The 57,671-nt window shown below is 49.2% G+C and carries 52 protein-coding genes, 2 tRNA genes and 2 pseudogenes (2 of these 56 cut by a window edge); 12 read left to right on the top strand and 44 right to left on the bottom strand.

The window, feature by feature from the left end:
* The 5 genes from QN379_RS10965 to QN379_RS10945 form a co-directional block, all read right to left on the bottom strand.
* Window positions 1-2,108, bottom strand: the 5' portion of a protein-coding gene (locus tag QN379_RS10965; protein WP_323506658.1) for an efflux RND transporter permease subunit. 1,075 nt of this gene lie to the left of the window's left edge; the window shows 2,108 of its 3,183 coding nt (coding positions 1-2,108); the start codon lies at window positions 2,106-2,108; its stop codon lies beyond the left edge, outside the window.
* Window positions 2,105-3,733 (bottom strand): efflux RND transporter periplasmic adaptor subunit, encoded by a 1,629-nt coding sequence (locus tag QN379_RS10960; RefSeq protein WP_323506657.1) that lies wholly within the window; start codon window positions 3,731-3,733, stop codon window positions 2,105-2,107. The genes QN379_RS10965 and QN379_RS10960 overlap by 4 nt, the downstream gene beginning before the upstream one ends.
* The gene (locus tag QN379_RS10955) at window positions 3,730-5,079 is read right to left on the bottom strand and encodes a TolC family protein (protein WP_323506656.1); all 1,350 of its coding nucleotides are present in this window, start codon (window positions 5,077-5,079) and stop codon (window positions 3,730-3,732) included. Before QN379_RS10955 ends, QN379_RS10960 begins: the two co-directional genes overlap by 4 nt.
* A 75-nt stretch (window positions 5,080-5,154) precedes the next feature.
* Entirely contained in the window at window positions 5,155-5,553 is a 399-nt protein-coding gene (locus QN379_RS10950; protein WP_322232505.1) for a hypothetical protein, read from the bottom strand.
* 413 nt (window positions 5,554-5,966) lie between these two features.
* The gene (locus tag QN379_RS10945) at window positions 5,967-7,544 is read right to left on the bottom strand and encodes a hypothetical protein (RefSeq protein ID WP_323506655.1); all 1,578 of its coding nucleotides are present in this window, start codon (window positions 7,542-7,544) and stop codon (window positions 5,967-5,969) included.
* Between the two features lie 361 nt (window positions 7,545-7,905).
* On the opposite strand from QN379_RS10945, the gene tal reads away from it, so the two are divergent.
* From tal to QN379_RS10920, 5 genes and pseudogenes are all read left to right on the top strand, one after another.
* Window positions 7,906-8,841 (top strand): transaldolase, encoded by a 936-nt coding sequence (gene tal, locus QN379_RS10940; RefSeq protein ID WP_322232507.1) that lies wholly within the window; start codon window positions 7,906-7,908, stop codon window positions 8,839-8,841.
* A gap of 140 nt (window positions 8,842-8,981) precedes the next feature.
* A pseudogene (locus QN379_RS10935) lies at window positions 8,982-9,305 on the top strand (efflux RND transporter permease subunit); the annotation flags it as partial.
* 249 nt (window positions 9,306-9,554) lie between these two features.
* Window positions 9,555-9,761: a hypothetical protein gene (locus tag QN379_RS10930; protein WP_323506654.1), complete on the top strand. Its 207-nt coding sequence runs from the start codon at window positions 9,555-9,557 to the stop codon at window positions 9,759-9,761.
* A gap of 30 nt (window positions 9,762-9,791) precedes the next feature.
* A complete protein-coding gene (locus QN379_RS10925) occupies window positions 9,792-10,007 on the top strand; it encodes a hypothetical protein (protein WP_323506653.1) in 216 nt (71 codons plus the stop codon).
* A gap of 281 nt (window positions 10,008-10,288) precedes the next feature.
* Window positions 10,289-10,874, top strand: a pseudogene (locus QN379_RS10920) (ABC transporter permease subunit); the annotation flags it as partial.
* 70 nt (window positions 10,875-10,944) lie between these two features.
* Here the strand turns inward: QN379_RS10920 and QN379_RS10915 are convergent.
* From QN379_RS10915 to QN379_RS10885, 7 genes are all read right to left on the bottom strand, one after another.
* Window positions 10,945-11,796 (bottom strand): ABC transporter permease, encoded by an 852-nt coding sequence (locus tag QN379_RS10915; RefSeq protein ID WP_322232508.1) that lies wholly within the window; start codon window positions 11,794-11,796, stop codon window positions 10,945-10,947.
* 116 nt (window positions 11,797-11,912) lie between these two features.
* Window positions 11,913-12,737 (bottom strand): ABC transporter ATP-binding protein, encoded by an 825-nt coding sequence (locus QN379_RS10910; protein WP_322232509.1) that lies wholly within the window; start codon window positions 12,735-12,737, stop codon window positions 11,913-11,915.
* 286 nt (window positions 12,738-13,023) lie between these two features.
* Entirely contained in the window at window positions 13,024-14,061 is a 1,038-nt protein-coding gene (locus QN379_RS10905; protein ID WP_322232510.1) for an ABC transporter substrate-binding protein, read from the bottom strand.
* Window positions 14,062-14,368: 307 nt separating this feature from the next.
* Entirely contained in the window at window positions 14,369-14,965 is a 597-nt protein-coding gene (recR, locus tag QN379_RS10900) for a recombination mediator RecR (protein ID WP_322232511.1), read from the bottom strand.
* An 8-nt stretch (window positions 14,966-14,973) separates the two neighbouring features.
* Window positions 14,974-15,282, bottom strand: a complete 309-nt coding sequence (locus QN379_RS10895; RefSeq protein WP_322232512.1) for an antibiotic biosynthesis monooxygenase family protein — start codon at window positions 15,280-15,282, stop codon at window positions 14,974-14,976.
* Window positions 15,283-15,294: 12 nt separating this feature from the next.
* On the bottom strand, window positions 15,295-15,615 hold the full coding sequence (locus tag QN379_RS10890) for a YbaB/EbfC family nucleoid-associated protein (protein ID WP_205321753.1): 321 nt from the start codon (window positions 15,613-15,615) through the stop codon (window positions 15,295-15,297).
* Window positions 15,616-15,886: 271 nt separating this feature from the next.
* A complete protein-coding gene (locus QN379_RS10885; protein ID WP_322232513.1) occupies window positions 15,887-18,079 on the bottom strand; it encodes a DNA polymerase III subunit gamma/tau in 2,193 nt (730 codons plus the stop codon).
* A gap of 204 nt (window positions 18,080-18,283) precedes the next feature.
* On the opposite strand from QN379_RS10885, the gene QN379_RS10880 reads away from it, so the two are divergent.
* A complete protein-coding gene (locus QN379_RS10880; protein ID WP_323506651.1) occupies window positions 18,284-19,936 on the top strand; it encodes an isovaleryl-CoA dehydrogenase in 1,653 nt (550 codons plus the stop codon).
* Window positions 19,937-20,076: 140 nt separating this feature from the next.
* Here the strand turns inward: QN379_RS10880 and QN379_RS10875 are convergent.
* The 28 genes from QN379_RS10875 to QN379_RS10740 form a co-directional block, all read right to left on the bottom strand.
* Window positions 20,077-20,150 (bottom strand) — tRNA-Cys (locus QN379_RS10875).
* A gap of 205 nt (window positions 20,151-20,355) precedes the next feature.
* A tRNA-Gly gene (locus QN379_RS10870) sits at window positions 20,356-20,431 on the bottom strand.
* 123 nt (window positions 20,432-20,554) lie between these two features.
* The gene (gene pgsA, locus QN379_RS10865) at window positions 20,555-21,127 is read right to left on the bottom strand and encodes a CDP-diacylglycerol--glycerol-3-phosphate 3-phosphatidyltransferase (RefSeq protein WP_323506650.1); all 573 of its coding nucleotides are present in this window, start codon (window positions 21,125-21,127) and stop codon (window positions 20,555-20,557) included.
* Between the two features lie 324 nt (window positions 21,128-21,451).
* Window positions 21,452-23,308 (bottom strand): excinuclease ABC subunit UvrC, encoded by a 1,857-nt coding sequence (gene uvrC / locus QN379_RS10860; RefSeq protein ID WP_322232516.1) that lies wholly within the window; start codon window positions 23,306-23,308, stop codon window positions 21,452-21,454.
* 36 nt (window positions 23,309-23,344) lie between these two features.
* Complete coding sequence (gene nagZ, locus QN379_RS10855) at window positions 23,345-24,358, bottom strand: beta-N-acetylhexosaminidase (RefSeq protein ID WP_323506669.1); 1,014 nt, start codon at window positions 24,356-24,358, stop codon at window positions 23,345-23,347.
* Window positions 24,359-24,531: 173 nt separating this feature from the next.
* A complete protein-coding gene (gene acpS, locus QN379_RS10850) occupies window positions 24,532-24,924 on the bottom strand; it encodes a holo-ACP synthase (protein ID WP_323506648.1) in 393 nt (130 codons plus the stop codon).
* A gap of 31 nt (window positions 24,925-24,955) precedes the next feature.
* Window positions 24,956-25,720 carry a pyridoxine 5'-phosphate synthase gene (gene pdxJ / locus QN379_RS10845; protein ID WP_323506645.1) on the bottom strand — a complete coding sequence of 255 codons (765 nt, stop codon included), beginning with the start codon at window positions 25,718-25,720 and terminating at the stop codon, window positions 24,956-24,958.
* Between the two features lie 118 nt (window positions 25,721-25,838).
* Window positions 25,839-27,110: a benzoate/H(+) symporter BenE family transporter gene (locus QN379_RS10840; protein ID WP_322232519.1), complete on the bottom strand. Its 1,272-nt coding sequence runs from the start codon at window positions 27,108-27,110 to the stop codon at window positions 25,839-25,841.
* An 18-nt stretch (window positions 27,111-27,128) separates the two neighbouring features.
* Window positions 27,129-28,118 (bottom strand): DNA repair protein RecO, encoded by a 990-nt coding sequence (gene recO / locus QN379_RS10835; protein WP_322232520.1) that lies wholly within the window; start codon window positions 28,116-28,118, stop codon window positions 27,129-27,131.
* 9 nt (window positions 28,119-28,127) lie between these two features.
* Window positions 28,128-29,039, bottom strand: coding sequence for a GTPase Era (gene era / locus QN379_RS10830; protein ID WP_322232521.1), 912 nt, complete (start codon window positions 29,037-29,039; stop codon window positions 28,128-28,130).
* Between the two features lie 58 nt (window positions 29,040-29,097).
* Entirely contained in the window at window positions 29,098-30,090 is a 993-nt protein-coding gene (gene rnc, locus QN379_RS10825) for a ribonuclease III (RefSeq protein WP_322232522.1), read from the bottom strand.
* 20 nt (window positions 30,091-30,110) lie between these two features.
* Window positions 30,111-30,503, bottom strand: coding sequence for a DUF4845 domain-containing protein (locus tag QN379_RS10820; protein WP_322232523.1), 393 nt, complete (start codon window positions 30,501-30,503; stop codon window positions 30,111-30,113).
* Window positions 30,504-30,537: 34 nt separating this feature from the next.
* Complete coding sequence (gene lepB / locus QN379_RS10815) at window positions 30,538-31,455, bottom strand: signal peptidase I (protein ID WP_322232524.1); 918 nt, start codon at window positions 31,453-31,455, stop codon at window positions 30,538-30,540.
* Window positions 31,452-33,245: a translation elongation factor 4 gene (lepA, locus tag QN379_RS10810; RefSeq protein ID WP_322240161.1), complete on the bottom strand. Its 1,794-nt coding sequence runs from the start codon at window positions 33,243-33,245 to the stop codon at window positions 31,452-31,454. Before lepA ends, lepB begins: the two co-directional genes overlap by 4 nt.
* Window positions 33,246-33,599: 354 nt before the next feature.
* Entirely contained in the window at window positions 33,600-33,878 is a 279-nt protein-coding gene (locus QN379_RS10805; RefSeq protein WP_322232525.1) for a glutaredoxin family protein, read from the bottom strand.
* A gap of 181 nt (window positions 33,879-34,059) precedes the next feature.
* Complete coding sequence (locus QN379_RS10800) at window positions 34,060-35,565, bottom strand: DegQ family serine endoprotease (protein ID WP_322232526.1); 1,506 nt, start codon at window positions 35,563-35,565, stop codon at window positions 34,060-34,062.
* A 12-nt stretch (window positions 35,566-35,577) separates the two neighbouring features.
* The gene (locus QN379_RS10795; protein WP_322232527.1) at window positions 35,578-36,594 is read right to left on the bottom strand and encodes a MucB/RseB C-terminal domain-containing protein; all 1,017 of its coding nucleotides are present in this window, start codon (window positions 36,592-36,594) and stop codon (window positions 35,578-35,580) included.
* Between the two features lies 1 nt (window position 36,595).
* Window positions 36,596-37,234 (bottom strand): sigma-E factor negative regulatory protein, encoded by a 639-nt coding sequence (locus QN379_RS10790; protein ID WP_322232528.1) that lies wholly within the window; start codon window positions 37,232-37,234, stop codon window positions 36,596-36,598.
* Between the two features lie 58 nt (window positions 37,235-37,292).
* Window positions 37,293-37,922, bottom strand: coding sequence for an RNA polymerase sigma factor RpoE (gene rpoE, locus QN379_RS10785; RefSeq protein WP_322232529.1), 630 nt, complete (start codon window positions 37,920-37,922; stop codon window positions 37,293-37,295).
* 42 nt (window positions 37,923-37,964) lie between these two features.
* A complete protein-coding gene (locus QN379_RS10780; RefSeq protein WP_322232530.1) occupies window positions 37,965-38,519 on the bottom strand; it encodes a flagellar hook-length control protein in 555 nt (184 codons plus the stop codon).
* Window positions 38,520-38,573: 54 nt separating this feature from the next.
* Window positions 38,574-39,815 (bottom strand): beta-ketoacyl-ACP synthase II, encoded by a 1,242-nt coding sequence (gene fabF, locus QN379_RS10775; protein ID WP_322232531.1) that lies wholly within the window; start codon window positions 39,813-39,815, stop codon window positions 38,574-38,576.
* A gap of 30 nt (window positions 39,816-39,845) precedes the next feature.
* On the bottom strand, window positions 39,846-40,088 hold the full coding sequence (gene acpP / locus QN379_RS10770) for an acyl carrier protein (protein ID WP_205321776.1): 243 nt from the start codon (window positions 40,086-40,088) through the stop codon (window positions 39,846-39,848).
* A gap of 233 nt (window positions 40,089-40,321) precedes the next feature.
* Entirely contained in the window at window positions 40,322-41,086 is a 765-nt protein-coding gene (gene fabG, locus QN379_RS10765; protein ID WP_323506644.1) for a 3-oxoacyl-ACP reductase FabG, read from the bottom strand.
* Between the two features lie 108 nt (window positions 41,087-41,194).
* Window positions 41,195-42,127 carry an ACP S-malonyltransferase gene (fabD, locus tag QN379_RS10760; RefSeq protein WP_323506643.1) on the bottom strand — a complete coding sequence of 311 codons (933 nt, stop codon included), beginning with the start codon at window positions 42,125-42,127 and terminating at the stop codon, window positions 41,195-41,197.
* A gap of 148 nt (window positions 42,128-42,275) precedes the next feature.
* Window positions 42,276-43,262 (bottom strand): beta-ketoacyl-ACP synthase III, encoded by a 987-nt coding sequence (locus QN379_RS10755; protein ID WP_322232534.1) that lies wholly within the window; start codon window positions 43,260-43,262, stop codon window positions 42,276-42,278.
* Window positions 43,259-44,362 (bottom strand): phosphate acyltransferase PlsX, encoded by a 1,104-nt coding sequence (plsX, locus tag QN379_RS10750; protein ID WP_322232535.1) that lies wholly within the window; start codon window positions 44,360-44,362, stop codon window positions 43,259-43,261. Before plsX ends, QN379_RS10755 begins: the two co-directional genes overlap by 4 nt.
* A 151-nt stretch (window positions 44,363-44,513) precedes the next feature.
* Window positions 44,514-44,696 (bottom strand): 50S ribosomal protein L32, encoded by a 183-nt coding sequence (rpmF, locus tag QN379_RS10745; protein WP_014006864.1) that lies wholly within the window; start codon window positions 44,694-44,696, stop codon window positions 44,514-44,516.
* 214 nt (window positions 44,697-44,910) lie between these two features.
* Window positions 44,911-45,405: a YceD family protein gene (locus QN379_RS10740; RefSeq protein WP_322232536.1), complete on the bottom strand. Its 495-nt coding sequence runs from the start codon at window positions 45,403-45,405 to the stop codon at window positions 44,911-44,913.
* Window positions 45,406-45,519: 114 nt separating this feature from the next.
* On the opposite strand from QN379_RS10740, the gene QN379_RS10735 reads away from it, so the two are divergent.
* Both QN379_RS10735 and QN379_RS10730 read left to right on the top strand, forming a co-directional pair.
* Window positions 45,520-46,179: a Maf-like protein gene (locus tag QN379_RS10735; RefSeq protein ID WP_416186772.1), complete on the top strand. Its 660-nt coding sequence runs from the start codon at window positions 45,520-45,522 to the stop codon at window positions 46,177-46,179.
* A gap of 68 nt (window positions 46,180-46,247) precedes the next feature.
* Window positions 46,248-47,000 carry an SAM-dependent methyltransferase gene (locus tag QN379_RS10730; RefSeq protein ID WP_322232537.1) on the top strand — a complete coding sequence of 251 codons (753 nt, stop codon included), beginning with the start codon at window positions 46,248-46,250 and terminating at the stop codon, window positions 46,998-47,000.
* A gap of 539 nt (window positions 47,001-47,539) precedes the next feature.
* On the opposite strand, the gene QN379_RS10725 is transcribed toward QN379_RS10730, so the two are convergent.
* The 4 genes from QN379_RS10725 to QN379_RS10710 all read right to left on the bottom strand — a co-directional run bounded on the left by QN379_RS10725 (window position 47,540) and on the right by QN379_RS10710 (window position 50,885).
* The gene (locus QN379_RS10725) at window positions 47,540-48,526 is read right to left on the bottom strand and encodes a S49 family peptidase (protein ID WP_323506642.1); all 987 of its coding nucleotides are present in this window, start codon (window positions 48,524-48,526) and stop codon (window positions 47,540-47,542) included.
* Between the two features lie 44 nt (window positions 48,527-48,570).
* Window positions 48,571-48,942, bottom strand: a complete 372-nt coding sequence (locus tag QN379_RS10720; RefSeq protein ID WP_322232539.1) for a Rieske (2Fe-2S) protein — start codon at window positions 48,940-48,942, stop codon at window positions 48,571-48,573.
* Between the two features lie 27 nt (window positions 48,943-48,969).
* Complete coding sequence (locus tag QN379_RS10715) at window positions 48,970-49,629, bottom strand: HAD-IIIA family hydrolase (RefSeq protein WP_322232540.1); 660 nt, start codon at window positions 49,627-49,629, stop codon at window positions 48,970-48,972.
* Between the two features lie 95 nt (window positions 49,630-49,724).
* Window positions 49,725-50,885 (bottom strand): RluA family pseudouridine synthase, encoded by a 1,161-nt coding sequence (locus QN379_RS10710; protein WP_323506641.1) that lies wholly within the window; start codon window positions 50,883-50,885, stop codon window positions 49,725-49,727.
* A 600-nt stretch (window positions 50,886-51,485) separates the two neighbouring features.
* On the opposite strand from QN379_RS10710, the gene QN379_RS10705 reads away from it, so the two are divergent.
* The 4 genes from QN379_RS10705 to glp form a co-directional block, all read left to right on the top strand.
* Window positions 51,486-54,725 (top strand): Rne/Rng family ribonuclease, encoded by a 3,240-nt coding sequence (locus QN379_RS10705; RefSeq protein WP_323506640.1) that lies wholly within the window; start codon window positions 51,486-51,488, stop codon window positions 54,723-54,725.
* A 421-nt stretch (window positions 54,726-55,146) separates the two neighbouring features.
* The gene (moaA, locus tag QN379_RS10700; protein ID WP_322232543.1) at window positions 55,147-56,262 is read left to right on the top strand and encodes a GTP 3',8-cyclase MoaA; all 1,116 of its coding nucleotides are present in this window, start codon (window positions 55,147-55,149) and stop codon (window positions 56,260-56,262) included.
* A 108-nt stretch (window positions 56,263-56,370) separates the two neighbouring features.
* A complete protein-coding gene (mobA, locus tag QN379_RS10695; protein WP_323506639.1) occupies window positions 56,371-56,970 on the top strand; it encodes a molybdenum cofactor guanylyltransferase MobA in 600 nt (199 codons plus the stop codon).
* Window positions 56,967-57,671 carry the 5' portion of a gephyrin-like molybdotransferase Glp gene (gene glp / locus QN379_RS10690; RefSeq protein ID WP_323506638.1) on the top strand. It continues 678 nt past the right edge of the window, so the window shows 705 of its 1,383 coding nt (coding positions 1-705); it begins with the start codon at window positions 56,967-56,969; its stop codon lies off the right edge, out of view. The genes mobA and glp overlap by 4 nt, the downstream gene beginning before the upstream one ends.

The following is a 57,671-nucleotide window of genomic DNA, read 5'->3' as shown; positions in this document are numbered from 1 at the left end:
GCATGTTCGATGGCTTGCGTAATACGGTCAATTTCCAGCAAGCTGGCCCCCGCAACCTTGATACCGACCGGACTTTTTATACCTGTTGCCAGCATGTCGATCCGGTTGCGAATCGGTGGAACCCAGATGTTAGACAGCCCAGGGACCTTGACTATGCGGTCGAGTTCCTGAATCAGCTTGTCCGGCGTCATGCCGGGTCGCCATTGAGTGTGCGGCTTGAACTGAACGATGGTTTCAAACATTTCCAGCGGCGCCGGATCAGTGGCGCTCTCGGCTCTCCCTGCTTTACCAAACACGGTCTGAACCTCTGGTACGGTTTTAATCAGACGATCAGTCTGTTGTAGCAACTGTGACACCTTGCCCGCTGACAGGCCCGGCAATGCAGATGGCATGTACAGCACATCTCCTTCATCCAGCGGTGGCATAAATTCAGCGCCAAGATGCCGCATCGGCCAGATCGTTACGATCACCACCAACGCTGCACCCAGCAAGGTTAGCTTCGGAAACCGCAGTACGATATCAAGCAACGGGCGGTACAACGCGATCAGAAAGCGATTGAGCGGATTTTTTTGCTCTTCCGGTATCCGACCGCGTATCAAGTAACCCATCAAGACAGGAATCAACGTCACGGCCAAACCGGCCGCCGCAGCCATCGCATACGTTTTGGTAAAGGCCAGAGGCGCGAATAACCGCCCTTCCTGCGCTTCCAGCGTGAACACCGGAATAAAAGAAAGTACGATGATCAACAGCGAAAAGAATAGCGCTGGACCAACCTCGGCGGCGGCGTCGCCGATAACGCGCCAGTGGTCGTTGCCTTTTAATTTTGTTCCGGGATGGGCGTGGTTCCAGGCTTCGATATGTTTGTGCGCATTCTCGATCATCACCACCGCCGCATCGACCATGGCACCGACGGCGATAGCGATACCACCCAGCGACATGATATTGGCGTTAACACCCTGGTAATACATGACAATAAAAGCGATCAGGATACCGATCGGAAGCGTGATGATGGCAACAAGTGCCGAACGCAGGTGAAACAGAAAGATCGCGCAGACCACAGCGACGACGATGAATTCCTCGATCAATTTGTCTTTCAAATTGGTGACCGCGCGTTTGATCAGGTTCGACCGGTCATAGGTCGGGACGATCTCGACGCCGGGCGGCAGACTGGCTTTCAATATCGCCAGCTTCGCCTTCACGGCAGCGATGGTATCCAGTGCGTTCTTCCCAGAACGCATAATGATCACGCCACCAGCGACTTCACCTTCACCATTTAGTTCGGCAATCCCGCGCCGCATTTCTGGACCAATCTGAATCCGCGCTACGTCAGCCAACCGCACTGATACACCCGCCTCGGTGGTCATTAAAGGAATTTTGCGGAAATCGTCCAGCGACTTCAGATAACCCGATGCGCGCACCATGTAGTCTGCTTCCCCCAGTTCCAGCACCGAGCCGCCAGTTTCCTGATTCGCTTTCTGCACCGCCTCGATAATCTTGCCTTGCGGGATGTTGTAAGCGCGCATCTTTTCAGGATCGAGCACAATCTGGTACTGCCTTACCATGCCGCCAATGCTGGCGACTTCAGATACATTCGGTATTGTTTTCAACTCGTATTTGAGAAACCAATCCTGTAAGGCTCGCAACTGCGACAGATCATTCTTACCGCTGCGATCCACCAACGCATATTCGTAGATCCAGCCGACACCGGTCGCGTCCGGCCCGAGCGCGGTTTTGGCTTGCGGCGGAAGGCGCGACTGGACCTGGTTCAAATATTCCAGCACGCGCGAGCGCGCCCAGTAAGGGTCGGTGCCATCTTCAAATAATACGTAGACGAAAGAATCACCGAAAAATGAATATCCCCGCACAGTCTTGGCCCCCGGCACCGACAGCATGGTCGTCGTCAGCGGATAAGTCACCTGATTCTCGACGATTTGTGGTGCCTGACCTGGATAGCTGGTGCGGATAATGACTTGTACGTCAGACAGATCGGGAATAGCATCCAGCGGTGTGCGCGAAAGTGCCCAGATGCCCCAAGCGGTCACCATCAGCGTCACCAATAGCACCAGAAAACGGTTCGCAATTGACCACCGGATTAGTCTGGCGATCATTGCGCAGCTCCCATTGGCTTCTTCGCTGCGTCGTTCGTGTTGAGCGGCTTGATAGAGCTGATCTCAAATGCGCCATCCTTGATCGGACGAATCTCGAAAACGACGGTGTCACCCACTGCAACGTTATGCGGCAAACCACTCGCTGGCAATTTGAATCCCATCGTCATTGGCCCCCATTGCAGAGTTGGAATCGGACCATGAGAAATGGTGATCTCTTCTTTGTTAATACTTTCGACCTTACCTTGGCCGCGGTGCATAGGTCCAGTGCCTTTGCCGGTTTGCGCAACGGTGGCGTTGGCCGGTGTGGGTGCATCCATACCGCTCATTGGTGCATTCATTGGGCTCATGCGGGTTTCGGCTCCCTTCAGGCTGGCTTCGGAATCAACCAGGAACTGACCGGAGACCACGACCTTCTGCCCGACTTCCAATCCTTTGCGAATTTCGGTCTGACCGTTGGTTTCGCTACCGACCTCAACCTCGACTGGGAGAAACTTACCCTCCCCTTGCGCCACCATGACCAAGCTGCGAGTGCCTGTCTGAATCACCGCTTCCGTAGGTATTAGCAAGAGGTTCTTACGCGTAGCGGGGTACAAATTGAGCATCGCAAACATACCTGGCACTAGTTGACCGGTAGGATTCGCTAACTCAATACGTGCCTTCAGTGTGCGAGTAGTGGCATTCACGTCCGGCAAGATTGCGCTGACCTTCCCCTGAAATACCATTCCTTGCAACGCAGGCGTGCGCGCCTCAACCGCATTGCCTGGACGCACCTGAGCGGAGACGCTCTCCGGTATGTCGGCATTAATCCAGATCGTGCCCAGGCCATTGATTTTGAACATCGGCGCGCCCGCCATCACGGTCATCCCTTCACGCACCGTAAGCTCCGAAACAACGCCGCTAATCGGCGCAACAATAGTCAGACGCGCTTGCACCTTGCCGCTGGATTCGACCAGACGTATCTGTTCATCAGTCATGCCGACCAGCCGCATGCGTTGGCGCGCACCATCAAGCAGCGTCTCTAACCCATTCCCCTCCATGCGTCTGACAGATAGGTACTCTTCCTGCGCCGCGATCCACTCCGGCACATACAATTGCGCCAACGCTTGCCCTTTGCGGACCGGATCAAGGGGCGCACGCACAAACAGTCGTTCGAGAAAACCGTTGCTGCGTGCCTGCATCGATACCACATCGCGTTCGTTGTAGGCAACACTACCAACGGCAACGACTGCCGACGTCAGGTTTCCCCGAGTGACTTCGGCGGTACGGATACCCAGATTTTGTTGGACGCGCGGGCTGATATTGACCTTGCCACCGCCGGCACCGTCGGCACCGTCGGCACCGTCGGCACCGTCGGCACCATCGCCCCCGCCGTGAGCATAAACCGGTACCAGTTGCATATCCATAAACGGCGACTTGCCAGGCTTGTCAAACTTTTGCCCGGGTACCATCGGGTCGTGCCAATACAGTACTTTTTTACCAGTATCGCTATTAGCCGTGGCACTCGATAATGGCGTCGTGATCTTCCTGCCCTGATGCATGCCAGCCGCATATAAGCCATAACCGGCTGCTACGAGCACAACGACAGCGGCAGCGGCAGCGGAGACGAGAATTTTCTTATGCTTCATTTGGTATCCTTGTTCATTCCCGTTTGCGCCATCAGATCGTCGGTAGGAAATAGAAAATTGAGTTGCGCCCACAGACGGTCGGTGTCAGTTGCCAGTTGTAACGCCTGAATGCGGATATCGATATCATTGCGACGGGCCGCCAGTACGTCTACCAAACTGGCTTTGCCACCACGGTAGGCGGCAATCGTTGCTCCCGTGCGTTGATTGGCTAGCGGAATCAGTTCGCGTTCATAGCGCACAGAACGCTCGCGATCGTTATGCCATTCGTCGATCATGCTGCGCGTCTCTGCAATATGCGCGCGCAACGTATCCTCGCGGATATCTTTGGCTTGTTCGACTAGCGCCAGTTTGGAAGAGAGTTCGCGATCCTGGCGGTTCTTCCGATCCCATTGCAGTGGAATCGAAACGCCAACCGACACCATATTCGAATACGCAGAGCCACGTTGCTGGAACGCGACCTCGACGGTCCAGTCGGCTTGTTCGTTGGCCTTCGCCAGTTTGGCGTCGGCTTCGGCGACTTCCACCTGCTTGGTGAGAACAGCTATTTGAGGATGATGTTCAAGCTGCGTATTCAACGTCGCCGGGTCCAGCCGGATAGTATTGGTGGCAGGTTTCGCGGCCAGGGATAAGCTGGCTACATCGCCGATCCAGCGTGCCAATATAATATTGGCATTGCGCACACGGCGCTGTATTTCGCTGGCACGATCATCAAATATCGCTAGCGCGCTGCGGGCAGCAAAAACGTCGGCTTGGCTGCCACGACCGGCGCGATATGCCCCTTCGGCTGATTGGATTTCAAGTTTGGCCTGCTCACCTTGCTCGGCAACAACCTGGGCCATCGCGTCTGCGTAATACCGGTCAAGCCACGCCAGAGCCGTATCGCGCTCAATTGCAGCGGTTGTTACGGTTTTCTCGGTAAGGCTTTTTTGTGCCTCAAGCTCGAAACGGTCAGAACGTAGTCGGCGTTTATCGGAACGTGTGATTTCCTGCATCAGGCCGACCCGACGCATGGTCATGAAATCGTTATTGAGACTGCCACGATCGCGGCCCGTGGCTGGCAGATTGTCGATACCGACTTTCAATACCGGATCAGGCAACTGACCTGCAGCAATCGCCATGTCACGCGCAGAGGCGACAGAGAAATCCTGAGCGGTCAGCTGGCGCGAACGTTCTACGGCGCGGCGCTGTGCCTCGGCCAACGTCAGCGGAACCTCAACTGCGTAAACATTGGCAGGGTGCACCAGCGATAATGCTGATGCGATCAGACTAATTCTTAGGAAAAAACGAACAATCGCAGTGCGCACTTGAGGGTGCGCAGCAGGCGGGGATAGCATCGGCGATGACATGAAAGCTCCAGATAGCGAAAGACAACATCAGACGTGCTCACGGCACGTCGATGACGGACTAGGCGATCTGGGAAATTAAATGCGGAAGCAACAGTTGCGGATGGACAATGGCGGCGCCGTGGTCCGCGTTAAAAGGAGGGATTCTGCATGCGTGGTAATTGGCGTATCGATGAGCGCCACATCGTGCACTACCAAGGTCAGTGTGGCCGCTACAAAGGCTTTAACATGCGGCAACTCGGGTTTGTCAAGTGATTGATTACCTGCCTGATCGTTCGCCTGGCACAAACTCGGCTGCATCGTATCCATGCCCTGACAGCCAACCATCGCCTGATCCACCTCCATCGTTACCGACTCGCTAACCTGTCCTATCTTCAGGCCTGGGCAAGCATATCCAGCCACAGCAAGCTGCATGAACAGCATGCTGATCAGCACAATGATTGTGGCAATCAGGCGAGACGGGCGGGAGAGTTTCATTATTCTTAAATTTTTACTTAATTTATAGTAAACAGCAGCGGTAATTATTGTCAAGTAACGACAAATTTTTGGCAGCTAATTTTCCATTTTTTGTTCCTAAAAAATACATCCCAGGTAATGCAATATTGTCACTTGGCGTCGTTAAAAAATATTAACAGTGCATTATCATCATTCCCCCTATGGGAAGGTCAAGTAATATTTGAGGCTAAGCCAAGATACAGTAGTTTACTATTGGACCGTGGATCGACGTGTAAAACGATGACAACGCTCATAAAATAAAAGTTGAAATAACTAGAAAATAAAGCATCGACAGCCCTTTGATTAATATGAAAATGACGGGTGCATCTGATATTAAAAACCGGATACACGCGTCCTTCACTAAGTGTCGCATGTAAATGCTTTTCGATAACTAACTACAGTTTCGTATTGTCCGAACGACTATTAGCTCTTGAGCGCATTGAAGAATAGGCGCTGTTGACCGATAATTCCTGGGTCACACGCTGTCTGAGTACTGTTTCCGGCGTTTCCTGTGCTTCCATTGATTCCATTGATTCCGGCGATTCTCCCGAATCATCATGAATAGATCGCATTTCGAAATCTTCGGTGGCCTCGCGGATGTCCAAAACAGCTTCAGGTCCTCCATCGCTCTGAGTAGATATAGTCATCACTTCCCGATCATTAGCGGTAGCGTATACATTGCGCGTATTGTCTTTAACACTCACAACCGAGGCATTTAATCGGTCCAGATTTCGCATACTTACTTTGAGGCCATCCAGAACAGGTTTGCTACTATTCGCGCCAAAATCGATACCAGCCGTAAAACCCTCAGCAATATTGACTACTTTTGTTGGCGGTAAAAAATTCATAGCGCTGGTCATTTTTCCACCAAGGAAGCATCCTCCCACTGCTGACGCAAACAGAAGCGGAATACTAGCAGTACCGACCACTACCTGAGACATAACAGTGGCTACCGCACCGGTGGCCACCAATGCAGATGCGGTCTGAATAGCGGCATGTCCTCCAGCAGCGATCATCCCGCTTGAAGTGCAATCGAAAAGGCGTTGTTGTACAAAATCAGCACCGAAGGTAAGTTGCTCATTAAATTGCACATGATCTGTAGATTGCTTCACTGAAACATTCACTTCAGCACGTTGAACCGATTCAAAAGCAATACATAAATTATCCAGCGAGAAGGGCAACATGCCTTCTCCATTTTGAGATAATCTGTAATCAAATCCAATATGTTCTATATCCGCCACATACGCGCCAGCTTTAATAGTTTCTCCGAAAGGTGCTGACCAGCCAGTTTCAAAGTGAGCAAAAGCCTGAATATGTGTCTCGGGATTCACTTGCACGTTACCCAAGCATTGACAGAGAGAAAGTGAAGGGAATACTGTTTGAATTTGCACACCCACTTTTGCAGACACTCCCGGCAGCTCTGGCGCATCTCCCCCAATTGCAAGCTGCTGTATAAGCAATGGCGTCCGTATCGCCATCCCGGCCTTGAGTATCTGAAGAAAAAGGCTGGTGTTGGTACTCATTTTCATACTGGCCATTAAGACATCAACTTTGTCACTTAGCGCCTGAACCAACGCAGGACTCTCTCCTGAATCGCGGGCCACATGATACTTTATAAGCGCTTTGCTTAGGCCATCAACTTGCGCTCTCGGATTGCGTTTGTCCAAATCTGCCCTGACGTCGAACACCTTTCCTCGTACGTCCTTTATTTCATCATTGATCTGCTGCGTAGCCATTTCCTGCAGATCGTTAAAAAATTGTGACGGAGAATCGAGTATCCACAACATTGCCTGTCTGGAGGGATTCAGAGATTCAATTTGTTCCCTCGGGAGAGGGAGTTCTCTTATGTCTGCCGCCATGACGATCGTTTGTTGATCCGGCGTATTTTGCAGTGGAACAATAGCAGTAGGATTTTCTGGGATTATATGATGTAGAGATTGTGGCTGACAGGTGATCACTCTTGGATTTATCATACATTTTTACCCTTCATTTTATCGATAAGAATCCCTGGCCGAATGGGATCGATCATGTTGTTTTTTTGAAATTATTCAACATCATCATTCTATAAAGTCGCGGTATTCGCCTGATATCAGTAAACGCTCAAAATAAGACAGATAACGCTATTAATTTATAAGACTTGTCACCATCATCAACGGCGCTAACGCAGCGTTATGCACAAAAGGAAATAGGCGGTAAGGAACTAATCGCATCACCTGGATACAAATGAGAAGGTGGTAACTGCCGTGATTTTGGCTTGCGCTCAAATTCTGCGTAGAATAACCATTAGGACTAGTAAAGTTTTCGATCAACCCTTCACCGTACCGATACCTTGCCATGAACCAATTAGAACAACTCAAGCAGTTCACCACCATCGTTGCCGACACCGGTGATTTTCAGACGATGAAAGCGTTCGCGCCACGCGATGCGACGACGAATCCATCTTTGATCCTGAAAGCCGTGCAAAAAGCGGATTACCAACCGCTCATGGAAAAAGCTGTACGTGATCATTCCAGTTTGTCGACACGCGATATTATTGATCAGCTGTTGATCGTCTTCGGGCTCGAAATATTAAAAATTATTCCGGGCCGGGTATCGACAGAGACAGATGCACGCCTGTCGTTCGACACGCAAGGAACCATCGAAAAAGGCCGTAAATTGATCGGCCTGTATGAAGCGGCCGGTATTGATCGCCAGCGCATACTGATTAAAATTGCCTCGACATGGGAAGGCATTCGCGCAGCTGAAGTTTTAGAAAAAGAAGGCATTCATTGCAACCTGACTTTGCTATTCTCTTTGCCGCAGGCGATTGCTTGTGCGGAGGCAAAAGTTCAATTGATTTCGCCGTTTGTTGGTCGGATTTATGACTGGTATAAAAAATCGACTGGCCAGGAATACACCGGCGCGGATGATCCTGGTGTGCAATCTGTGAAGCAGGTTTATAGTTACTTCCGAAAATTCGGCTACGCCACTGAAGTGATGGGAGCAAGCTTCCGGAATACCTCCCAAATTCTGGAACTCGCTGGCTGCGATCTACTCACCATTAGTCCTGATTTGCTACAAAAACTGGAAGAAAGTAACGATCCGGTAACACGCAAACTGAGCGCTGACGCATCGAAAGAAACTGAAGTTGAAAAAATAAGCCTGGATGAATCGGCATTCCGAAACATGGTGAATGACGATGCTATGGCGACCGAAAAATTGGCCGAAGGTATTCGTCAATTTAGTGCCGACACCGTTAAGCTGGAAAAATTAATCGAAGCGCTACGTTGATCAATTTTCAGTAAATTTTCAGTTTTATTGACGTTAACTATTCATCAAGACTAGTGAACGTATCCGACAATATGGGGTTTTTTAAGCTTAATTTAAGCTGAAGTCTGTATCCGCATTACGTATAAATCTCTCCTATAAGAATGCCCCGTCGCCTGGCGCACGGGGTATTCGGCGTCAAACTAACGCACGGCGACAACAATATCTTTACCCGGATCGCCTTGTTTGTCCTTGTCGGACTGACGTACCAAAAAACCATCCTGATTGTCAAGTTTGCCCTTGAACTGGAGAACCATGGCCGCTCCATCGTGAAAGCGGCTCTGGAATCTTCACATTTGCGATTGCGGCCCATCCTGATGACGTCTTTCGCGTTCATCATGGGAGTTGTGCCACTGGTATTCTCGCAAGGGGCCAGTTCAGAGATGCGCCATGCAATGGGCGAGACCGTCGTTAGCGGATTGTTGGGCAAACCAGCAGCGGATTTTTCTGCCAGTGACAATCCGCTCACCAGTATTGCAGGCTTGCCGATTATTCCAGCCGGATTACCATCGTCGCTACTAGAGCGTCGTCCGGATATCGCTGCGGCGCAACGCACCATGGAAGCATCCAATGCCCGCATCGGCGTTGCACGTTCGGCGATGTTTCCTGCATTGATGCTGAATGCTTCGGGTGGCGAAGGCACTAGCCTCGCTAATATTTAATTGTAGTAGCCGCTCATGGGTGCTCGGCGCGTTGATGTCTTTGCCCATAATCGATGGCGCCCCAACAAAAACGATGTCACTCAAAGCGAAGCGGTATTGGAAGAGTCGGTTGCCAGTTACCGGCAACGTGTACTAGTCGCATTTAGCGAAGTTGAGGATAACTTAGCCGGATTACGTATTTTGCCGGGACAAGCGGCACAAATTGACGACGCACTGGTATAAGCCAGACGCTCAGCCGACGTCGCACAAAAATTGTATGACGCGGGTCGTTTTCGTTATCTGGACTTACTCGATGCACAGCGCAAATTAACCGCAGTTGAACGTAACGAAGCGCAGCTAAAGGGCAGTCGTGCAGTCACTACTGTCGCACTCATCCGCGCATTGGGTGGCGGTTGGGATAGCAACGTTGCAGTAGGAAGTCCTGACAAGGACATATCGATAAAGGTTAGGCAAATCAATTTGCGTTGAGGGATCAAGCTGTTAAGGTAGCACGGGAGTACTTTTTCCAATGCGTCTCAGCCCTTTGGATTAACGTCAGGAAAATGAAAATTTCCGTGTCACCCATGGGCTTGATGAAGCCTTCGATGAAATCGACCGTCTTATTACGGTCATCAGAGGAATCTCTTCCCAGCGTCCAGGCGTCGCACTAGCTGAAGCGAGTAATGTAAACCTGGATTTTTTGAACGCGGTCATGCCCAAATGCATGACCGCGTTTTATCATGGTTTCACACTTTTCTCTCCTCGGCGTGGCATGGAGTCTGTTGCGCGTATTCGGTGCCTTTGTACTTGCCGCTATTACTGCCATTCCGCTTGGACTACTGATGGGAACCGGCAGGATTGTGCGCGGCATCTTCGATCCGCTGCTTAAATTTTTATCGTCCGCTGCCGCCGCTAGCGTATCTGCCCTTGATCGTGATCTTGTTCAGGGTTGATGAGACGGCAAAAATTCTACTTATTTATCTTGCCTGTTTTGCGCCAATCGCCGTGGCAACTCGCGCGGGCGTTGCCGGCGTTCAGTCAGAGCAGTTGCATGCTGCGCTATGGATGGGCGCCAATCGTTGGCAACTGTTACGGCATGTCATTTTACCGGCGGCACTGCCCGATATTCTGACCGGCTTACGGATTGCTATCGGATTCGGCTGGACGACGCTAGTCGCCGCTGAAATGGTGGCAGCTACGGCAGGTATCGGTCAGATGGTGTTGAATGCATCCAACTTCCTGCGCACCGATATCGTGATAATGGGCATCGTCCTCATCGGGATTATCGCTTGTCTATTCGATTTGGTCATGCGATATCTGGAACATAAACTGGTGCCTTGGAAGGCGCACCACTGACTCCACCATCATACAAAGTAGTGAAAAGATGCCCTGTAAATTACTGCGCACCACAGAAAATCGCAGCAAATTATAGGCGCTCGGTATCGCCCGTTTTTGGCTGCCACTTCATTAGTCGTTTCTCAATCATGCCGACCAAGGAATCAAGAATCAACGCAAATGCAGTTAACACCATAATGCCGGCAAATACGGTATTGATATCAAACGCCCCTTCAGCCTGCAAAATCAAGTAGCCAACACCACGTGCAGAACCTAAATATTCACCGACGATCACGCCGACAAAAGCAAGCCCGACAGACGTATGCAAGCTGGAGAAAACCCATGATGTCGCCGATGGCAAATAGACTGTGCGCAGCAATTGCCGCTGATTCGCACCCAACATGCGAGCGTTTGACAGGACGACAGGACTGACTTCTTTGACGCCTTGGTAGACATTAAAGAATACAATAAAAAATACCAATGTGACCGCCAATGCGATTTTGGACCAAATGCCCAATCCGAACCACATAGCAAAAATAGGTGCCAAAATAACCCGTGGCATGGCGTTAGATGCTTTGATATAGGGATCAAGGATTGCCGATGTCAATGGTGACAGCGCAAGCCATAATCCTACGCCTAAACCCAATACAGTACCGATCCCAAACGCCAGCATGGTTTCTGTCAGCGTCACCAGCAGGTGGGAATAAATCTCGCCTGGAAACTTCAACGTGAACCATGTTGTGTCACCGATACCGACATCCAGACTGCCGCTGCCAACCGTGAACCATTGCCAGACCCGCTCCAATACTTTGATTGGCTCGCCGAAGAAAAATGCGGTCTGCTGGTTACGGGTCACTACATGCCACGCTGCAAAAAATATGACTAATACCAGCGCTTGATAAACGCGCATATTTTTGTAATTGGGTTTAATTGCTTGCCACATAATGTCGTGCTCTTTCTTATTTTTTTGGAAATAGTCACAATTTCTATTCGATGACTAACCTATCCTGATATCGTCTTGCGTCTTGCGTCTTGCGTCTCGCCTTGTCGCTTGGTCTGTCAGGCGATTTTTTTCTGCTGCTGATAGCCTTTCAGCACTTCGTCCCTCAATACGCTCCATATCTGCTGATGCAGTTCTACGAAGCGAGGATCGCTGCGAATTTCTGCGACGTCACGCGGACGCTCAAGATCAATCACAAACTCACCAATCGGATGCGTTCCCGGCCCGGCAGACAGGACGATGACACGATCCGACATGGCAATTGCTTCGTCCAGATCATGGGTAATAAAGAGAACCGCTTTCTTTTTCGCACTCCACAATGCAAGCACTTCATTTTCCATCAGCTGACGCGTTTGAATATCCAGTGCCGAAAACGGCTCATCCATCAAAATAATGTCTGGATCAAGAATCAATGTTTGCGCCAACGCCACGCGCTTGCGCATGCCGCCGGATAGTTGATGCGGAAAGCGATCGCCAAACCCTTGCAGTCCGACCCGCGCTAACCATTCCTCACCGAGCTGCTTTGCCTCAGGCTCTTCCATCCCTCGATATTGCAAACCGGCGATCACGTTTTGCAAGGCGCTGCGCCATGGCATTAATGCTTCCGACTGGAACATATAACCGGCACGTTTATTTATACCCGTCAACTCTTCACCGAACACTTTGACGCTGCCGGTAGAGGGTTGCAACAAACCCGCACCAACATTGAGCAAGGTCGACTTGCCGCAACCGGTCGGTCCCACTACCGAAACAAATTCCCCTGGCGCGATGGTAAGGGTGGTGTCTGCGACGGCGGTATAGCGCTGTGAACGATCATCTTTTGAAATGAAAGTACAGCTGATATTGTCGAGAAATAATGCTGGCGTCGGTGAAACTGGAGTCATAAGAATGATGGCGCAAGCCGAAAAAATTGCGATGGAAAATAAAACGCATCAGATAAGTTTTATCGATAAAAATCAACGATAAATCTGACCTATAAAAATCATCGTTCAACGCACTTATATAGTGACACAACATGGCGATGCTGCTGCCGCATTCATCTAACCGCAGGATGTCGGCAATTAACTAAAAACCAAATCGCCCTGCTCTCCTTTTTCTGGTGCAGGGCGATTTATTTACCGAGATTAATACTTGATTGATCTCAGTATTTTATATCAGCTTACTATCGGCTTACTTAAACTTAAGATCGGCCTTTGTCACGAATGCATTGGTGTACGTTTTAGACAGGTCAATTTTTTTATCGGCCAACGTCGGATCGAACGATTCTAGCGTGCGCAATGCAGTAGCGGCGCCTGCGTCCGGGAACTTTCCATCCGGTGAGATCGCTTCACGAACCTTGGTGAACGCTTCAATATAGAGTGCACGATCGCCTAGTAAATAATTTTCAGGGACGGCCTTGACGATATCTTCTGGCGCCGCTTTTTGCAACCACCGTAAAGCGCGCACCATCGCGTTGGTTAAAGCTTGCGTCGTGTTGGGATATTTCTTGATAAAGTCAGCGGAGGCGTACAAAGTCGCCGCTGGCATCGGTCCGCCGAAAACAGCTTCAGTCTCTTTTATTGTGCGTGTATCAGATATGATGCGAATCTCATTTTTTTGCTGCAGCATCGTAATCAAAGGGTCCAGATTAGCAATGGCATCAATCTGTCCTGAACGTAATGCAGACAATGCACCGGCCGATGCACCGACGCCGATATACGAAACGTCAGTAGGCTTTAAACCACCTTTTGCGAGTACGAAATTGCTCATCATACTGGTAGAAGAACCGGGTGCAGTCACGCCGATTTTCTTACCTTTTAAATCAGCAATCGATTTGTAATTCGGCATGGTCTTATTGGAAACCGCCATCACGATCTGTGGCGCACGGCCTTGCAGCACGAACGCCGTAATCATCTGATTTTTTGCTTGCATACTAATGGTGTGCTCGAATGCGCCGGATACGACATCCGCGCTGCCACCAATCAGTGCCTGCAACGCTTTCGCACCACCGGCGAAATCAGAGATTTCAACCTGCAAACCTTCATCTTTGAAATACCCTAGTTGGTCAGCGACCGTCAAAGGAAGGTAATAAAACAAGTTCTTGCCGCCGACAGCAATCGATACTTTCGGCTTTTCTAGTGTTTGCGCAAATAATTTGCTGTTAAATGTAAAATATCCTGCCAAAAACAGGCAAAGTGCGACACCAAACTGCTTCCAGTTAAACTTCATTTTGTCTCCTCAACATCAATGGTTACGTTGTAACGATATTATTTATTCCGCTATGGGAAGCGATGAACTTTGTTTTTTTAAATCCTAGTAGGATTGTGACCACATAATACCGCAGGCATCGCGTTATCTCGCGTTACAAGCTGAAAAGACACATGGTGAGTTTTTTTTATCGTTATTCGGCGACATAAAATGAATACCATCGCCCCTTATGCTGTGTATTAATCAACTACCAGTTAAATCGACAATGTTTAGATCTCTAAGGCTGCACGTGACGAAAAAGCATGTCGACGACGACGAATGATTATCGTTAAGTGGCGCGACGGTCCAACATGGCACGCGCAATAGTACCGGCATCCACGTATTCCAACTCGCCACCAACCGGAACCCCACGAGCCAGGCGGCTAACCTTCAGGCCGCGTGCTTTCATGGTTTCGCTAATGTAATGGGCGGTGGCTTCGCCTTCGTTGGTGAAATTGGTCGCTAACACTACTTCGGCTACGACCCCATTGGTGGCGCGGACGATTAATTTTTCAAGTTGAAGATCCTTCGGGCCAATACCATCAAGCGGCGACAACCGTCCCATCAACACAAAATATAGGCCTTTAAACGTCAACGTCTGCTCGATCATCAACTGATCGGTGGGTGTTTCCACTACACAGAGTAATGACGTGTCACGCTCAGGATCCAAACATACCTCACACAGATCATGCTCGGTGAAAGTATTGCACATTGAACAATGCTGTACTTTTTCGACCGCTTGCATCAATGCGCGACCAAGCAACGCTGCGCCATCACGATCATGCTGCAACAGATGATAAGCCATACGTTGCGCCGACTTCGGGCCGACGCCGGGCAAGTGGCGTAAAGCTTCTGTCAAAAAGGCCAGACTGGAAGGGGTTTTCACATCAGACCTTAAAAACCACGATAGATCTTGCGACCCACCGGTGCATAGTGAAGAATCGGTGGCGGCTTATAGAAATGCTGCATTAGCGTGCGCCACTCTTGATACTGAAACGATTGCATGAAGCCGATCGTGTGGTGTTCTAGCGTCTGCCAGTGCACCAGTAAAATATAACGATTCGGGAGTTCCACGCAACGCTGCAACGCATGCGAAATATAACCCGGCGTGGACATAATCAGTTTTTTCGCCTCCGCGAAAGCCGCTTCAAATGCGGCTTCCTGACCGGGAATAATATCCAGCGTTGCAGCGTTAAGAATCATAGGATGCGGTACTTAAAACGGCATTTTGAAGCCTGGTGGCATACCAGCAGTAAGCCCGGACATTTTTTCTGCCGAGGTTTCTTCTGCCTTGCGTACGGCGTCATTGAAAGCAGCAGCGACCAGATCTTCTAGCATGTCCTTGTCATCAGCCAGCAGGGACGGATCGATCGTCACGCGCTTGACAGCATTTTTGCAAGACATGACTACTTTGACGAGACCGCCGCCAGATTCACCTTCGACGTCGATCAAGCCCAATTGATCCTGCGCTTTTTTCATATTATCTTGCATTGCTTGCGCTTGCTTCATCAAGCCTGCGAGTTGGCCCTTCATCATAATGTTGCTCCTTTAAGTTAATTCAGTGTTGGGAATGACACAAAATCGCACATTGATGGCGATAATTTTTATTGCTATTTAGCAATCTATCCAGCCCATTACGGTTGGGCGATACCAACTGTTTAACTGCTCTTCGACGGCGTTTATAACAATTCCTCCGTCGAAGCAGTTAGCCCAATTTTAAATTGGCTTGTTTTTTCGTCACCCATGTCAATTTTACATTGCCGTGACCTACCGTCTGTGACGATACTGCTCAAGTTCAGGCTTAGCTTCAGGCTAACGGTTTGACCGATCCAGGAACAATCGCTGCACCGAACTCACGAATCATGCTTTGAATAAATGGATCATTTTTTGCGGTCTCTTCAGCTAAACGCTGCCGTTCCGCCTGCTCGCCTTGCGCCTTCACATTCGCGGTGTGACGCACGTTACCAATTTCTGTCTCGACCCGCACCGTGCGACCAAAACGCTCGGTTAACGCCGCAGTTAGTTTATCAACATTAGCGGGTAAGCGTAACGTCTCGAGGGGAATGCGCAGGTAAATTTGAATGGCTGCTCCGGTACTGTCCAAACGCAGCAACTCACTTTGCTGCGCTAGTTGATGTGCAACACCACGTACCGGCAATAGTGCCGCCAAGGTTGGCCAGTCGCCATCCCAGTTCAATGATGGATCTGGATGATAAACGAACGGGTCAGCAGCGGCTTTCTGTGGCAGCGGATTTGACGATGACGATTGCATTGACAGCGCATCCATACTCAACGTTGCGGTTGGCTTGTTTGCCGGTGTTGGCACAGACGGAGTACTTGTTACAGGACGCGCTTCTGAACGACCTGATGTGTGCATGGCGGAAGCGGTACGTGGCTCTGCGCGCGCGTCATAGCTCGATCCGGATGAATCGTTATCCGACAAGTCCATCGGCAGCGGAATATCCTCTTCCCAAGGTGGTGGCGACGATACAGTAGAGGTTACTTTCGGTGGTTGACTTGCCGGTACTTTGATCTCCGGGATCGCCGTCGGCTGAGATCTGACCGGTATCGCAGAATTACTGATTGCCGCGGTAACCGAAGCAGTTGCAGGCGCGGCGGGAGAGGCGCCCGGGCGTTTGCTGGCGAGGCCACCTCGCGCTGCTGCCAATGCTGCCATCGCCGGACTGAGGTTACCATCGACACGTCCTACAGGAGCGCTGGTGGTAGCGGCCTGCGGCGCACTACTTAATCGTGCAGCGGGAATTGACGGCGTCGGAGCGGCGGTTATTGGGGCTTTAACTGCAACCACTGCTGATGAAGCGGGAGTGAAAGTTGATACAGACGGGCGCGATGGCGCAACCGATCGTTGCTGTGCTGCCACTATTCCGGTTCCATCTCCCGATTGTGGCCGAAAAGCCAACATCCGCAGTAAGGTCATTGAAAACCCTGCGTACTCATCCGGTGCTAAGCCAAGTTCATTACGACCATGCACAACGATCTGATAAAACAATTGGATTTCTTCGACATCAAACGCCGCAGCCAGACGCATGACATCTTCGCGCTCAGGCAAATCTTCTGCTAACGCTGCAGGGACGCTTTGCGCCAACGCGACGCGATGCAACAAAGTACCGAGATCTTGCAACGCGGCACTATACGACAAACTGCGAATTGCCATTTCATCAGCAACAGCCAACAAACCGGCACCATCGTTTAGGGCCAAAGCATCTAGCACCCGAATCAAATAGGTCTGATCCAGCGCGCCCAACATTCCCTGCACCGCCTCAAGCGTTACTTTGCCAGCTGCGTAGGCGATCGCCTGATCGGTTAACGATAAGGCATCGCGCATTGATCCGTGTGCGCCTTGTGCCAGAAGGCGCAAAGCCGGTGTTTCGAATTCAATTTGTTCCTGCCCCAGAATATCGTCCAGATGGCTAATGATATGACCCGGCGGCATCTGCTTCAGATTGAATTGCAGGCATCGCGACAGGACCGTTACCGGGATTTTTTGGGGATCGGTAGTAGCAAGGATAAACTTGACATGATCGGGCGGTTCTTCCAGCGTTTTCAACATGGAGTTGAATGCGTGGTTGGTCAGCATGTGGACTTCATCGATCATGTAGACCTTGAAACGGGCGTTTGACGGCGCGTAGACCGCCTGCTCCAGCAATTGCGCCATTTCATCCACACCGCGATTGGATGCTGCATCCATTTCAATATAATCAACAAATCGCCCCGCATCAATCGCCACGCAGGCATCACACACACCGCACGGCTGAGCGGTAATTCCACCGTTGCCATCAATACCCTGACAATTTAAGGCCTTGGCGAGTATGCGCGACAGCGTCGTTTTACCAACGCCCCTTGTACCAGTGAACAAATAAGCATGATGTAGGCGCTGTTGCTCCAGCGCATGCGTCAATGCCCGCACAACGTGCTCCTGACCAACCAGGGTGTCGAAACTTCTTGGGCGATATTTACGAGCTAGGACTTGGTATGACATAGAGTGGCGGGCGCGCATTGCTGGCTGATAAATTCAGCACTCATTTTACCTTAGAGGAAGCGCTCGCAAGGATTTTAAGAAATGCCGACAAATCTGCCCCGAGTTGGCTCGCTTTTGCGCTGGCACATATAACAAATTCGGACTACGCTAACCTTGCCATGCGTTCAAACATGCAACGTCAGATCAAGCCCGCCAGGAGATGCCATGCAATCGCCCACGCACCAAGTCACTAATCAGGTCAAACCACTGACCGATAACAATTTGTATAACGACGACGCCATATTGACGGCGGGCGTGCAACGCCTGCAAGCTGGCTGGCACGCCGCAGAGCTAGCCCGTTACGGTGCAGAATTGGGTCGCGAAGAAATCTGGGCGTTGGCAGATGCAGCAAATCGTCATGCGCCAGAATTGCAGTGCTTTGACAGTTTGGGTAACCGTATCGATGCAGTCGAATTTCACCCAGCCTGGCATGCGCTATTAGGAATGTTACGTCGCGAAAACTTACACGCCTTGCCTTGGAGTGCGCCCCGCCCCGGAAGCCATGTTGCACGGGCAGCTGGCTACTTTCTCCATGCGCAGGTGGAGGCAGGATCATTGTGTCCAACTACCATGACGTTTGCCTCGATTCCTGTCTTGCAAAAGGAACCAGCCCTGTTCGCTGCCTTGCAAGCCAAATTATATGCGTGCGAACACGACGGTCGCGATCTGCCGCTAGGACAAAAAACGTCCATGCTAATTGGTATGGGCATGACTGAAAAACAAGGTGGTTCCGATGTGCGATCAAACACCACACTGGCTATTCCACTACCCGGAGGTGGCGGTCGTGGTGCAGACTACCTGTTGACAGGCCATAAATGGTTTTTTTCTGCACCGATGTGCGACGCACACATGGTATTAGCACGTACAGAATTAGGATTGAGCTGCTTTTTTGTGCCGCGCTGGCGGCCCGATGGCAGCAAAAATACCGTATTTATTCAACGACTCAAGGACAAACTCGGCAACCGTTCAAACGCTAGCAGCGAAGTCGAATTTGAAGATGCCTTTGGCATTATGGTGGGTGACGAAGGGCGCGGTATCGCTACCATCATCGAAATGGCAAATCACACACGCCTCGATTGCGTCATCGGCAGCGCCGCTCTCATGCGCCAAGCGCTTGTGCAAGCATTACATCATGCGCGTCATCGTAGCGCTTTCGGTGCCCCCTTGGCCGAACAGGCATTGATGCAAAACGTCCTCGCTGATCTGGCGCTGGAAAGCGAAGCCGCAACACTATTAATGCTACAACTTGCCAGTGCATTTGAGGCACCCAACGATCCCTTACAGCGCGCATGGAAACGCATTGTCACGCCCGCCGCAAAATTCTGGATATGCAAGCGGGCCTTAGAATTCTCAGGAGAATGTATGGAAATCTGGGGCGGCAATGGATACGTCGAAACTGGCCCGATGGCACGTTTTTACAGAGAAGCACCGGTCAACTCAATCTGGGAAGGCTCAGGCAACGTCATGTGCCTGGATGTATTGCGGGCAATCGGGCGCGAACCAGAAGGATTTACCCTGTTACTTGAACATCTGCACAGTGTCACCAGCGGCCATGCTTCTATCGGCGTGATGTTGAGCAGTCTAAAAAACTTACTTTCAACACCGCCGGATCAGCAAGAACGCAACGCTCGCCGATTGGTTCAAACCCTCATATTAACGGTCCAGGCCGCATTGATGGCGCAACATGCCCCGCCAACAATTGCCGACGCATTTATTGACAGTCGTTGCGACGCTGCGGCAGGACGTGTTTATGGGACTTTGAGCAGTGAGATCAACGCGGATGTTCAGAAACAAATCCGGAAGCGGGTAATGCCGTAATCTGAGCATTGATATGTGAAGTAATGGTTTTCGCCAAATAGAGCCTGACGATACTTATACTGGAGCGGATTTTGACACTTCAGACAAAAAAATAGCCCACTATGATGTGGGCTAAGCTCTTGATTTCATTGACTTATACTTGGAGGCGGGGGTCGGGATCGAACCGGCGTAGACGGCTTTGCAGGCCGCTGCATAACCACTTTGCTACCCCGCCATTCCTTGAAGTCAACAAGTAACAACAGTATCGGAAAATTTGCCAACTTTCCTGCTAGCACTACCATTCCTAAACTATCGGAACAGACGCACATTCTAATGCTGGTTTAAAACTGCATTAGGTCCATTTACATCTATCAACATGGCTGATAGATGCTAGCTCGGACATTAAAAAAGGAAGCTTTTTGAGCTTCCTTTTTTGAATTTGGAGCGGGAGAAGAGGCTCGAACTCTCGACCTATACCTTGGCAAGGTATCGCTCTACCAACTGAGCTACTCCCGCATTTTCTTTTGTATCCGCTACGCTGCTCTGCAACATCTACTGGAGAGACGCCATTATAGATGGTCTAAAAATGATGTCAAGCATTTTACAAAAGGTACTTAATAAAAATTCGACGCATGGTTTTTACTGCGCTTTTTCTTTAATCAGCGGCCAAGCCTTACGCAGGTAATAGAACATTGACCAAACCGTCAGTACGGTTGCGATCAACATCAATCCATGCCCAAGAAGCCGGATATCAACGCCTAATAATTTGCCGGAATACAGCAGAACTGGAATCGCAGTCATTTGGGCGGCTGTCTTAATTTTCCCTAGTGAACTAACCGCTACCGATTTAGACGCACCAATTTGTGCCATCCATTCGCGCAACGCGCTGATGGTGATTTCTCGTCCGATGATGATAAACGCAATGATCGGACTTACCCGATCCAAATTAACTAACACTAACAACGCGCCGACGACCATTAATTTATCGGCGACCGGATCTAGAAATGCGCCAAATGCCGAAGTTTGATTCCAGCGACGAGCGAGAAAACCATCGAACCAATCCGTCAAGGCTGCCACGATAAACACAATGGCCGATCCTAGCCCGATATCCGTAGCAGAAAATCCAAAATCAGGGAGATAGAACACACCAACTACCAGCGGAATGAGCGCAACGCGTAGCCAGGTCAGAAGAATAGGAAAATTAAAGGGCATAAATTATATTTAATGTTATCGCCATGAGACTAAGGGCTTAACTCTGCGTCCCACGATATTGAAACGCAAAATGCGCTGAGCGAGACCAAATTTTAGCCAACTTTCCTGCCAATAACGCGCTATTGGTCAAGAGATTGGTAAAACACGGATCGTTTAGTTCATTTCGCAGCCAATTCCTCGCAGGAGCGCAGAGCCGATCCGACAATCTTCTGGCTTATTGCTCGGTATGCTCTGTGACCAGCACTAATTATCTAGGAGTATGGCTGCAGTTGGGAAATAAAACACGGATAAACCGCCTTAATCGATTTTACGCAACAACTTAGGTCAATGGAGTTGACGATAAATATCTTCAGCCAGTTGCCGCGAAATACCCTCCACAGAAGCTAAATCATCAACACTGGCATCTGCCACCGCTCTGAGTCCTCCAAAGCGTGCTAGCAGCTTTTGGCGTCTCTTTGCACCAACGCCCTCTATCTCCTCCAAACGAGAGGTTTGACGTGCTTTAGCACGTCTAGCGCGCATGCCCGTGATGGCAAAACGATGTGCCTCATCGCGAATCTGGGCGATTAACATCAACGCAGCAGATTCTTTACCTAATTCGCGCGGCGTACGTTCGTCAGCAAAAATCAACGTCTCCAGACCTACTTTGCGGCCCTCGCCTTTAGCAACGCCGACGATCAGACTAATATCCAAACCAAGTTCGGTCAGCACTTGCCGCGCCATTTCGACCTGACCTTTGCCACCATCAACCAACACGATATCGGGCATCGTACCGCCGCCATTGGCAACTTTCTCGTAACGTCGCATCAATACCTGGCGCATCGCGGCATAATCATCGCCCGGGGTAATGTCCTTAATGTTATAACGCCGATATTCGCCATTTTGCATCGCGTGATGATGGAACACAACACACGATGCCTGCGTTGCTTCGCCAGAGGTATGACTAATATCGAAACACTCCACGCGAAAAGCATCCACATCTGGAATATCGATAGTCAGGACATCGACCAATGCGCGTGTTCGGGCCTGCTGTGAACCCTGCTCCGACAACAGACGGGTCAACGAAATTTCTGCACCCTTTTGTGCCATGTCCAACCATTGACGACGTTGGCCTTGCGGTTGGAACACCAGATTAATACGATGTCCACATTGCGCCATCAATGCCAGCATTAATGCCGGTTCGTCGATATCGAGATTCAGGATCAATGTGCCTGGAATAAAAGTATCAATATAATGTTGTGCCAGAAAAGCCTTCATGACGGAAACATCAATTGCTTCATCAGCGCCAATCAATGCGCTCTCGACATGCGTGGGGAAATATGCCCGATCCCCAAGATGGCGACCGCCGCGCACCATCGCCAGATTGACGCAGACGCGACCGCCTTGCACAATTGCGGCAATAATATCGATGTCGCTATCACCAACGATTTCCATACTCTGCTGGTGTAATACTTTAGATAAAGCACTAATCTGATTGCGTACTACAACCGCTTGTTCAAATTTTAATTCAGCCGCAAACGCGTGCATTTTTTGATCTAGTGTCGCCATCACTTCGGTTTGGCGACCCCGTAAAAATTTGGCGGCATTGTCGACATCAACGGCATAATCCTCACGCGTGATCAGATCGACACATGGAGCACTGCAACGCTGGATCTGATGCAGCAAACAAGGCCGTGTTCGATTGGCAAATACCGAGTCTTCACAGGTTCGGAGCAGAAAAACTTTCTGCAAAATTTGTATCGATTCTTTTACCGCCCATGCGCTGGGGAATGGGCCGAAATATTGATTTTTTTTATCGATTCCGCCACGGTAATATGCCATACGCGGATATTCCTGGCCACTAATCTTGAGATACGGATACGACTTATCATCTCGAAAAAGAATGTTGTAGCGCGGCTGCAAAGACTTGATTAAATTGCTTTCAAGTATCAATGCTTCAGCCTCACTGCGCGTCACAGTAGTCTCTAATCGCGCAATTTTCTGCACCATCATTGCGGTCCGTGGACTAGCAAGATTTTTCTGGAAATAACTGGAGACGCGCTTTTTTAGTTCGCGCGCTTTTCCAACGTACAAAATATTGTCGGCAGCATCGAAATAGCGATACACGCCGGGCAGATTCGGCAATTTGGCAACCGTGTCTAAAACGACTGCCATTGGATCGGGTATCTCGGAATCAATCATATTTTGAACTATTTAACATTGCTACCGCACTGGCACTCAAGCGGGAACGAGTGCGATAACCAACTTCTTGGCAGCCCGGTATTCAGCATTTTTTTGTAGCTCATCCCATTCCAGCGCGATACTCTGCGACACCAACGTTGTCAGACGGGCCGCACTGGCTTGCGATGCCGGACTAGCTTCGAGACGCAGGCCAGCCAGCAATTCATCAGCTTTATCGGGAGAGTTACAAATCATCACGACATCGCAGCCAGCGTTTAAGGCTGCATTTGCGCCCTCTAACACTGTACCAGCAGAACTAGCCGCAGCCATGCTCAAATCGTCGCTAAAAATAACACCGTTAAAGCCAACTTCTTCGCGCAGTATCGTCAGCCATTTTTTTGAAAATCCGGCTGAATGTGGATCTACTTTTGGATAAATCACGTGCGCCGGCATCACCGCCGATAAACTCATTCCGAGCCAGTCATATGGCTTGACGTCCTCTTCCATAATCTGCCGCAATGACCGCTGATCAAGCGGAATCGAGAGATGCGAATCGCCTTCTACAAAACCATGACCTGGAAAATGTTTTCCGCAGTTTGCCATCCCGGCTAACCGCAGTCCATGGCTCAAGCTTTTTGCCAATAAAGTCACTACGCGTGGGTCACGATGAAAGGCACGCTCACCGATCACGGTAGACCCACCATAATCAAGATCGAGCACTGGCGTGAACGACAAATCGATTCCGCATGCCCGCAATTCTGCGGCCAGCACAAAACCGACCGCCGTAGCCAGTTTGGTCGCGCCTAATACATCGCGGTCCCAATACTCTCCAAGCGCGCGCATTGCGGGTAGGCGTGTAAATCCATCTGTTCTGAAACGCTGCACGCGTCCGCCTTCATGATCTACCGCAATGAGTATCTTCGGACGGGCTGCACGAATAGCAGCAGTTAACGCCGTCAGTTGCGCCCTATCCTGAAAATTGCGCGTGAAGAGAATGACGCCGCCTGTGAGCGGATGTTGAATCCTTCGAATATCATCCGCAGTCAGGCTGATGCCGACGACGTCGAGCATTACTGGCCCCATTGGCTGTCGTGGCTGACTGTCGCCATCGGTTTCAATTTTTACTTTATCAATCATTACCTGATCAATTTCGACATGACCAAGCTGAAGTTGATCAATCAAAAGATGATCAGTCATTAGCGTGCTGTCTTGCTGATCCGCATTTGAAACTATTACACTCATACTCATATTTTTTCCACAATGACAAAAGCGACCGCATACTCAACTTCGTCAGTAATCGACACCTGCGCGGTCAGACCGTTCTTCAACATAAATTCTTCAAGAACACCGCTGGTGAGGACCACAGGCTTGCCGCCAGGTGCATTCAACGTCTGCATCGCGCGCCATGTCATCGGCATTCTCAGACCTATTCCGATGGCCTTGGAAAATGCTTCCTTTGCCGCAAAACGCGTCGCTAAAAATCGAATACCGCGTGCCGCTATCTTAGCTTTTCGATGATGGTATTTTACGAGTTCTTCAGGCCCCAGAATTTTTTCCGCAAAGCGGTCGCCATGACGCGACAACGCCGCTTCAATCCGTGGAATCTGAGTAATGTCAGTACCAATGCCGTAAATCATGATGTCCTTTTACATTCTGTTTAGCCGCGATTTAACTGTGACGATTCAACCGTGCCTTCACCATCAATGCTTTCATTTCACTGACCGCCGCTTTCCAACCAACAAACACCGCGTGCGCCACAATCGCATGCCCGATATTGAGTTCAGCGATGTCTGGTATCGCGGCAATCGCCTGGGCATTGGTGTAATGCAAACCATGGCCTGCGTTCACCTTCAACCCACGGATAACGCCTTCCTGGACTGCCCGCTGGACGCGCTCAAGTTCGCTACGCTGTTCGGTAGCTTGATGCGCTTCTGCATAGCGCCCAGTATGCAGTTCGATGACTGGTGCGCCGACTTCTGCCGCTGCCTGAATCTGATCCACATTGGGATCGATGAAAAGGCTCACGCGAATTCCCTCGGCTTGCAGTTGGCGTACCGCAGCTTGCACTTCGGTAAAATATTTGATGACGTCGAGGCCACCCTCGGTTGTCAATTCGTGTCGCCGCTCCGGTACCAGACACACATCTTGCGGTTTAATTTTGCAAGCGAAATCAATCATCTCTTGCGTCACGGCCGCCTCCAGGTTCATCCGGGTACGCAACAAGGGACGAATGATCTCGACGTCTGCGTCCTTAATGTGACGACGATCTTCCCTGAGATGCAATGTGATTGCATCCGCCCCAGCTTCTTCCGCCTCCAAGGCGGCCCGTAGTGGGTCCGGATAGGTTGTGCCACGCGCATTACGTAATGTTGCGACATGGTCGATATTAATGCCGAGGTCAATGACCGTTGGGGTGGGATTAAGATAGCTCATCAGTTTATGGGGTAGCAGATGGAATTAGTGGGTAGATATATTGGGCAGAGATGGTCGGTAAATAAATAGACAGTAGAATTAAAGCATAATTCAAAAGTACACCGACCTAACCGCTCTGTCATGAGTTTTGACGCAAAGAGGTCTGCACCGTAGAAGATGAAGGTCGGACAGATAGCGATGGTGGCTCCACAACGGTGGTGACAACAGCGGCAGCGTCCGAAGTTTGCGGAGCAACCCGAGCGCGCGAAGTCAGCAAAAATAAAGCAAGCGCCCCGGCCAGTAGCCCCCAGAACGCGGAACCAATACCCGCAAATGAAACACCGGATGCGGTAACTAGAAAAGTAATTAATGCAGCCTCACGCTGACTGTCATTCGACATCGCTACCTTAAGGCCATTCGCGATAGTTCCAAGTAGCGCCAGCCCCGCAATTGCCAGTATCAGTTCTTTTGGAAACGCAGCGAATAATGCCCCCACTGTTGCGCCAAATACTCCCACCAGCAAATAAAATATCCCTGCGAAAACACCAGCCCAATACCGTTTTTGTGGATCTTCATGCGCTTCTTTGCCAGTACAGATTGCTGCCGTAATGGCGGCCAGATTCAGTGAAAAACAACCAAATGGCGCGAGCAGAAAATTGGTTATTCCAGTCCACGTAATGAGTGGAGAAATCGGCACATCGTAACCCGAAGCGCGCAGCACCGCGACGCCTGGTGCGTTCTGTGATGCCATATTGACGACAAATAAAGGAATCCCTATACCTATCGCCGTTGCCCACGAAAAGGTCGGCATCGTAAATACCGGTTGGGCGAAGGCGATATGAAAATTCTCGAAATGCAATAAGCCCTGTTTCGCCGCAATCGCTATGCCAACTCCCAGTACGAGGATGATGGCATAACGTGGAATCCAGCGCTTGCACAACAGATAAGCAATAAACATGGCGAAAACCAACCAAAATTGCAGCTTCATAGCAACAAAAACATCCATGCCGAAGCGCACCAGAATACCGGCCAGCATCGCTGCGGCTATCGATAATGGAATTTTACCCATGGCCCGCTCGAACCAACCTGTCACGCCGCATATGATGCAAAGTGCTGCTGAAAATAAAAATGCCCCAATCGCCGCCGACATCGGTACGCCAGCAAGGCTGGTGATCAACAGCGCTGCGCCTGGCGTTGACCACGCGGTAACGACTGGCGTCTTGTAGCGCAATGACAAACCGATGCATGTGACGCCCATTCCCAATCCAAGCGCTAACATCCATGAGCTAATCTCAGCGGGTGTCGCACCGGCAGACGCGGCGGCCTGAAACACGATAGCTGCCGAGCTGGTAATGCCGACCAATACGGTGATGAAGCCAGCAGCCAAAGTGGACCATGGGAAATTTTTCATTCGCATTTTCTTGTTGTCTTACAATTGCATCAAATCAATCAAAATCTGGCGCGTATTTAACGGTGCGCCCCCCAAATGATAGGCCAGCAAAAATCGCATTAATACTTTGCTCTGCGCCTGCGTGTTGATATCACTGTAATCCTCGCGCGCCATATCCAGCAATGTTTTACCGCTAACTGATGGCCAGCTATCGGATAGCCGCGCCACCCTAGGTCCGCGCTCCGGATCGACCACATACAGGAGATCGGACTCGACACGCTGCCGACTACCGGTACAGATCGTAAAATCCCCGGAAACCCCGGTTTCTTTCAATAATGCGCGTTCAAACTGCCGCAAGACGATCGGTGCTGGCTCCTGATGCGCCAACTTGTTTAGCGTGACGACGTAATGATTAAACAAAGTTGGATGGGCGTCGTCCCGCGCCAACAGCTTTACCAGAAGTTCATTAAGATAAAAACCACATAATAGCGCTGACTTTTCCAATGGCAACATCCCGCCAACCCATTCGGCAGCGGTTAATGTACGGATTTCGGATTTGCCGCTCCAGCTGAGAGAAAGAGGTTGGAACGTTTGCAGCACACCACGCAGTTTCGACAGCGGACGCTTCGCACCTTTGGCTACCAAAGCAATCCGTCCATAATCGCGCGTAAATACATCCAGTATCAGACTGGTTTCGCGATGCGGATAACTATGCAGAACAAAGCCAGGTTGCCCCGCAATCCGCGACTCTGCAGAGGGACGAGTAACGCGCTTAGTTGCGACCGCGGCGGCGGCGGATGATTTTCCGCCATTAGGGGGAGTTGAATGTTGAATTGACGGTGAGTTGGCAATCAATCCAGGAGAAGGTGCAGATTCGGTTGTTGCGGCTATTGTGGTTGCACTATTTGCCAAACCAGAGGACGCGTTCTCGACAACAGCAACAAGTGTAGAGTCCGCCACCACGGTAGACAATTGTTCCGCGTGGACAGTAATTGCCTCTATAGCCGCATCAACACTGGTGGCACTCATACCGACGTCTTACTCGTAACCGTAGGCGCGCAATCCGGCTTCGTTATCGGCCCAGCCGGATTTTACTTTTACCCAAATTTCCAGATAAACCGGACCACCGAAAAGGCGCTCCATATCCAGACGGGATTGTGTCGAGATATCTTTCAAACGCGCGCCCTTTTGACCGATTACCATCGATTTATGCGTATTACGCTCAACCAGAATCGCGGCAAATACACGTCGCAAATTACCTTCCACCTCAAACTTTTCGATAAGAACAGTACTGGTGTAAGGCAACTCATCGCCAACAAAACGGAATAACTTTTCGCGCACGATTTCAGCGGCTAAAAATTTTTCGCTACGATCGGTAATGTCATCTTCGCCAAACACCGGCGGGTTAAGCGGGAGATATTTACGCGTCTCCGCTTGCAAGTTTTCCAACTGAAACCGCAGTTTGGCAGACACAGGCACAACCGCGGCAAAATCCCGTAACGCCGCAATTTTCTGGGCGAATGGCAACAACACAGCTTTGTCTTTAACGCGGTCTGACTTATTAATTACCAATATGCAAGGCACGCTAGCGGGTAAGAGCTCAAGCACTTGCTGGTCGGCTGGTCCAAAAGTACCAGCCTCAATCACAAACAAGATGACATCTGAAGCCGTCAACGTCGTCGTGACAGTGCGATTCAGCGTTTTATTCAATGCATTTGAGTGACGGGTCTGGAAACCAGGCGTGTCCACATAGACAAATTGCGTATCGGGCAAAGTTTGGATGCCGGTAATGCGGTGTCTGGTGGTCTGCGCTTTGCGCGAAGTGATACTCACTTTGGCACCGATAAGTTCATTCATCAACGTCGATTTACCAACATTGGGACGACCTACTATAGCGATGTAGCCGCAACGAAAGTCGGATGCGGGTGCCTGGGATACGGATTCTGTCATGCGGTTGTCGATTTACTCGCGGTAAGTGGTAAGGTATTTAGAGCTATTTTTAAAGCCATTAACGACGCGCAGCAACGGTAACTTTAGTACCGACTGTTGCCGTCGTAGTTGAGGTCGTTGTTGCCGCGCCCGTTTGCGCTGGTTGCGCTTTCGATACTACAGAAACGTCTGCGACGATAACTGGTGTCAAATTGGCAGGAAGCGCCGCCGCCTTAACAGGATGTTTTACAGCCTCGCTTTTAACAACATCCTTTATTGATACTGGCTTTGACAGTGCCACTTCCTTACCGGGCGCATCAGGCTGAATGGTAGCAATCCCAGCAAGTTTCAATTGGGAGGTTCTAGGCTTACTTTTTCGCGTCGCACCCGGTGTTTTTATAAAAGCTTGTTGCACTGCTTCCAAAGCTAATTTTGCAGCCGCTTGCTCACCTGCGCGACGACTTCCTCCGGTGCCAAATACTTGAATTTCTAATTTTGGAACGAGACATTCAATTTCGAATTCTTGATTATGCGCAGCTCCATGCGTCGCCACTACATTATATTGCGGTAAAGCAATTTTCTTTCCTTGCAGATATTCTTGCAATAACGTTTTAGCATCTTTACCCAACGTCTTTGGATCGACGGTATCTAAAATAGGAATATACAAGGCCCGTATTGCATCGCGCGCGACATCGAAACCAGCATCAAGGAAAATCGCGCCAAACAACGCCTCCAACGTATCTGCAAGAATGGACGGACGGCGAAAACCACCAGACTTGAGTTCGCCTTCACCCAATCGCAAAAATTGAGACAACTCCAGGCGTTGTGCAATTTCATATAACGATTGCTGCTTTACCAAATTAGCACGCACCCTGGACAAGTCACCTTCATCAATTTTGGTATAGCGGTCAAACAACAACGATGCGACAACGCAATTCAATATCGAATCGCCTAAAAACTCTAGCCGCTCGTTATGCAAGGTGCTATGACTGCGGTGCGTCAAGGCCTGCTGCAACAACGTAGCATCCTTGAATGTGTGGCCAAGCCGATTTTGCAATAATATAACGTCCATTTGGTCTACGACTTACTCCATCAATCGATGGTTTTTTTGCTAGACGAACTAGCGGTTGTTCCAGAATAGTCAATTAACAAGCTGACCGGTGCAACGATCGAAATTATTTTTCTATACGCGAAGTTAATTTCAATATCCTCGCCATTTTTGGTAATGTCCAGATCTTTACCGTGGATTGCATCGATATAGCCCACTTCGGTTTGACGATCAAATGCGTCGCGAATTTCTTTTACAGTACCGCCGCTTGATTTAACAGTTGCAACTGCTTTTTTAATCGATGTATATTCAATAATAGTAGGAATAACTTTTGCAGAAAGGACGACAATAAATCCAAGAATTGCTAACCAGACAATTAAGCCAAACAACGTAATACCCCGTTGCTGCCTCCAGGCATTCCTTGAATTTCTTGTCATTCATCGCTCCTGATACGTTATTGCGTCAAAGAATTTAATCAAAAAAAGTACCAATACGCTTCAGATTACCTAGATTCATCCACACCAAAAATGCCTTACCAACAATATTTTGATCTGGGACAAAACCCCAATAACGACTATCTTCGCTGTTATCCCGATTATCGCCCATCATGAAATACTGCCCAGAAGGAACAGTACATGCGAAGCCATCTTGATTATAAGAACAGTTTTCTTTATACGGAAAATCCTGAACACCACTTAAATTGATCGGAGGGGCTTGTTCCACCACGGCAATTTTATGATCAACATTCGACAGATTTTCTGCAAATTGCTTGGAATAATTTAAGCTATCTTCATTTAAATAGTCTGGTAATGCGGTATAGGTAAGCGCGGTGCCATTAATGGTTAAGCGCTTGTTTTTATACACTATTTTATCACCAGGAACGCCAACTACGCGTTTGATGTAATCCAATGACAAATCCTTCGGATATTTGAACACCATCACATCACCGCGTTGAGGGGTACTTACGTCAATGATTTTTTTGTTGAGGATGGGTAGCCGAATACCGTAAGTAAATTTATTCACTAGAATCAAGTCACCCACTAACAAAGTAGGGACCATTGAACTCGATGGAATTTTAAACGGCTCATAAAGAAAGGAGCGCAAGAAAAATACCATGGCAATGACGGGGAAAAAACTGCCGGAATATTCGACCCAGGTTGGCTGACGCAATAGGTTAGCTTCCAGTTCGGCGCGACCACTACTTTCTAATTTGATGCCTTCTGCACGTAATTTGACATTCCGCGCATCAAATGCTGCCAGCGCCGCATCGGCTTTAGCGCGACGTTGCGCGCGTAAATAAAATCGGTCCAAGAACCAGATAATTCCTGTTACCACCATCAGCACAAACAGAATTAACGCGAAATTTCCTAAAATTGATTGCAATGTCATTTGTCATCCACTTGTAAAATTGCGAGGAACGCTTCTTGTGGAATTTCCACCGAACCGACCTGCTTCATGCGTTTCTTACCTGCCTTTTGCTTCTCTAGCAATTTGCGCTTACGACTAATGTCGCCGCCGTAACACTTTGCCAACACGTTTTTACGAAGCGCTTTGACGTTTTCACGGGAAATAATATTCACACCAATTGCGGCCTGAATCGCGACATCAAACATTTGACGTGGAATCAGTTCACGCATCTTGGCAGCAACTGCACGCCCACGATGATTACTGTTAGAGCGATGCACAATAATCGCTAAAGCATCGACTTTTTCACTATTAATCAGCATGTCGACTTTGACCACATCGGCTGAACGATATTCTTTGAACTCATAATCCATTGACGCATAACCGCGCGAAGTGGATTTTAGGCGATCAAAAAAGTCCAAAACAATTTCAGCCATCGGCATTTCGTAGATCAGCTTCACTTGCTTGCCGTGATAGTGCATGTCTTTTTGCATACCTCGCTTCAAAGTACAGAGGGTAATAACCGACCCGACGTACTCTTGCGGCATGTATAAATTGACCGTTACGATAGGTTCACGCACCTCTTCGATTCTACTCGGCTCTGGCATTTTTGATGGATTATCGACCATCAAGATAGAACCGTCGCGCAGGACAACCTCATAAATCACCGTCGGCGCAGTGGTGATCAGATCCATATCGAATTCGCGTTCGAGCCGCTCCTGGACGATTTCCATGTGAAGCAAGCCTAGGAAACCACAGCGAAAACCAAATCCTAGTGCTTGTGAAACTTCCGGCTCATATTGCAAAGCGGCGTCATTCAGCTTCAGTTTTTCCAGTGAATCACGTAAAGCATCATACTGATTAGATTCAACCGGAAATAGACCTGCAAAAACCTGAGGCTGAACCTCTTTAAAGCCGGGTAAGGCTCCGGTGGCCGGATTATTTGCCAGCGTCACTGTGTCGCCAACCTTCGCCGCCTTTAGTTCTTTAATACCAGCAATGATGTATCCAACCTGTCCTGCAGACAACGTTTCGCGGACTTGCATTTTCGGCGTAAATACACCAATGCTTTCAGTCAGATGTTGCGAACCGGCGGCCATCAGCTGTATCTTGTCTTTAGGACGCAGGGTCCCATTCACAATGCGCACTAACATCACTACGCCAACGTAATTATCAAACCAGGAGTCTACGATCAGAGCCTGTAAAGGCGCATCCGTATTACCCTTTGGCGCGGGCACCTTAACAATAATGGTTTCGAGAATTTCACGCACGCCTAAACCAGTTTTGGCCGAGCACTGCACTGCGTCGGAGGCATCTATGCCGATAACATCTTCGATTTCTGCTTTTGCGTTCTCTGGATCGGCAGACGGCAAATCGATTTTATTAAGAACCGGCACAACTTCAAGTCCCAGGTCTAGCGCGGTGTAACAATTAGCAACGGTCTGTGCCTCGACCCCTTGTGAAGCATCGACTACCAACAATGCGCCTTCGCACGCAGACAATGAACGACTTACTTCATAACTAAAGTCGACGTGCCCTGGCGTATCGATGAGGTTCAAATTATAGATTTGCCCATCTAGTGCCTTATATGACAAGGCAGCCGTTTGCGCTTTAATGGTAATACCGCGTTCGCGCTCGATATCCATCGAATCAAGTACTTGCGCGCCCATTTCACGATCTGACAATCCTCCACAAAATTGGATGATACGATCCGCCAAAGTAGATTTACCGTGGTCAATGTGAGCAATGATGGAAAAATTACGAATGTTGTTCATTAATGTTGGTCGAGGCAATGCGATTACAAAAAAGGTGCTCTGATCCGGGCTGTTGTCGCCCAGGCGAGCACCATTTATGGCAGGATATTCAATTGACGCCATTTTACCGGATTTTAGTGGCAAAAAACTGACAAATCGGACTTGTGCGAATTCTGGTGAACAGATTTAACGGCCAGATCAACCCCAAACGTCCTACTTCGTCTTATCGAAAATATCCAGGTCTTTCGCCGCGACAAGCCATAAAATCATGAAAACGGCGTCTTAAATCACCCGGGATGCGCACCTTGGGTTCTAAAGCATCCTGACATTAAAGAAATGTTAATTATTCACACGGTTACACAGCGAAACAGTTATTCATTGCTTTAAAAAAGTGTTCACCTTGTCGGAATCCAAAAAATAATGGCAAAGTTGCACAGGTGATTGCCCTTCTTTGTTGCCGATAAGAACAGGGACTAACTCGTCGTAGAGCGCAACCAATTCCGGGGCACCGTCCACATCAATTTGCTCGACAAGGCCTTGCCCGTAAATATTAACCAGTTCTGCCATCGCGGGTAATGCTAATAATGCATGCAACATATCGTCACATAAATGACAATAAGAACGTCCCAAGAGAGTGAAAGTAATTATCGACATCGACTTCCAAAAAAATTCTCATTCGCCACTTAACCCGCGATATGCGCAAATAAAGCGATCTTGTTAGTAGAAAATAAATTACATAAAAAAAGCTGCAAACTTCACAGTCTGCAGCTTTCATCGCCTTACGGACTATTCTCGCCTGCAGCAAATATCCAGCCTTACAACCCAGCCAAACGTGTTAATTAGTTGGACGTAATGGCACAAACTGCGATGACTCACCACGGCGAACTAACACTACAGCCATTTTTTTCGATTCCAATTTAGAAACTAAAGCATTGAATTGCTTAGCATCCTTCACGTCCGTATTGTTCAAGCGCTGAATCACATCGCCAACCTGTAGACCAACGCGGGCTGCGCTTCCTTCAACTGAATCAACCAATACGCCATAATCAACTTGCATTTCTTTCTTCTTGTCGGCGCTCAAATCACTCACCACCAATCCTAATGCATTGGCTACCGGGCTCGGCTTTGCAGCATCAGCGCTACCAGCCGCGTCATCTGCCTTTTCAACTTTATCCGTTTTCATTTCCGTAATCGTCAACGCTATATCACGACTTGCACCTTTACGCCAAACAGTCAAAACGCCCTTCGTACCCGGTTTGATGTTGCCAACAATGCGCGGGAGATCATTCGCTTTTTCAATCGTCGTACCATTCAATTTCAAGATAATATCGCCTGCCTGAACCCCCGCCTTGGCTGCTGGACCATCAGACTCAACGCGTTCAACTTGTGCTCCTTGCGCTTTCGGTAAGCCCAATGATTCCGCCACCTCTTTAGTGACCTCACCAATCTGGACACCAATACGACCGCGGGTAACTTTTCCTGACGTTTTGAGTTGATCGGAAACCCGCATCGCCTCATCTATCGGTACAGCAAAAGAGATACCCATAAAGCCACCTGAGCGACTATATATCTGGGAGTTAATACCAACCACTTCCCCACGCATATTTATCAAAGGTCCACCCGAGTTACCAGGATTCACGGCCACATCGGTTTGAATCAATGGCAAATAGTCACCAGTATCACGCGCTTTTGCAGAAATAATGCCAGACGTGACCGTATTTTCAAGATCGAAAGGTGATCCTATCGCCAAAACCCATTCGCCAGCCTTGATCTTATCGGAATCGCCCATAGTCAGGCGTGGCAGGTTAGTACCTTCGATTTTCAGCAGCGCAACATCAGTGCGACTATCCGCCCCAATCACTTTAGCTTTAAATTCACGCTTATCTGTCAGCTTTACATATACTTCACTGGCCCCATCAACAACGTGGGCATTAGTCATAATGTAGCCGTCTGCTGAAATAATGAACCCTGAACCAACACCGCGCGGCACCTCTTCAGGTTGCTGCGCCTTGGCACTCGGTTTACGCCCCTTAGGAACAAGTGGTTGTGGCTTACCAGCACCGTTTGGTGGGACGCCGAAGAATCGTCGCAAAAACTCCTGCATTTCATCATCACTCGGCTGACCGGTAGCCGCCGCATCAGCTTTCGCTTTTTCGGTAGTACGAATATTGACGACAGCCGGCCCTGCTTTTTCAACGATTTCCGTGAAGTCGGGCAATCCGACCATAGGAGCCGCGACAGCAGAAGGTAGCGTGTCGAATATGACGGGAACAACAAAAGATACAGTCGCTCCTAACAAAAGTGCTGAAAAAACATGATGAGCAGTGCGAGCCATTTTCATAGTGTATAGGTCTTATTTATTTTTGAGTTCAATCGAATTGGCAACCTGACGAATTGCCACGGCAGGTACTTCACCGACAATTGTCAACCAGAAGTCACCTTGACGTTTTCCTACAATATTCAAAGCTCCTTGCTGCATCGAGCCTTCCGTGCGACTTTGACTACCCGGCTCAATAAACACCGAGATGGCAGCTAATCCATCAGAAAAAACAATTTGCGACACTTCCCGTCTAACCGGTGCTGCCCCTGAGTTCTGCGCGGGCGCATCAACTACTACACGCTTTAATTCCCGCACCTTCTTGAAACCAGGCGGCATTCCGGTAACGGCCCATTCATTCAAATTTGTGGGGCTCATCGCACTATGCTCTACATGCCAACTACTCGTATTGCCAAAACTTGATCTTATGCGGTTACGTGAAATGTTACCGATGAAAATCTCGGTGAACGAGATCTGTTCAACGATCTCGTTTTTATTATTTAACGTCTGGGCTCTCATCAGCAGACCTGACTTTTTTTCTGCCCAAAGTTTATAGCCATAACGCATTTTATCTTTGGGTTCAAGCAGAACCGCCTGACAATCATGACCCGCTACCCGACCTGATTCGCCAAGTTTGACATTGTAATAATCGGTCAAATCGCTGGGAATGGAAGCAAGGATCGCAGGAAATACATCCTGCGTAACCCGTTTCTCAATCGATAACGTCTTGGTGTCGGGCATGTAACAAGTCACGTCCTCATTGTGACGAATATATTCGCGCGGTTTGCCGTCCAACACTTCTAACTTTTCTAACTCATTGCGCCCCTCCAAGATATGCGTAATGCGTGATGTACGCATTTGATTGCCTTGTTGGTATACGAACGTGCCTGAGTAATTAAGCTTTTGTGCCGCAGACTGAATTCTTTTCAAAAGAGTCTGCGCTTCATGATTGTCGGCAAGCTTTTCTGTCGTTACTCCTTCCGCGCGCGCCGAAAGAGCAAATAAAGTCGACAAAATAATGAAAAACCGAAGCAGAAACTTAGTCTGCCGCATATTAGTTATCAGCATCAATGGCAAATGTAGCTGAGCGAGCGTATTGCGCAGTATTGTAAAGTGAAGGAGAGAAACGCTGGTGCGCCGACAAATACTCATCAATACGCGAATCGCGTAGTACTTCAGAATCTGCTGGTAATGTCACGGTTTGAGACCCATAACCCACATTAATGTTAGAAGCTGACGCCAACGTCATTTGCACCGCAGAAAGCATCGCCGGACTTGTAGACTGATTATTTACATTCATCATGTGCGGCACCGTAATAAACGCAACTGCAGCAACCGCTGCAGCCGCTGCCATACTGGGCAGAGCAAAACGTTTTAACGAGCGCGTGCCGATTGCAGCAGACCCACTGCCTATAGCAATGTGTCTCTCTGCAATCGGCACGACCGCCAGTGGTGCAGCGATCATTGCGGGCTCGGCATTCAGCCGTTCAAGCATGCGCGAAGTAAAGTCTGAACTCAATGAAAATGCCATGTCGTCAGAGCGCAATATATCGCCAATTTGATGGTAAGCATCCCACGTTGCACGCCCCTCATTTTGACGCAATGCCGCCAATGCCACATCCACGTAAGCATTAGATAATTCACCATCAGCCAAGGCAGATATCTGCTCTTGGGGTATTTCATTGGTATTCATAAGTCACCTAGTTAAAACCTGGCCAACCCCTTCGTTCCCGAAAATCGCTATTTCGCTTTTACCAACGTTTGTCGATAGCCGTACCTAATAACGGCCTCAACTTTTCTGCGATAGCTTCTCTTGCTCTAAATATTCTGCTACGTACTGTACCGATCGGACACCCCATTGCTTCCGCAATCTCGTCATAACTCAGCCCCTCAATTTCGCGCAATGTTATTGCCGTCCGAAGTTCATCCGGCAAAGCCTCCATTGCGACATTGACTGTTTGCGCTATTTGCTTGGTTGCCAACAACGACTCAGGAGTGTTTATATCCCTTAGTTGCTCTCCATCGTCAAAAGTTTCTGCATCTTCCGAATTTGATTCCGTTGATGTAGGCGCTCTGCGTCCTTGCGTCACCAAATAGTTCTTGGCGGTGTTAATTCCAATTCTATATAACCAAGTATAAAACGCAGAGTCACCTCTGAACTGAGGGAGTGCGCGATAAGCTTTAATAAAAGCTTCTTGTACAACATCCTCAGCTTCTGCTTGATCACGGACGAGCCGCGACACAAGGCGCATTAGCTTACGTTGGTATTTAATAACCAATAGCTCGAACGCTTTTTTGTCGCCGCGTTGCACGCGTTCAACAAGCAGTTGATCAATTTCGCGTTCTGTCGTCAATGCCCATTCCTTTTGCTTTTGCAACATACGCGCATGACCGAAGCATGGACAAAGTGCACTACAATAAGTTCAACCATTTGGTTGTTCATATCTTACTTTCTTTTGACCGTTCGCATGTCCACGAGATGCGATCCAACGACATGCTACAGAGATTGCCCTGAAAACATTTTCAGGTACACAGTCAGCTAGTATAACGACAGACTTTGTCCGCCCGTTATGCAATTGAAGCCGCAATAGCAGTAAATTCCCCCAAAGGGTGGATCCACTCAACAATTGCGCGGCAACTGGTACCTCAATCGTGTCGACAATCGGTGCATTAGGTAAGATTTCCACAATACTTATCTGGCCAGCGCCAGAGATGATGATACGCAGTGGTTGCGTTGTGCCTCGATAACGAAACCAAGCACCAACGCTGATCAGCAGACCCAAAACGCCAAGAATTATTCCAATTGCGGGCAAAAGACGACCGATGAAGCCTAAGCCGATTAACATGCTAATCAAGGCGGCTGCGATTGCTAATGCAGACACCAAAAGGAACAAGCGCCTGGATGGCAGCACCAACGCAGAAACCGCAATCGACATTCGAGGATTAAGTGGCGTCTCGCCGGATGGAAGAGTGTTCATTGATATACTCATTCAAGCGTCACCTGACGTTTGAATGAGTATATACGGAGCTGCTTAGGCTTTACCAAAAACCAACGTCCCGTTAGTACCGCCAAAACCAAACGAGTTTTTTACTGCAATATCAATTTTCATATCACGCGCTGTGTTGGCGCAATAATCAAGATCACATTCCGGATCTTGATTGAAAATATTGATAGTCGGCGGTGAGACCTGATGATGCAATGCCAGAATCGTAAATACCGATTCCAGGCCGCCTGCGCCACCTAACAAGTGACCTGTCATCGACTTGGTCGAGTTGACAACTAACTTGTACGCATGATCACCAAAAACAGCTTTGATCGCATTAGTTTCATTCTGATCGCCTAGCGGCGTCGATGTACCATGCGCGTTCAAATACTGCACCTGATCGCCATTTATACCTGCATCTTTAAGGGCCGAGCCGACACAACGACGAGGTCCATCGAGGTTGGGTGCCGTCATGTGGTACGCATCAGCACTCATGCCAAAACCAAGCAGTTCTGCATAAATTTTAGCACCACGGGCTATCGCATGCTCGCGCTCTTCAAGGACAAGAACACCAGCACCTTCACCTAATACGAATCCGTCGCGGTCCTTATCCCAAGGGCGGGATGCAGTTTCAGGATCATCATTACGCGATGAGAGCGCTCTTGCCGAAGCAAAACCACCCAAACCTAACGGTGAAATGCTGGCCTCAGAACCGCCGGCAATCATAACGTCAGCATCACCGTATTGAATCATACGTCCGGCCTGCCCGATACAGTGCAAGCCGGTTGTGCAAGCAGTAACTATCGCCAGATTTGGTCCTTTCAGACCGTATTTGATCGACAAGTTGCCTGAAATCATATTAATGATCGAAGCTGGAATGAAGAAGGGACTAATGCGGCGTGGACCGCGATTGGTCAACTCGACATGAGTCTCTTCAATCAGCGGCAAGCCGCCAATACCAGAGCCAATGATGACGCCGATACGTTCGGCATTTTCATCAGTGACTTCCAGGCCGCTGTCTTGCATCGCCTGAATTCCTGCTGCCATCCCATAATGGATAAAGGTGTCCATATGCCGCGCATCTTTTGCGGGCATGTAGTCCTCGACATTAAAGCCCTTTACTTCTCCTGCAAAATGCGTGGAAAAAGCAGAAGCATCAAACTTGGTGATGGCTGCGATACCGGATTTTCCTGATATGACTGCATTCCATGCATCGGCAACAGTATTGCCGACCGGTGAAATGCAACCCAGGCCAGTTATCACAACACGACGTTCACGTGAGCGAGTCAAACGATTCTCCTGGATGCGTTTAAAGCAGAACTAGGCCGCTTTAACATGCGCCTTGGCGTAGTCAATAGCCTGTTGCACAGTAGTAATTTTTTCAGCTTGTTCGTCTGGAATTTCCATGGCGAATTCATCTTCTAGTGCCATCACTAATTCTACGGTGTCGAGTGAGTCTGCACCAAGATCATCAACAAATGACGATTCAATTTTGATGTCAGCTTCTGCGACGCCAAGTTGTTCTGCGACGATTTTCTTTACACGTTGTTCGATATCAGACATGTGATGCCTCCAGTTATTAGGTTACAGAAAGTGCGCGCATTTTAGCAGATTTGCGCTGAGAAAATTTACTTTTAGCATCGGCGGTTAATAAATAGCCAACTCCTGCCAAAAGCCCTTAATTATTTACGACATACTTCACTTTACAGCTCAGGACTTCATCCAAAAATATTCGACTGAACACAATGCCCAAGCCTCGAAACATCTTAATCCAAAGACAGATTAGGACAATTTACTCAATTACAATACATACCACCGTTTACGTGTAAGGTCGTACCGGTGATATAACCAGCCTGAAGTGAGGCAAGGAAACCCACCGCCGCTGCAATATCTTCTGCAGCACCCAGTCTTCCCAGAGGAATTTGTTGTAGGAGCGCAGCGGTTTGCTGCTCACTGAGAGATTTAGTCATATCGGTATCAATAAAACCGGGTGCTACACAATTGACCGTAATGTTTCGACTACCTATCTCACGCGCCAAAGCCCGGCTCATGCCAGAGACACCCGCCTTCGATGCCGCATAATTCATTTGTCCTGGATTTCCGGTTGACCCGACTACAGAGGTAATATTGATGATCCGTCCATGTTTGGCTTTCATCATTCCACGCAATACAGCACGGGATAAACGCGCTACGGCGGTCAGATTCGTGGATATCACAGCATCCCACTCCTCATCTTTCATCCGCATAGCTAGCTGATCATGCGTAATACCGGCATTGTTCACCAAAATCGAGAGCGTTCCGAATTGTTTTTGCACCAATTCGACAACTGCCGCACAAGCTAACGCATCATTAACATTGAGTACTACACCTTGTCCACCGCCTAGTTGCTCCTCATTAAGGTACGCCGTGATAGCAGCAGCGCCGACCTCTGACGTGGCGGTACCCACAACTTTTGCACCCCGGCGCGCCAGTTCAAGCGCAATTGCACGGCCAATACCGCGCGAAGCGCCAGTAACGAGCGCCACTTGACCTTCTAAATTTTGTGTAACCGAATTTTGCATTTTAATTATGATTGTTTAGAGTGTTTATTGAGATAACTTATTAGCTAGCTTAATTAGATACTTTTTTAATTATAAATGCCATGCCAAATGCTGGCGCTGTTATAACACTTACTTCAGCAATGCCAGAACTTTATCCAATGAAGCCTGATCAAAAATCGATTCGCCCACCAATTCACCGTTAATGCGCTTGGTAAGGCTAGCAAGAACCTTGCCAGGACCGCACTCGATAACATGCGTTACGCCGCTATTACCGATTTTTTGAATCGTTTCTACCCAACGTACCGGACTGGCAGCTTGACGAACCAAAGCATCTTTAATAGATGCGGCATCAACAGCAGTTGCGACATCGACATTATTTATTAACATGATCTGCGGCGCCTCAAAAACCAGACTCTCCATGCATTCGCGCAAACGATTTGATGCAGGAACCAAAAGCGAAGAGTGAAATGGTGCTGAAACTGGTAATGACAAGGCACGTTTGGCACCTTTTAACTTCGCTGCTTCGCAGGCTCGCTCAACTGCTGCCTTGTGGCCCGCTATCACGACTTGTGCGGGCGCATTAAAGTTAACTGCCTCGACTACTTCACCCTGTGCAGCCTCTGCACAAACCGCCCTTACGTCATCGTCCGATAAACCTAAAATAGCAGCCATTCCGCCCTGCCCAACCGGCACTGCCTGTTGCATTGCCATCGCGCGAAAACGCACCAGCGGCACGGCATCTTTAAAGTTGATCACTCCGGCTGCGACCAACGCAGAATACTCACCTAAACTATGCCCTGCAACGATAGATGGGACGCCTCCACCCGCCGCTATCCAAGCCCGATAAAACGCCACGGCCGCTGTGAGCATGACAGGTTGCGTATTAGTGGTCAGATCTAAATCTTCTTTGGGTCCATCGGCGATAAGCTTCGCGAGATCAAACTGCAGTGCCTCCGAAGCTTCAGCGACAGTGTCCTGCACAACTTGATTATCCGAAAAGCCGTTCAACATACCTACCGCTTGCGAGCCCTGCCCAGGAAAAACAAATGCAAATTTAATCATACGTTTTTTATAATGCTATAAATTAATGAGGTAGACGGAAAATAAAAAAGCCAGCGTATTGGGTAATGTGTGCCAAAAAATTTCAGAAGCGACCATCAAGCATTTTTTCATACTGCGCGCTTGGGAGCCGATCCGACTAGCGACCAACTTACATTCTTGCCACAATAGCACCCCAGGAAAAACCACCGCCAACAGCTTCCATTAGTACATTCTGTCCAGCTTTGACGCGACCATCACGCACAGCCTTATCAAGCGCTAACGGGATTGAAGCGGCAGATGTATTCCCATGCTGGTCAACGGTGACAACCATCCGCTCTGGTGGCAGACCAAGTTTGCGCGCGGTACTTTGCATGATGCGAATATTCGCCTGATGAGGAATCAGCCAGTCGATTTCAGATGCTGAAATACCAGCGATCTCCAACGCTTCCTTAGCGACTTTTTCCAGTACCGATACCGCTAGCTTGAACACCGCCGGGCCATCCATATATAAGAAAGCACTACCATCAACCGCCCCACTACTTACGTTGCCAGGAACGCATAGGATATGCCCATAGCGGCCATCAGCATGCAGCTTGGTAGCGAGAACACCTGGTTCCTGTGAAGCAGTCATCACAACCGCGCCAGCGCCGTCTCCAAATAACACGCAGGTAGTGCGATCTTCAAAATTCAAAATACGGGAAAAGACTTCCGTTCCAATGACCAGAACGTTCTTGTGCGTACCGGCTTTGATGAAGGCATCAGCGATTGAAGCGCCGTATACAAAGCCACTACATACCGCTTGCACATCGAATGCAGCGCCACCGGTGGTAATACCCAGTTTCTGCTGCACCACGCAAGCCGTACTCGGAAAACTCCCAAAATGATCAGGAGTCGACGTGGCGACAATAATCAAATCAATGTCGTTTGGCTCCATCCCCGCCATTTCAAGCGCATGCTTTGAAGCAGCAACGGCGAGATCACTAGATTGCACATCAGCCTCAGCGTAGTGCCGCGCCGATATCCCGCTACGCGAAAATATCCATTCGTCCGAGGTTTCAATACCTTTCTCGGCCAATTGCACTGCGAGGTCCTGATTAGTAAGGCGTTTGGGTGGTAAATAACTACCGGTACCCACAATTTTGCTATAAATAGTCATGCTGTCTTCTGTTGGGGTGGCTCAATATTGGTGGCAGCATTTGCAAGCACTTCAACCTGCACCAAAGCTGCTTCTGTCTGCGGCATCAACGCTGCAATGGTCGTTGTAATACGTGATAACACATCATGCTTGGCTGCATCGAACGCACGCTGAATGGCCCATTCGTAGCCATACACGTCAGCACTACCGTGGCTCTTGAACACTAGCCCACGTAAACCGAGCAAACTTGCGCCATTGTATCGTGATGGATTGAGACGGCGCGATATTGCTTTAATAGCACTTTTCGCAATTAAAGCACCGATCATATTAAGAATACTGCTTTTAAATTCTGTCGTCAGCACACTTTTTACCAGCCTTCCGAGTCCCTCGGAGGCTTTAAGAGTAACGTTGCCGACGAAACCGTCACACACCACAATGTCGGTTGTTCCCTCAAAAATATCGTTACCTTCAACATTTCCATAGAAGTTGATAAGACCTTTTTCGTGATCAGCCCGCAGCAATTCTGCGGTTTGCTTGACCATTTCGTTGCCCTTGATATCTTCCTCGCCAACATTGAGCAAACCGACCGTAGGCTTAGCCTTGCCCTCCATGGCTGAGACAAGTGCTGAACCCATGAGAGCAAATTGGTGCAGATGCTGCGGCTCGCAGTCAACGTTCGCGCCAAGATCAAGCATATAAGTCGGCCCGTCCTTTTGATTTGGAAGGATGGTACAAATTGCTGGCCGATCCACGCCAGGGATAGTTTTTAGCAAATAACGCGAGACTGCCATCAGCGCGCCGGTATTTCCAGCTGAAACGCAGGCACGTACCTTCTCGTCTTTCACTAATTCAAGCGCCACGCGCATGGAGGATTTCTTTTTACGCCGTAACGCGGTTTCAACCGAATCATCCATCGTTATCACCTCCTCCGCGTGCACGACTGACAGACGAGGGTGTTCCTGCGCTTTGTGCTTTTTTAATTCGGCCCGAATTTGATCCTCGAGGCCGACCAATACTAATTCAGCCTCTGGTTCGCGTTTGGCAAATGCAATAGCTGCAGGCACTGTTACAGATGGACCATGATCGCCACCCATACAGTCGATAGAGATTTTAATTGTCATTATTTTGATTCAGTGCCGTTTCCAACCAACATTATGGGGCAGATTTGGCTAGCGTCAAAATCACCGCTCACAATTTTTAACTTACAAAAGAAAAGCGGCATCATTGAGAAGCTCAATGATGCCGCTTTTTTTACTTAAGACAACAAGTAAATTACTCGTCGTTCTTAGTCTTCAATACCTTACGGCCACGGTAAAAACCGTTTGGGCTGATATGGTGACGCAGGTGTGTTTCACCTGTAGTTGGCTCAATCGCCAGAGGAGGCGCTACCAAAAAATCGTGGGCACGGTGCATGCCGCGCTTGGATGGGGTCTTTTTATTTTGCTGAACAGCCATGATAACTCCTGAATCTAAGATCTAAAATTTTAACATATCTGGATTTACTACATAGAAAATCCAGAAATTCCTGCCGCTTTTGGGCGCGGAATCCCTTACTCATTGCTACACTTCATGCCACACTTCGTCACGTTCGGTACTGCATAACATCACAACCGCGACACTTAGCGCAACAACGTTACCGCAATCTGGAACGACAACCCCTACAACCTTGCTACTTCAAATTCTTTAACATCGCAAATGGCGAATCTTTTTTACCGGCCTTTAACGCCTCGAGTGCAGACGTATCGGGGCAAACAGCATGCTTAGGTGACAGTGGCAGGGCCAACAGCGCCTCGTCTTCTACCAATTGAATAATATCGAGTGCTTTGGAGCCGATAATGACATCGATCTGGTCATCGTCGAGCAAAGCGTCAATATCATCTGCGCTCGCCTCATCTTTTGCCAAAATCAACACAGATTCCGAGTCGACATCAAACGCAAAAGGGGACAAGCAGCGTTGACACGTTATTTGTAGTGAGCCGGTCACCGTCAATGTTAATTGTGGATGCGCAACATGGTTTGAACCACCAGCCAGCACCCATTTTAACGTCCCCGAAGGGTCAGCCAGTTCTTCTGCCAATCGCCCCAGATCAGAGACCGGGCTTGCACCTTCACGACGTTCTTTCAGGCGGGAAAACTCAAACGCGTCGATAACAAAAGCACTCATAGGCGAAGCGGAACCCTGAAAACCTGCGATAATAACAGCCTTTCCCCTTATCCGTCAAAGTGTTACGGCGCTTTTGTTGAGCACTCATTCAAAAAAACGTCAAACTTCGTTCCTATGCCCTCTTCGCAACAGCTTCCAGCGCCAACGCGGTCCGGCGTTATATCAAATATCCACATCTCACCTCGTCTTATTCTTGGCTCTAGCTCCAAATATCGCAAGGAATTGCTCTCCCGCTTGCACATTCCGTTCGAGGTGATATCTCCAGAAATCGACGAAACCCCGCGTTTGGGCGAGACACCAGAAGAAACTGCCATGCGACTTGCCAGAGAGAAAGCATTGGCGGTGGCGTTGATGGCGCCAGAAGCACTGATTATTGCATCAGATCAAATTGCGACGCTAGACGGGGAGCAGATCGGGAAACCGGGGACGCATCAAAATGCCCTCCTTCAACTGCAAAAAATGCGTGGTCGACGAGTTGTGTTTCACACAGCACTATGTCTGCTGGACGGACGCTCAATTAAATCCGAGAGCATAGTGCAACTGGAAAATATTCAGACTTTTGTCACCTTCCGTAATTTGCCAGACGCAGAACTGGATGCTTATTTGCATATTGAACAACCATACGATTGCGCAGGAAGTGCCAAAAATGAAGGACTTGGGATCGCCATTCTTGAAAAAATCGAGAGCAGCGATCCAACTGCGCTGACGGGCTTGCCACTCATTGCACTAACCGGCATGTTACGCCGCGCTGGCGTGTCCTTTTTCACCAATTAAAACGGCGCGCATATCTTCCCGTATCGTGACTCTCACATAATCATTCTCATATAGAAATAAAGGTTAGCATGGCAGGTATCCTGTATTTGATTCCCAATACCCTCGGGCAAACCGACGTCGAGCATGGCAATCCTCTGGCTTCCGTTATTCCGGAAGATGTCCAGGGCCTCACTGCGAAACTAGGTTATTTCATTGCCGAAAACGCTAAAACAGCGCGTGCATTTTTGAAGTTAATCAACGCCTCGCATCCACTGACACAATCGCTGCAAACCATTAATATCGCCGAACTTAACGTTAATACACCGGTTACCGCATTACCGGCACTGTTGGCGCCATTACTGGCCGGTCAGGATGCTGGCCTGGTTTCTGAAGCGGGCGTCCCGGCAGTCGCCGACCCTGGTGCTAATCTGGTGCGAATGGCGCATGCGCATGGCATTCAGGTCAGACCGTTGGTTGGTCCGTCATCATTATTATTGGCAGTAATGAGTAGTGGTTTAAATGGACAAAGTTTTGCGTTTAATGGTTACCTGCCAATTGATGTTGACCAGCGGACCAAGCGCATCAAAGCGTTGGAACTGCGCTCCCGTCAAGAAAATCAAACCCAGCTTTTTATCGAAACTCCGTATCGCAATACTGCCTTACTGGAGGCCCTGAGCGCTCAATGCCAGCCGAATACATTGATTTGTGTCGCAACCGATCTTACGCTATTGACCGAGACAATAAAAACGCAAACGGCCGCGCGCTGGAAGACTGCACTCGGCACGAACAAAGGTCCAGACTTTCATAAAAAACCGACGGTTTTCTTGATACTCGCAGAATAGCTAGGAAAAAATTAGTCGAGAACTATCAACTAAAAATACGGATGATTGGTGAGCTATTGCGCATCCGCGTTAGATAGTCTCAATCAAGTGAAGCCAATACGCTCGCACGAGCGTCAAATCTAAATAAACCTTAGCTAGCAATTTTGCGGAGCAGAGCAGCGCCCAAAACGCAAAACGGCGACAGTGTTGCGCTGTCGCCGAATTTGCATGTCTCGAAAGACGTATTCTTGAGAAGTCGAAAACTTCTCGGGGCCGCATTTAATGCAGTGGTGTCCAGCATTTAATCGTCATTCTAGTGCAAGGGGTGTATTGCTCCAGATCCGTCAATTTAATACCGGTTGATTACTGTTGAATGGCTAACGATAGTGTGGTTTCTATATTCGCCTCCTCAAATAATTCTGCTGAATGTGACTTCACTATACGACAAAATCATCAGAGTGCAAGACGACTTATTTTCAAGTCGCCTTTATCAACATAATTATTTACATAAAATTAACGAAATTATTTACATTAAATTAACTTAAATAATTTATATAATATTAACGTAATACCGGTTTCTGCGAACTCATCATCGTCCCCACAACGCCCTCGCCAACCGACACGCCAAATTTCTTCAATACACGTTCAGGCAACCCTTCGCTCTTGGTGTAATCAACCACGTCTTCCGCCTTTAAGATATCGCGTGAGACACTCTCGACCGTACCGTAGCCGTCCGCCAATCCCATATCAATCGCCTTACTGCCAGTCCAAAATAAACCAGAAAATGTTTCCGGCGTTTCTTTCAGGCGCGTTCCGCGACCTTTGCGAACTACGTCGATAAATTGCTGATGAATTTCACCGAGCATTTCTTTCGCAAAGCCCTTTTGAGTTTCGGACATCGGACTAAATGGATCGAGAAATCCTTTATTTTCACCAGCCGTTAATAACCGCCGCTCAATACCCAGTTTTTCCATCAGACCGGTAAAACCAAAGCCATCCATCAAGACCCCAATCGATCCGACAATACTCGCCTTGTTGACATAAATTTTATCGGCTGCGGCAGCGATATAATAACCACCGGAGGCGCACATTTCGTCCACCACGACATATAACGGCTTCTTCGGATATTCCTTACGCAAGCGACCAATTTCGTCGTTAATAATTCCCGCCTGAACCGGACTTCCGCCAGGACTATTGATACGCAATATCACACCGACCGAATCAGTCGCCGCAAACGCATTATCAAGCGCCGGGATCAATACGCTTGCAGATCCGTTGCCGTCTGCGTCAATGACACCATTAAGTTTAACCAACGCCGTATGCCGACCAACCGTGGTCGTATCAGCGCTCTCGTAGTGGGCCGCATACCAAACCCCAAAGCCAATCAAGCATAAAGTCGCCAGCTTAAAGAAAATTCCCCAGCGACGGCGCGCACGCTGCTCGCGCAACGAAGCGGTCGCCAACTTTTCCAGTAAATCACGTTCCCAGCCTTCTTTTTTCGGATTTTCCATATTCTCAATATCGGTTTTGCAATTGTTAGTACGCATTCCGGTTTTCGTCCACCGGGGAAATTAAGCCGCGCCTGGCCGCACTACACTCCAGGTGCATTAACATAGTCATCAGGGCGCCAGAATACCTGATTATCATTTTCTTCTACCGCCACTTTGCGCAAACTCGCCCCACGACAAGGGCCGCCAACGCACTTTCCCTTATCGGGCGTGTAAATTGCGCCATGCGTGGCACACATAAGATACAAGCCGCTGGATTCAAAAAAATCACCTTCATTCCAGTCCAACTCTATCGGAACGTGCGCGCAACGGTTCAAATATCCATGTACGCTATTTTCATAACGAACCACAAAAGCGGTCAGCGCTTCACCATTCACTTTTACGGCAAAGCGCACACCCATCCCACGCTCAACGAGATCAGAAGAAGAGCAGATTGGTATCAAACCAGATGTCATGTTGAATTACGCTGAAATAACTGCATTTCACGCATTGTCATTTAGCCAAGCATGTAACGCTATCGCTGAACTAGCAGTAAAGACCGGATGCAACGGCGTTAGTTCACTGGCTGGATGCGCACCATAATCAACCGCAATCGCTGCGGCACCAGCATTGATAGCCATTTGTAAATCATGCGTGGTATCACCAATCATGACTGTGCGCTTAAGGTCTTGGCCAAGTTCACGCGTCAGTTCGTGCAACATCGCTGGATGTGGCTTTGAAAAAGTCTCATCGGCACAACGCGTGGCATCAAATACAGACAGCAAATTGCTTGAGTGCAGGGCACGATTTAGCCCGACACGACTCTTGCCAGTCGCCACAGCCAGAAAATAGCCTTGCTGCGACAGATCCGCCAACATTTCACGAACGCCATCAAATAAGATTAAATCCTCGTCCTGCGCGAGATAGTGGTGGCGATATCTCTCCACTACACGTGGATATAGATGCGACTCTAAACCCGGGATTGCCATGCGTATTGCCTCAGATAGTCCAAGTCCGATGACATGCGACGCGGCCTTCCGATCAGGAATCGCCAGACCAAGATCTTTTGCCGCCGATTGAATACACTTCACAATTGTCGCGGTGCTGTCCATCAGCGTACCGTCCCAATCAAACACAATTAAATCAAAACTTTTCCGCGCCATATTTCTGACAATAACTTGCCAGCTCCTTGTAATTTCTTAAAAAATGCGTTCATAGGTGAGGATTAGCGAAGACATCCTGACCTGAAACTCCTATTTTAATCGTCCTGCGCTGGTTCTGCTGCCGAGCTTGTTTGCGGCAAACTTTTTAAAAACCGTTCACATTCTGGCGGTAGTGGCGCCTTTAACGTGACCGGCTTTCCACTCTCCGGATGGGTAAAAGTAATCTGATAAGCATGCAAAAACATGCGTTTAAATGCAATTCGCTCGCCATCTGCCTTTTGCAAAGCACGATTTAATGAAAAATCACCGTATTTATCATCACCTGCGATCGCAAAACCACTCGAGGCAAGATGCACCCGAATCTGGTGAGTGCGACCCGTTTTTAACTCAGCCTCAAGCAATGCAAAGTCGCCATATCTGCGGATCAGACTAAATATCGTATGCGAGGCCTGACCTCCTTCTTGCACCCTTACCCGACGCTCACCATCGGCGGCAGTATACTTGTGCAAAGGCAACTTTACATGCTGACGCGCATTTTTCCAATCACCATGCACCAAAACCAAATAACGCTTGTCGGTTTCGCCATCACGCATTTGTTCATGCAAATTAGTCAAAGCGGAACGTTTCTTTGCTAATAATAAAATGCCTGAGGTATCACGATCAAGACGATGCACCAGCTCGAGAAATTTGGCATCAGGACGAGAAGCCCTCAGTTGCTCAATCACACCGTAACTGACTCCAGACCCGCCATGCACGGCAACGCCCGCTGGCTTGTCAATGACAAGCAGATGACTATCCTCCAAGAGAATTTTAAATTCCGCACCCGGTGCCGTCTTTTCAGCTCGCTCTGCAATACGAATGGGTGGTACGCGCAGGATATCGCCTTCCAACAATCGATAAGTCTGATCTATGCGGCCTTTATTTACCCGGACCTCGCCCGAACGCAAAACGCGATAGATATGACTTTTCGGCACTCCCTTGCAAATACGTAATAAAAAATTATCAATCCGCTGGCCCGCTTCTTCGTCAGAAATAGTGATTAACTGGACTTGGGGAGCAACTTCGGGTGGTGCGACAACTTCCGCTACTTTCGTTACTTTAGTTAAATTGGTTAATTTGGCTGCCTCAATCATCTTGCTTTGAAGAACAGTTTTGTACTTGGTAGCGGCTGGGGTCCGCACCTGTGCCTTGCCCTGAGTTCGGCCATCGCGGCGGCCCTCAGCCCTTACGCCAGAAAATCTCGCTAAGTCCTTCATTTTGAATATATAATTGTTTCACAGTGGTTACAAACCGCTGTTGGTGTAAGAATAAAAAGACCATTCTACACAGGGGCGTCTCCACCAGCCTCGCCAATTTGCAAATTTGATGGAAAAATGTGTACGCATCACCCCTGCGCGAGTCAAGGTCGCACCGTAGTTGTCATCGGATAACGCGCAAGGATGTTGGACAGTATGTTTGGATGAATAGGATAAGTCTGATGAGAAAGACACACGATTCAGATTATTGAAACGTTATGTGACTAGCTCATTAGTAAATGCAGTAAACGTAACGCCGGTTTTTTGCTGAACAATGTACTTTTTGACTTACCAAGACGCTCGCCCCCAGAATTCATGCTCGCAATGCGTAATTGCGCTAAGCAGGACCTGATTCGATGCACGCTGGTTACGCTCAGCAAGCGGCGATATTGCATTCGCGCCCCGTTGTGCCTCGCCATCGTTGCGCGGACACACTAAGGCAATTCCCTCCCCCCAAACACTCCTTCCTCGCGTACATCCCTGTATTCTGCTGCTGGAATCATTGCTTAATTGCATGATTAGGTGGCATTAAAAATGGCCCCAGGGCCACGGAGTGAAAAAATGAAACGCATGTTGTTTAATGCTACGCAGCAAGAAGAATTGCGCGTAGCGATTGTTGACGGGCAAAAGCTCATCGATATCGATATCGAAACCACCGGACGCGAACAACGCAAGTCCAATATTTACAAAGGTGTGATTACCCGTATCGAACCGTCGCTAGAAGCTTGCTTCGTCAATTACGGCGAAGAACGCCACGGCTTCTTGCCATTTAAAGAAGTTGCCCGCACCTATTTTAAAGAAGGCGTTGATGTTCGTAGCGCCTCTATTAAAGAAGCGTTGCGTGAAGGCCAGGAAATCATGGTTCAGGTCGAAAAGGAAGAGCGCGGCAATAAAGGCGCTGCCCTTACCTCTTTCGTATCATTGGCTGGTCGCTATCTGGTATTGATGCCTAATAATCCACGCGGTGGTGGTGTTTCCCGTCGTGTCGAAGGTGAAGATCGCCAGGAGTTGCGGGAAACGATGGACAAATTGGACCTGCCTTCTGGCATGTCCGTCATTGCCCGCACTGCTGGCATTGGTCGTAATGTTGACGAACTGCAATGGGATTTGAATTACCTGATGCAACTATGGCGCGCTATCGAAGGTGCTGGTACGCAAGGTAATGGCGCATTCCTGATTTATCAGGAATCATCGCTGGTCATCCGGGCTATTCGCGATTACTTCCAGCCTGATATCGGCGAAATTCTGATCGATACCGACGAAATTCACGAGCAAGCGCAACAGTTCATGGCGCACGTGATGCCGGATATGGTTCATCGGGTCAAACGTTATCACGACGACGTGCCGTTATTTTCCCGATTCCAGATCGAACACCAAATCGAAACCGCGTATTCGCGCACCGTTCCGCTGCCATCAGGCGGCGCGATTGTGATCGATCATACCGAAGCACTCGTATCAGTCGACGTCAACTCGGCCCGCGCAACCCGCGGCAGCGATATCGAAACCACCGCATTTAACACCAATTGCGAAGCCGCTGAAGAAGTCGCTCGCCAATTACGTTTGCGCGATCTGGGCGGTCTGATCGTCATCGACTTCATCGACATGGAGAATGCGAAGAACCAGCGCGAAGTCGAAACACGCCTTAAAGACGCACTGCGCTATGATCGCGCTCGTGTTCAAATGGGCAAGATTTCTCGCTTCGGTCTGATGGAGTTGTCACGTCAGCGTCTACGTCCTTCGCTGTCGGAAGGTAGCCACGTAACCTGCCCGCGCTGTAACGGCACTGGCCACATCCGCGATATCGAATCCTCTGCTTTGCAAGTCCTGCGCATCATTCAGGAAGAAGCAATGAAGGAAAACTCTGCTGCTATTCACGTCCAGGCACCGGTAGATGTTGCTGGGTTTCTGCTGAACGAAAAGCGTGGTGAGATACTGAAGATCGAAACCCGTCATCGCGTGGCCGTTATCCTGATCCCAAACAAGCATCTGGAAACGCCGCACTACAAACTGGAGCGTCTGAAGCACGACGATCCACGCCTTGAAGAAACACAAGCCAGTTACGCAATGGCAGAGCAAGCTGATACCGACATCGGTTATAGCAAACGCCAAAAAGAAGAAGGCAAACCGCGTCAGGAAGCCGTGGTCAAGGGCATTACTCCAGACCAACCAGCACCTATCGTCGAGCGTAAGCCAATAGCTGTCGCCCCTGTTGCAGCCTCAGTAGCAGCGACTGGTGAAGGGTTGATTGCCAAGATCATGGCATTCTTCTTCAAAAAACCAGCATCGACTGAAATCGCCGTTACCCCAACTGTTGCCGCAGCAAAACCTACCCGCGAACGTGGCAATGACCGCAATGGTCGTGGCCAGCGTGGCCGCAATCGTGGCGGTCGTAATCGCGACCGTGACGAAGAAGGCGCACCAGTCGAAGCCCGTGAAGAAAATGCTAACAGCACTAAGAAAACTGTCGTAGCAGATGTCGTCGTTGCGGCTAACTCGGAAACCAAAACGCAACAACGTCAACCACGTCCACCAAGAGAGCCACGTGAGCCAAAAGAAGCGCGCGAAGCACGCGAGCCTCGCGAGCCAAGCGAAGGCCGTCAACGCGGCGAACGGACACCACGTCCACCACGCGAAGAGCGTAAAGAGGTCGTAAGCGAAGTAAAGAAAGATGAAACGCTTCTTCATACTCCGGCTGTCGAAGCACCTTTGGTAGCAGTCGGCATCGCAACAGAGAAAGCCATTGACGCTGAATCATTGGATGCGGCCGCTCCTCGTACAGATGGCGAAGCCGGTGAAGGTGAAGAACCACGTCGTCGTCGTCGTCGTGGCGGTCGTAATCGTAACCGTCGTGATCGCGATAGCACTGAAACAGGTGCTGAAGGTAACGAAAACTTCGTGGATGCGGGATCTGAGTTTGCCTATGACCCAGAAACTGCTCCTGTCAGCCATGCGACAACTCCGATTGGTATGGTTATTGCTGCCGATACCGCTCATGCAATCGCGCCAATCCAGGCAACTGCACCGGAAATCATGGCACCAGTACCAGTGGCCGTGACAACTGCTCCCGCAATTCTGGAAAATGCAATTAAAGAAACACACGACGTCGTTGCTCCGGCAGCACTAGTAGTTGCTCCGGTAGTTGCTCCGGTTGAAGCGGTAGCATCCATCGTTCCAACCACATTGTCCGCCGCTATCGCTGCCCCAATTGCGCCTCAGCACGTTGTTTCTGACGTTGTAGCATCTGAGGCTGTTAAAGAGCCAGCTGCTTTGGAAACAACGCCAGCAGCTCCGGTGGTACCAGCAGTCGTATTACCAGAAGTTATGCCAGCGCCGGTCGTCACCACTGCAGCGACAGTTTATGCTGCTGAAGTAACAACACAGGCTACGCTCTCCTCTGCCAATGCGCCTCTGACCGAGATAGCCAAAGAAACGCATATAGCAGATGTCAACGCGCTCATTCCAGCAACTCCTTCAATTGCTAATGAAGTTGTTAGCAAGGTTGAGCATGAAGTCGTTACGACACCATTTGTTGCGCCAGTAGAAGTAACAGTGGCGGAGATAACAGCGGCGGTAGCGCCAATCGCGTCCTCGCCGATTTCTTCTTCGGTTGATGAACTGCAAAATGCATTGGAATCTGCTGGCCTGACGCTAGCAGGAACCGATCCAGCGAAACTGCGCGCAGCGCAAGAGGCGGCGGCGAAAATTGTCGTTGCACCACGTGCACCACGTGAGCGTAAGCCACAACCGGTGTTGGTCGATGAGCCACTGGTTCAGATCGAAACTGAACTGAATCGGCAATAACACATTCGCAACTGGATAGCGAAAAACCATAGTTGAGGAGTGCGGCTAAACCAACGCCCTCCTTAACTGGCCGAACTAGTTAAATCCAGACTGTGATGGATAAAAAGGGAGTTTTTAAACTCTCTTTTTTAACGTCCAAAATTTGGTCCAAAATACCAAAATTCTGCCGCCGTGGTATCTTCTGTATCGTATTGCCAAGATCATAAAATTCATTACTTTTAGAATTTGTGACAAGCTCTATTGCGCCGACCAGCCATCCTGTCATCATAGGACCATAACGCCGCCGAATCTTTACTCGCGTGAGTAAATATAGATTTCCAAGCTGTTACCCTAAAGGCTAAGTCAGAGCGAACAAGGCAGCCGATCAACAACAAGATCTTAACGCGCTAAGATATTTTGAGATAATTTGCATATAGACAATATGACTAAAAAAGTCATTCCACTGATTGATCACCGCTTACTCGGCCCCATCGTCCCGACTATTCTTGAGGCACCAACGGGAGTTATCACCGATGCATCAGGCCGACCGTTGCACGATTTGCGGATTTCAGTAACGGATCGCTGCAATTTCCGGTGTGTCTATTGCATGCCGCGGGAAGTCTTCGATAAAAATTACGCATTCTTACCACACAACGCTTTGCTGTCGTTTGAAGAAATCACGCGCTTGGCAAAACTCTTCGTGGCGCACGGTGTCAAGAAAATTCGCTTGACCGGTGGCGAGCCGCTTTTGCGTAAAAATATCGAAAAGTTAATAGAACAACTCAGTGCATTGAGGACACCGGACGGCGAGGATATCGATCTGACATTAACCACCAATGGTTCTTTACTGGCAAAAAAAGCACAATCGCTCAAGGATGCTGGATTAAATCGCGTTACCGTCTCGTTGGATGCGATAGACGAAAAGATTTTTAAGCAAATGAATGATGCCGACTTTCCTGTCGCCGATGTATTGCACGGACTGGATGTCGCCCATCAAGTAGGACTTGGCCCGATTAAAGTCAACATGGTCGTTAAGCGCGGTGTCAACGATCACGAAATAGTGCCGATGGCGCGTTACTTCAAGACCTCACCATTTATTTTACGTTTTATCGAATACATGGATGTCGGCGCGTCGAATGGATGGAAAATGGATGAAGTGGTTTCTTCCTCAGAGGTCGTAAAACGAATCCAAAGTGTATTTCCAATATCGCCGTTAGCGGCTAACTACACTGGCGAAACTGCGCAGCGTTGGCGCTATGATGATGGTGGCGAGATCGGCCTGATTTCCAGCGTCACGCAGGCGTTTTGCAGCGATTGCAGTCGCGCTCGGCTCTCAACCGAGGGAAAGTTATATACCTGTTTATTTGCCAGTGAAGGACACGATTTACGCGCCCTTTTGCGTGGCAATGGCGGCAATTGCAGTGATGCAGAAATCGCGACAGTTATCGGCCAGATCTGGCGGGTACGAGATGATCGTTATTCCGAGCTGCGAACGCTTAATACCAATGGCTTGACCCCGGCAAGAAAAAAAGTAGAAATGTCGTATATCGGAGGATAAGTTTTGATGCGCTAATCTCAGGATACTTTCGTCGTATCCAGTTTTTCTTCATCGTCCTGATTTAAGCTGCAAACTGTCCATCAACAACGCCATCCACGCCACCATCTTATGCATATTATTCAAATAACAGGTTTAATCCTTGCTGGCGGTCGCGGCAGCCGGATGGGCGGTGTTGATAAAGGCTTACAGACAGTAAGCGACGTCCCAATGGTCGCGCACGTCATAGCAACGTTAGCGCCTCAAGTAGGCTCGCTCATGATCAGTGCCAATCGCAATCTAAGCGCATACGCTACCTTTGGCGTGCCGGTCTGGCCCGATGCAAACAATGACTTTGCTGGCCCGCTTGCAGGTATTCAGGCAGGATTAAAAAACTGTCAGACACCTTATTTAGTCACGGCTCCATGTGACTCCCCGTTTTTACCAGACAATGTAGTGTCTGAATTGGCGAAGGCGTTGGAAAATACCGCGGCAGATATTGCTGTCGCAGCGACCTCCGGCATTAACTCAAAGATCCAGACACAACCGGTTTTCATGTTGATGAAAACGACAGTACTTATAGATCTGACGGCGTTCATAGACGAAGGTGGGCGCAAAATTGAAATCTGGTATCGGCGCTTGCATTACACTGAAGTCCTGTTTCAAGATGCCACGCCATTTCGCAATATCAATACGCCCAATGAATTACGTGAAGCAGACAACCACCAATGACTAAGCAATCCTATCCTTCGCCATCGCTGCCATCGCGATCCTCACGGTCGTTGTTAAGCGCAGCAATCAGTTGCGTCTCCGATTACGATTCCGACGCGCTGCCAGTAAGTCACGCCCAAGCGATTATCCGGGACTGCATTACGCCGATTCATGCGATAGAAAAGGTTGCCATCCGCACCGCACTTGATCGCGTGTTAGCAATCGATATTATTTCGCCGATCAACGTTCCTGCATACGATAACTCGGCAATGGATGGATATGCTTTTCATAGCGAGAGCTTATGCGCCGACGGTGACACGCTGCTCAGCGTCATCGGTACATCCCATGCAGGACGCGCGCATCAAGGTCCCGTTGCACCGGGACAAGCAATACGAATCATGACGGGTGCGCCAATGCCCGACGGCCTTGATACCGTCATTCCACAAGAATTCGTCAGCGCATTCAACGGCGACGTCACAGAATCAAATGATGCGAACGGCTCGTCACAATTACCCCGCTCCAAGCCTTTCATCACGATCGCTGCGGGCGCAGTCAGAGCAGGCGCTAACCGTCGTCTGGCTGGCGAGGATTTGCAAGCAGGTGCCGCGGCATTAAAGAAAGGACGGATTCTGCGCCCTGCCGATCTCGGCTTGCTGGCCTCATTAGGCATCGCCGAAGTACCAGTCCAACGACGCTTGCGTGTGGCTTTTTTCTCCACCGGC

This window comes from Glaciimonas sp. Gout2 (genome assembly GCF_035018905.1).
Lineage (GTDB): Bacteria > Pseudomonadota > Gammaproteobacteria > Burkholderiales > Burkholderiaceae_D > Glaciimonas.
This window is presented reverse-complemented; position numbering and strand designations above follow the sequence as displayed.

Bases quoted from the DNA above. Each gene is read 5' to 3' on its own strand.
- QN379_RS10960 (WP_323506657.1), bottom strand. From the start codon at position 3,733: ATGAAGCATAAGAAAATTCTCGTCTCCGCTGCCGCTGCCGCTGTCGTT.
- QN379_RS10955 (WP_323506656.1), bottom strand. From the start codon at position 5,079: ATGTCATCGCCGATGCTATCCCCGCCTGCTGCGCACCCTCAAGTGCGC.
- QN379_RS10950 (WP_322232505.1), bottom strand. From the start codon at position 5,553: ATGAAACTCTCCCGCCCGTCTCGCCTGATTGCCACAATCATTGTGCTG.
- QN379_RS10945 (WP_323506655.1), bottom strand. From the start codon at position 7,544: ATGATAAATCCAAGAGTGATCACCTGTCAGCCACAATCTCTACATCAT.
- tal (WP_322232507.1), top strand. From the start codon at position 7,906: ATGAACCAATTAGAACAACTCAAGCAGTTCACCACCATCGTTGCCGAC.
- QN379_RS10930 (WP_323506654.1), top strand. From the start codon at position 9,555: ATGGGTGCTCGGCGCGTTGATGTCTTTGCCCATAATCGATGGCGCCCC.
- QN379_RS10915 (WP_322232508.1), bottom strand. From the start codon at position 11,796: ATGTGGCAAGCAATTAAACCCAATTACAAAAATATGCGCGTTTATCAA.
- QN379_RS10910 (WP_322232509.1), bottom strand. From the start codon at position 12,737: ATGACTCCAGTTTCACCGACGCCAGCATTATTTCTCGACAATATCAGC.
- QN379_RS10905 (WP_322232510.1), bottom strand. From the start codon at position 14,061: ATGAAGTTTAACTGGAAGCAGTTTGGTGTCGCACTTTGCCTGTTTTTG.
- QN379_RS10895 (WP_322232512.1), bottom strand. From the start codon at position 15,282: ATGATTCTTAACGCTGCAACGCTGGATATTATTCCCGGTCAGGAAGCC.
- QN379_RS10890 (WP_205321753.1), bottom strand. From the start codon at position 15,615: ATGATGAAGGGCCAACTCGCAGGCTTGATGAAGCAAGCGCAAGCAATG.
- QN379_RS10885 (WP_322232513.1), bottom strand. From the start codon at position 18,079: ATGTCATACCAAGTCCTAGCTCGTAAATATCGCCCAAGAAGTTTCGAC.
- QN379_RS10880 (WP_323506651.1), top strand. From the start codon at position 18,284: ATGCAATCGCCCACGCACCAAGTCACTAATCAGGTCAAACCACTGACC.
- pgsA (WP_323506650.1), bottom strand. From the start codon at position 21,127: ATGCCCTTTAATTTTCCTATTCTTCTGACCTGGCTACGCGTTGCGCTC.
- uvrC (WP_322232516.1), bottom strand. From the start codon at position 23,308: ATGATTGATTCCGAGATACCCGATCCAATGGCAGTCGTTTTAGACACG.
- nagZ (WP_323506669.1), bottom strand. From the start codon at position 24,358: ATGCTCGACGTCGTCGGCATCAGCCTGACTGCGGATGATATTCGAAGG.
- acpS (WP_323506648.1), bottom strand. From the start codon at position 24,924: ATGATTTACGGCATTGGTACTGACATTACTCAGATTCCACGGATTGAA.
- pdxJ (WP_323506645.1), bottom strand. From the start codon at position 25,720: ATGAGCTATCTTAATCCCACCCCAACGGTCATTGACCTCGGCATTAAT.
- QN379_RS10840 (WP_322232519.1), bottom strand. From the start codon at position 27,110: ATGAAAAATTTCCCATGGTCCACTTTGGCTGCTGGCTTCATCACCGTA.
- recO (WP_322232520.1), bottom strand. From the start codon at position 28,118: ATGAGTGCCACCAGTGTTGATGCGGCTATAGAGGCAATTACTGTCCAC.
- era (WP_322232521.1), bottom strand. From the start codon at position 29,039: ATGACAGAATCCGTATCCCAGGCACCCGCATCCGACTTTCGTTGCGGC.
- rnc (WP_322232522.1), bottom strand. From the start codon at position 30,090: ATGGACGTTATATTATTGCAAAATCGGCTTGGCCACACATTCAAGGAT.
- QN379_RS10820 (WP_322232523.1), bottom strand. From the start codon at position 30,503: ATGACAAGAAATTCAAGGAATGCCTGGAGGCAGCAACGGGGTATTACG.
- lepB (WP_322232524.1), bottom strand. From the start codon at position 31,455: ATGACATTGCAATCAATTTTAGGAAATTTCGCGTTAATTCTGTTTGTG.
- lepA (WP_322240161.1), bottom strand. From the start codon at position 33,245: ATGAACAACATTCGTAATTTTTCCATCATTGCTCACATTGACCACGGT.
- QN379_RS10805 (WP_322232525.1), bottom strand. From the start codon at position 33,878: ATGTCGATAATTACTTTCACTCTCTTGGGACGTTCTTATTGTCATTTA.
- QN379_RS10800 (WP_322232526.1), bottom strand. From the start codon at position 35,565: ATGAAAATGGCTCGCACTGCTCATCATGTTTTTTCAGCACTTTTGTTA.
- QN379_RS10795 (WP_322232527.1), bottom strand. From the start codon at position 36,594: ATGCGGCAGACTAAGTTTCTGCTTCGGTTTTTCATTATTTTGTCGACT.
- QN379_RS10790 (WP_322232528.1), bottom strand. From the start codon at position 37,234: ATGAATACCAATGAAATACCCCAAGAGCAGATATCTGCCTTGGCTGAT.
- rpoE (WP_322232529.1), bottom strand. From the start codon at position 37,922: ATGTTGCAAAAGCAAAAGGAATGGGCATTGACGACAGAACGCGAAATT.
- QN379_RS10780 (WP_322232530.1), bottom strand. From the start codon at position 38,519: ATGAACACTCTTCCATCCGGCGAGACGCCACTTAATCCTCGAATGTCG.
- acpP (WP_205321776.1), bottom strand. From the start codon at position 40,088: ATGTCTGATATCGAACAACGTGTAAAGAAAATCGTCGCAGAACAACTT.
- fabG (WP_323506644.1), bottom strand. From the start codon at position 41,086: ATGCAAAATTCGGTTACACAAAATTTAGAAGGTCAAGTGGCGCTCGTT.
- fabD (WP_323506643.1), bottom strand. From the start codon at position 42,127: ATGATTAAATTTGCATTTGTTTTTCCTGGGCAGGGCTCGCAAGCGGTA.
- QN379_RS10755 (WP_322232534.1), bottom strand. From the start codon at position 43,262: ATGACTATTTATAGCAAAATTGTGGGTACCGGTAGTTATTTACCACCC.
- plsX (WP_322232535.1), bottom strand. From the start codon at position 44,362: ATGACAATTAAAATCTCTATCGACTGTATGGGTGGCGATCATGGTCCA.
- rpmF (WP_014006864.1), bottom strand. From the start codon at position 44,696: ATGGCTGTTCAGCAAAATAAAAAGACCCCATCCAAGCGCGGCATGCAC.
- QN379_RS10740 (WP_322232536.1), bottom strand. From the start codon at position 45,405: ATGAGTGCTTTTGTTATCGACGCGTTTGAGTTTTCCCGCCTGAAAGAA.
- QN379_RS10735 (WP_416186772.1), top strand. From the start codon at position 45,520: ATGCCCTCTTCGCAACAGCTTCCAGCGCCAACGCGGTCCGGCGTTATA.
- QN379_RS10730 (WP_322232537.1), top strand. From the start codon at position 46,248: ATGGCAGGTATCCTGTATTTGATTCCCAATACCCTCGGGCAAACCGAC.
- QN379_RS10725 (WP_323506642.1), bottom strand. From the start codon at position 48,526: ATGCGTACTAACAATTGCAAAACCGATATTGAGAATATGGAAAATCCG.
- QN379_RS10720 (WP_322232539.1), bottom strand. From the start codon at position 48,942: ATGACATCTGGTTTGATACCAATCTGCTCTTCTTCTGATCTCGTTGAG.
- QN379_RS10715 (WP_322232540.1), bottom strand. From the start codon at position 49,629: ATGGCGCGGAAAAGTTTTGATTTAATTGTGTTTGATTGGGACGGTACG.
- QN379_RS10710 (WP_323506641.1), bottom strand. From the start codon at position 50,885: ATGAAGGACTTAGCGAGATTTTCTGGCGTAAGGGCTGAGGGCCGCCGC.
- QN379_RS10705 (WP_323506640.1), top strand. From the start codon at position 51,486: ATGAAACGCATGTTGTTTAATGCTACGCAGCAAGAAGAATTGCGCGTA.
- moaA (WP_322232543.1), top strand. From the start codon at position 55,147: ATGACTAAAAAAGTCATTCCACTGATTGATCACCGCTTACTCGGCCCC.
- mobA (WP_323506639.1), top strand. From the start codon at position 56,371: ATGCATATTATTCAAATAACAGGTTTAATCCTTGCTGGCGGTCGCGGC.